Raw genomic sequence first — 54062 nt, forward strand, 5'->3', positions numbered from 1 at the left:
GGTCATCACGACCAGCATCGGCCAAAGAAGGATTGAGACCAACAAACAGGAGCTCCCTGCAGGGGTCAGTCTGCGACGGCCTGCGGATTGAACGACGCAGCACCCAGCGGTAATGGCCACAGGGGCTGAACGCAACATCAGCCGTTGAGCAGGGCAAGTGCAGCTTCAAGAATCCTGCCGCTGGCTCGACCATCTCCGAAGGGGTTCACAGCCCTGGCCATCTGTTCATAGGCCTTCGGATCATCGAGGAGGCGTGAAGCCTCACGGGCAATCGAGTCACTGTCGGTCCCGATCAATCGAGCGGTGCCGGCATCCACAGCCTCGGGGCGTTCAGTCGTGCGACGCAGCACCAGCACCGGCTTTCCCAACGCAGGGGCTTCCTCCTGGAGGCCACCGGAGTCGGTGAGTAAGAGTGTGCACCCTTTCATCGCAGCGACCAGCCGGTCGTAGTCCAGAGGCTCGCTCAGGACCACCCTGGGATGGTCGCCGAGCAAGGCACGCAGAGGCTCGCGAACCGTGGGATTCCGATGCAGGGGCAATAACAGAATCGTGTCCGGATGACTGTCAAGCACCTGAAGCATCCCCGCGGCGATGCTGTTCAGTCGCTCACCCCAGTTCTCGCGGCGATGGACCGTGGCCAGAATCACGCGCTGATTGGCCCAGTCGATGGGCAGATCAGAGAGTGCCGGTGCCTGCTCAGCCATGCGCAGCAGCGCATCGATCACCGTGTTACCAGTGACCATCACACGACCAACCACACCGGAGGCGTTCAAGTTGGCTTCCGAGCGCTCCGTGGGAGCGAAATGCAACTGGGCAACTTGGGAGATCAGACGGCGATTGGCCTCTTCTGGGAAGGGGTCTAAAAGATTGTCTGTTCGCAGACCGGCCTCCACATGGCCAACCGGAATCTGCTCATAAAAGGCAGCTAGGGCTGCTGCGAAGGCCGTGGTGGTGTCTCCCTGAACAAGCACCAACCCCGGGGGGAACGCCTGGAAGTCATCGCGGAGGCCCTGAAGAGCCGCGCAGGTCACATGGGTGAGGGTCTGGCGCGGCGCCATCAGATCAAGGTCCTGATCGGCCTTCAACTGAAAGAGATCCATCACCTGCGTGACCATCTCACGATGCTGTCCAGTCAGAACCACCCGTGTTTCGAGAGCTGAACAGCCTCGAAATTCCTGAATGACTGGGGCAAGCTTGATGGCTTCCGGGCGGGTGCCAAGGACGATGGTGACGCGGGGCCTGGCAGCCATAAACCGTGTGTTAATGGAGAAATCCTAAGCGGGTTTCACACACCTCCCAGCAAGCGTTCACTTGCCATTAGCCCAGCTTTGGCGAAGCTGATCGAAGACGTCCAGAACTTGTGTGAGCAAGCCGATCTTTCCACCGGGCTTTCCCACTGGTGCCGTCTCCACACCAGGGCATCCATCACCAGCAGCCGCAGCGATCAGCGACGCGAAGGATGAGGCGCCCAGCCTGGAGCAAATTGTGCGCATCGCCCATGACAAAGGACATTCAGACGTTCATCTTGGCGTCGGTGAACGTCCTCGATACAGGGCCCGGGGCGAGATGCTGACGACTGAGTGGCCCTGCTCAACTCAGCAAACCTTCCAACGCTGGCTGAAGGAAATCCTGACCCCGCAGCAGATCGATGATTTCCATCAGATCAAGGAATTCGATGGGGCCCATGCGTTTCCCTTCGTGCGCGTGCGCATCAACCTTCTGGACTCTCTGCGTGGGCCAGCGATGGTTCTACGGCTCATTCCCCAGACGATCCTGACCCTTGAGCAACTCAAACTGCCCGATGTTCTACGTGAGCTGTCCTCACGCCCCAAGGGTCTCGTCCTGATCACCGGCCCGACCGGATCCGGGAAAAGCACAACGCTTGCGGCGATGATCGATTGGATCAATCGAAACCAGAATCGACACATCCTCACCATTGAGGACCCGGTCGAATTCGTGCACACAAGCCAGCGGTCACTGATCCGACATCGGGAGGTCGGACTGCACACCCTGAAATTTCACAACGCTCTGAAAGCGGCACTGCGTGAAGATCCCGACGTCATCCTCGTCGGTGAGATCCGCGACCAGGAAACACTGAGTACAGCGCTGGAGGCCTCTCAAACCGGGCATCTGGTGTTTGGAACACTGCACACCAACTCCGCGGTCAAAACCGTGGAGAGGGTGCTCGGCATGTTCCCGCCTGAGGACCAGGAGAGCGTGCGGCGTTCTCTGTCGGAGTCTTTGCTCGGTGTGATCTCACAGGGTCTGATTCGCACCACGGATGGAAAGCGGGCGGCCTTCCATGACATCCTGATCAACACGGAGGCCTGCAAGGACTACATCCAGCGGGGAGCCCTGGATGAAGTGGAAGAAATCATGGAACGAAGTGGTTTCGACGGCATGATCACCGCCAATCAATGCCTGCAAAATCTTGTGGAAGAGGAGAGAGTCGAAGCGGACCAGGCTGTGGCTCAGAGCCTGAAACCGAATGAACTGGCTCAGGCCCTGAGGGGACGGGGGTAATGATCACACCCTGCCGTCAGGCGGCAGGCATACCAGTGGTTGAAACCCTGATCACAAACAGAGTTGCAAGCGCAATCGATAAACCGAGCATGGCCAGGCGGCCATTCCAGATTTCAGCCTGGGGCGTGAATCCCCTGCGCCAGGCATTCAATTCACCGGAATCAACCTCCTCAACGTTGTTCTGCTGGCGCGTCTCGGCCTTGATCGACATCACCGGAGTGCAAGTCGCGACACCCTATGCAGTGAACCTCAGAAAGGCGGATTCGATTGATACAGGGGAGCGCAGTTTTCGAGAGCCCAGCGTGCTGAAACGCCTAGAGCCAAAGAGCTGGAGATCGCTTCGGCGTTCAGCCGCCCAAGGGCAGCAGCCCCCACCATTGCGGCGTTGTCGGTGCAGTAGCTCAGCGGCGCTAGGTGTACATCAACCCCCTGTTCAGCACCTCTTCTATTCATGCATTCACGCAACCGTTGATTGGCCGCCACTCCACCCACCATCACCAGTGTGGACAGGCCGAGATCAGAGCAGCATCGGAGGCTGCGATCGACCAACACATCCACAACAACTTGCTGGAAGCTGGCGGCCAGATCAGCCAGGGGAAAGGGTTCGTCCCAACAGCGACAAGCCTCCACCTGACGAAGCATCGCCGTTTTCAGGCCGCTGAATGAGAAGTCGTAGGGGTAGAACCCACCTCCGGGTTTTGAAACTCGGCCTTTCGGCAAGCTGAAACGGCTGACATCCCCCTGAACGGCAGCGGCCTGGATCGCAGGCCCTCCTGGGTATGCAAGTCCCAACAGACGGGCGACCTTGTCAAAGGCTTCCCCAGCGGCGTCGTCATGACTGCGACCGAGGCGCTCCAACACTCCCGTCGCATCGACGTGAATCAGTTCCGTATGTCCGCCGCTCACCAGTAAAACGAGATAGGGCGGCGCTGGCGGGGATAACGCCAGCCGAACCGAGGCCAGATGGGCTTCGAGATGGTGAATGGCGATGAACGGCCGGCGATGAAGCGCTGCCAGGGTGCGGCCCGTCACGGAACCCACCATCAAGGCCCCGACCAGACCTGGAGTGACAGTGGCTGCCACCGCATCCAGATCGCTGATCGACAGTCCCGCTTCATTGAGCGATTGCTCGATCAAGTGGGGGAGGGCTTCCACATGCCGACGTGAGGCGATCTCCGGCACCACGCCGCCCCATTGGGCGTGCTCCTCGATCTGAGACGCAATCCGATGCGACAGAACCCTCAGGCGACCGACGCTGTGCTCCACAACAGCCGCGGCAGACTCGTCACAACTTGTTTCGAGGGCTAGGACCTTGGCCATGCAGGTCAACAGCCTCCACTACTGTCCATTTGATACATCCTGCCTCTCCAGGGCAGGTTCAACAGGAACCGTTCCGATGCGTCGTTTCTTCGCCCTCGCGCTGTCGGCCCTGCTGGTATTCGGCTTCGCACCGGTCGCCAGAGCTGATGTTGCAGGACTGACTCCCTGTTCTGAAAGTGCACGATTCCAGCAACGTGCCAGTGCAGCCTCAACGCCACAGGCTGTCGCTCGCTTCAAGATGTACAGCAAGGCCTCCTGCGGTGAAGATGGTCTTCCTCATCTGATCGTTGACGGTCGCTGGAACCATGCTGGTGATTTCGTGCTTCCCGGGCTGATGTTCCTATACATCACAGGAACCATTGGCTGGGCTGGTCGTGACTACCTCAAAGCCATTCGTGGTCGCAAGGACCAGAACATGCTCGAGATTCAGCTGGACATGAAATTGGCCTTGAACTCTGTTGTCAAAGCAGCAACATGGCCTGTTGCTGCCATTGCAGAGTTCAACAGTGGCAAGCTGACTGAAAGTGATTCGAAAATCACAGTTTCACCCCGCTGATTAAAAGATCTCATCTCTCTGAACTGTTCAACGATGAAAAAATTTCTCTCCACTGCACCTGTGGTTGCCGCCATCTGGTTCACGTTGACTGCGGGCATCCTGATCGAGTGGAACAGATTCTTCCCAGACCTGCTGTTCCACCCGCTCTGATCGCTCAGGCCTCGGCAAGCTCCATCAACCGCTCTAGATCCATCAGAGCGGTTTCCAGGTCATCGTTGATGACAACAGCATCGAATTCCTGCTGAGCTTGGAGTTCAGTTCTGGCGCGATCCAAGCGCTTCGCAATCGCGGCTTCCATCTCGGTGCCGCGGCCGCGGATTCGTTGTTCGAGCTCTTCAAAACTTGGAGGTGCAAGAAAGATTTGCAGAGCTTCAGGGAAGCTACGACGCACCTGACGAGCACCTTCGAGTTCAATTTCCAGCAAGACAGGAGTGCCTAGCTCAAGTCTCTCCGTTACCGGTTGCTTGGGTGTTCCGTAGCAGTTGCCGGCGAATTCAGCCCACTCCAGCAACCCTCCCTCGCTGACCAGTTGGTCAAACGATTCACGCGAGTGAAAGAAGTAATGAACACCATCCTGTTCACCCTCTCTTGGAGCACGGGTGGTGGCGGAAACCGAAAGCCAGAGCTGGGGATGACGCTCGAGTAGGCGTGCCACCAGAGTCCCTTTGCCAACGCCGCTTGGGCCTGTGAGCAAAGCGAGCCTGGCGCGGCGGTCGATCGTTGCCATGGCTTGTGTGCGGTCAAGCAGCAGGGTAGGAAGGCACCCCAATCGAAAGGCCACCCGTCAGCGATGGCGAAGAGCACGCTTCAGGTGATGGACCTCACCAGCCTTCGGGCGGTGCTGGCAGATCTGCGAGCACAGATCATTCCAAGTCGCTTTGAAAAAGCACAACAACCCAATCAGCAGAGCCTGCAGCTGGGCTTCAGAACCCTCAAGGGAATGGTCTGGCTGGAACTCAGCTGGCAGGCAGACGCCGCCAGATTGGTTCAGATTCCACCACCGAGTCGGATTGGAAGTGGCAGCACTCTGGCTCAACAGGTTCAACACGGACTCAGGCAGCTGGCCCTGGTGGACCTGGAGCAGCGAAACTTTGAGAGGGTTGTGCTGTTTCATTTCGCTCCACGCCCTGGCGAGGTGAGCGTGCGCACTTTGGTCCTGGAGCTGATGGGACGTCACAGCAATGTGCTGCTGCTCGATGACCAGAAACGGATCACCGCCATTGCCAGGCAGGTCAGACAGCACCAGTCACGGGTCCGTCCGCTCAGCACTGGGGACCCCTATCTCCCACCACCGGCACTGCAGAGCCTGCCGCCAAGCTGCGAGGAACCGTTCGAACAATGGCGGCGCAGACTGACCTTGGTGCCGGTCGGTCTCGGCAAAGCGCTGCGCGACACCTATCAAGGCATCAGCCCCGCGCTAACGAAGCAACTCATCAACTTCTCCTCGAAGGATCAGGCACCGATACCGCTCTCAGCCAGCACTCCTGTCGAAGAGATCAGCGACAAGCAATGGCAATTGCTTCATACGCGCTGGAGGCGATGGCTGAACCAACTCAGTTGTGACGACTTCATCCTTCAGCTGGATGAGGCTGGCGGCTATCGCGTCTGGAACGACCCGGCCGACTCATCGAGCAACAGCGAATCACTCAGCCTGCGTCTAGGGCTCTATTACCGGAAGCATCTCAACGAGCGACAACTGCTGAAAGAAAGCCAGGACCTGCAACAACTTCTGGAACAGAGCCGACAACGAGAACAGGCTCAGCGCCTCGAGCAGGTCCAGCGGCTGAAGGCCACTGGCGGCGCCGATGATCTGCAACGTCAGGCCGATGCCATTCTCTGTCAGGCCGCTCCTGACAGGGGAAGCATTGAGCAGGCCCAGAAGCTTTACCAACGGGCGAAGCGACTGCGCAGGTCCATTCCCTTAATCGAAGAGCGACTGGTCCACCACGATCAACGCCTCGCACTAATTGACGGCAGCGCAGGCTTTCTGGCAGACCTGATGCAGGCGGACTGGGACGAGGCCGGCGACCGCAACCAACAATTGCTTGAGCTGAAGGTTGAACTGGAGGAACTGCTCACCCCTCGCCGTCGCCGTCGCCGTAGCGGTCCGCCACCGGGGCAACCTCAGCCACTGGAGATCCGCTCACAGCATGGACTGGTGATTCAGGTGGGGCGTAACCACCGCCAGAACGAATGGATCAGCCTGCGTCAAGCTCGTGCAGGGGACCTCTGGTTTCACGCGCAGGAGTGTCCAGGCAGCCACGTGGTGCTGAAGGCCTCAGAAGCGGCCGCTGGCGAACCAGACCTGCAGCTTGCGGCAGACCTTGCCGCCTGGTTCAGCCGGGCGAAAGGCAATCGACGTGTGCCGGTGGTCATGACTGGAGTGGAACATCTACAGAGAATCCCGGGCACTGCTCCAGGAACCGTGAGACATCGTCAAGCCGAGTTGGTCTGGGCGGAACCGGACCGTGCACAGAAAGCCCTTGAAGCTTGGGAACCCCTAGCCTGACACCAGCAAACTGCTCGCTCACCTCTGACGCCGATCACGCCTGAAGAGTCCCCGAAGCTGTCACCGCCGCCGCCGATTCGGATCGGAGTTCAGGCCGGTCCCCCCAACGACGTGGAAATGCCTCTGGTCGACCACCTGGAGGAGCTTCGTCAGAGAGTGCTGCGCAGTCTTGCCGCAGTGGTTGTCTGTGCCTTGGCCTGCCTTGTGGCGGTGCGTCCTCTGGTCAGAATTCTGGAAGAGCCTGCTGGTTCGATCCGCTTCCTGCAACTGGCTCCTGGCGAATTTTTGTTCGTGTCGTTCAAAGTTGCCGGCTATGCAGGACTCACGCTGGCACTGCCCTACGTGCTGTATCAGGGGCTGGCCTTTGTTCTGCCAGGCCTGACCCAAGGAGAGCGCCGGTTGATTGCGCCGTCGGTAGCTGGATCAGCCGTTCTGTTTCTGGCCGGCCTTGCCTTTGCCTGGTGGGCTCTAGTGCCTGCTGCGCTGAATTTTCTCGTCAGCTACGGCGCCGATGTTGTGGAGCCCATCTGGTCGATTGAGCGCTATCTGGACTTCGTGCTCTTGCTGATGCTGTCGACGGGACTGGCCTTTCAGCTGCCTGTTCTGCAGCTTCTTTTGGGAGTCTTCGGCCTGGTCAACTGGCAACGCATGCTTTCAGCATGGCGCTGGGTCGTGTTGATCTCAGCCCTTGCCGGCGCTGTCCTGACGCCGTCGACAGACCCGGTCACCATGTTGCTGCTGGCTGGGGCGATCACCGCTCTGTACCTGATCGGAGTGCTTCTTGTCGCAGCGGTTCAACGGTTCAGAGCAGAAACTCCTCCAGAGTCCCCTCCCCCTGCAGCTGCAGACTAAGCGCCTTTCCAAGTCGCGGCTTGTCCCGCGTCGTGAGCAACCAGTCCCGGACAGTCTCAGCTTCCCCCAGTCGATTCACAATTTCCAAGACTTCCGCGAGATGAGCCCGGTAGTCAGGCTCATCCAATGGGAAGGACTGTTGCTCGAGATAGGCCCACATGACCTGGAAGTACATCCGTCTGCGCCTGGTGACCAGCTGCAAGTCGTAGCTGGCTTGCCAGCGAGAGCGCAAAAGGTCGATAACTTCATCGACGCTCAGAGGGCGCGACTCCAGCGGGGAGGAGTGATCAGTGCGCACTGAACAAGACCTTGAACATCAATGAAAATCCAGTCTCCGCAAAGTGTGACATGACCTAATAGAGCCCATAATGGGCCCCATCCAGTGCCCAACGAACGTCAGATATGACTCAGATGCCAGCCGCTGATGTGCCCGGAATGGGCCGCAGGCAGTTCATGAATCTGCTGACCTTCGGCTCCGTGACCGGCGTCGCCCTCGGAGCGCTCTATCCGGTGGTGAATTACTTCATTCCTCCACGGGCTGCAGGAAGCGGCGGAGGCACCAGTGCCAAGGATGAGCTCGGTAACCCCGTAACACTCAGCGGCTGGCTCAGTGACCACCCCACAGGTGACCGCAGCCTTGTTCAGGGTCTGAAGGGTGATCCCACGTATTTGATCGTTGAAGGGGAAGATGCCATCGGCAGTTATGGCATCAATGCCATCTGCACCCACCTGGGCTGTGTTGTGCCCTGGAACAGTGGCGCCAACAAGTTCATGTGCCCTTGTCATGGCAGCCAATACGACGCCACCGGCAAAGTTGTGAGAGGTCCGGCGCCACTCTCACTGGCCCTGGCCAATGTGAGCGTTGAGGACGACAACGTTTTCGTGAGCCAATGGACCGAAACCGACTTCCGAACAGGTGAGAAGCCCTGGTGGGGCTGATCAAGAACCTTTTGCCCACCGATCTCTCCCGAAACACGCCTCCGATGCGCCGCATTCTCCCCTCACTTTTCGCAGCCCTGATCCTGGGCCTTGCCGTGTTCACGGCTCCAACAAGCAGCTGGGCTTACCCCTTCTGGGCTCAGCAGAACTACGCCTCGCCAAGAGAAGCCACTGGCAAAATCGTGTGTGCTAACTGCCACCTCGCCAAGAAAATCACCCAGGCAGAGGTTCCTCAATCCGTTCTTCCTGACACGGTCTTTAAGGCGGCAGTGAAAATTCCTTATGAGCAAGGGCTCCAGGAAATCGGAGCCGACGGCAGCGATGTTGGCTTACAGGTCGGAGCTGTCATCCAGCTTCCCGATGGCTTCACCCTGGCCCCACAGGACCGCTGGACCGATGAGATCAAGGAGGAAACCGAAGGTGTTTATTTCACGCAGTACAGCGACGATCAACCCAACATTCTTCTTGTAGGTCCGATTCCAGGTGATCAGCACCAGGAAATCGTCTTCCCTGTCCTTTCACCGGATCCAGCCACAGATAGCAACATCCACTTCGGCAAATATCAGATCTTCGTTGGGGGTAACCGAGGCCGTGGCCAGGTTTATCCGACCGGAGAAAAGAGCAACAACACCGTTTACACCTCTCCCGCTACTGGAACCGTCTCATCAATTGAAGACGGCGACAATGGGGCCAAGATCGTCAGCATCGCTAGCGCGGACGGCGAGACCGCCACTGAAACCATTCCCGTGGGTCCTGCTCTGGTTGTCGGAGTCGGAGACGCCATTGAAGCGGGTACTCCCCTGACCGACGATCCAAATGTGGGTGGTTTCGGACAGGTTGATGCTGAAGTTGTGCTTCAGAACCCCGTTCGGATTTATGGTCTGTTGGCGTTCTTCGCAGCTGTTTCGCTGGCCCAGATCATGTTGGTTCTGAAGAAGAAGCAGATTGAGAAGGTGCAAGCCGCTGAGGGTGTCTGAGCTCAGTGTTGATCCCTGCAATTTTCACCTCCCCCGGGCCCGAGCTGTTTCAGCTCGGGCCTTTCGTACTGCGTTGGTATGGACTGCTGATTGCAGTTGCCGTCTTGATCGGACTCAATCTCTCCAGCTGGCTGGCGCGACAGCGCGGCCTAGATGCCAATCTGATCAGTGACCTGCTGCCAATCCTTGTGCTGGCAGCAGTCATCGGTGCGAGAGCGTATTACGTCGCCTTCGAATGGGATTCCTACCAACGCTCATGGTGGGATGCCTTCGCAATCTGGAAAGGAGGCATTGCTATCCATGGAGCTCTCCTAGGGGGATCGCTGGCGGTGATTTTGTTCTGCCGTTGGCGACGGGTGTCGTTCTGGAATGTTTTGGACGTGTTGGTGCCCTCGGTGGTGTTGGGACAAGCCATTGGCCGCTGGGGGAACTTTTTCAATTCAGAAGCGTTTGGAGTCCCCACCGATCTGCCATGGAAACTTTTTATTCCCGCAGCAAACCGGCCAGGTGTTTTCAAAACTGCTGAATTCTTCCACCCCACATTTCTCTACGAATCCATCTGGAACATTGGACTCTTTGTGTTGTTAATGGTGCTTTTCCGGCTCGGCCGCCAAAACAAAATTTCCCTGCCATCAGGAGCTCTCAGCTGCATCTATCTGCTCAGCTACAGCCTTGGCCGCATCTGGATCGAAGGGCTGAGGATCGACCCGCTCTGCCTCGGCGGACAACCTCCGTTCTGTGATGGTGGCCTGCGTATTGCTCAGCTGATGAGTCTCAGTTTAATGGCCATCGCTGGCTTGGGGCTGTTCTGGCTGTATGGACGCAAGTCGCCACTTCCGGATCCCGGACTCAAAAAGGCAGACCCTTCATGAGCAAGATCTCGATCGTGGGTGCTGGCCCGGGAGCACCTGATCTACTGACCCGCCGTGCCGAAGACCGCATTGCCCATGCTGATGTTCTGATCTGGACTGACTCACTCGTATCGCCCCAGATCGCGGATCTTGCGCCGGCCGGCTGCGAAAAGATCCGCACCAGCACGCTCACGCTTGAACAGGTTCTTCCCCTGATGATCGAGCGTGTGAGCAGCGGGAAGAACGTGGTGCGTCTTCACGATGGTGACCCCTGTCTCTACGGAGCGCTCAGCGAGCAGGTCAGCGGGCTTGCCGATGCAGGAATCGAAGTGGAAGTGGTTCCTGGCATCAGCGCCTATCAGGCAACCGCCTCGGCTCTCAAAGCGGAATTGACCATCCCAGGCCTTGTGCAAACCATCGTGCTAAGCCGCAGCGGAGGCCGAACCGGCGTTCCGGAACGCGAAGAGCTGAGACACCTGGCCAGCCTGAGAGCCTCGCTCTGCCTCTACCTCAGCGCCCGCCATGTGGACGAGGTCCAGTCGACGCTGCTTGAGCATTACCCCGCAGACACCCCGGTCGCCATCGGATACCGGGTCAGCTGGCCTGATGAATCGCTTGATCTGGTGCCTCTCGATCAGATGGCAAAGGTCACACATGATCGCAATCTGATTCGCACCACGCTGTATGTGATCAGTCCGGCCTTTCGTTCAACCAATCTGCGATCAAAGCTCTATTCGCCTGATCATGACCACTTGTTCCGGCCCAAGCGGTAAACAATCCGGACAGGTGGTGTTTTAAGATTGAACGATCGGGCGATTAGCACAGTGGTAGCGCACTTCCTTCACACGGAAGGGGTCACTGGTTCGAATCCAGTATCGCCCATGCTCCTCAAACCCTTGCTTTTCAGGGTTTTCATCTCATTATCAAGCGCAGTTTTCGGGCGGCATCAGCATTAACGAAGGCCAGAGAAACCGGACATTAAAGAATCATCAGAGAGATTAATGATCTCACATTCGAGATTCAAAGCACAGGATCTGATGCATCTCAAACGATGCGGTCTTGGCCGTCTTCAGTTGTCACTCCTGTCGTTGAGCTGTGATCACGCTTCAGCGATCAGAAACCTGCTTCATGCACAGCTGCTAACAGCACAGTTCCAACTACATTCAGTGCATCAGATTTCTGTTGTCATGGCAAAGGGCTACTGGATCAGCACCGGCACGATTCACACACCACTGGCCATGGTCCCCTACATCAGTCGACTCACGGAATGGCTCCCCAGCGTCGGGGCCAAATTCCTGGTGCGCGATGTTCAATGTGATGTTCGTGAAGGCACCCCTGGTTCTTTGAATGTGATCATCGAGTTCCCATCTCTCCAGTCAGCCATATCGGCCTATGAGTCAGCGGACTATCAATCTCTGATTGAGCTACGCACACCCCACTCGGAGCTCACCCTGTCGATCTCAGAAGAATTAGTTGCCTAGATCTTCAAGGTGTTGATCACTACGGATGTTTTGAAGACTTTCGTGCAAAATCAACTCGTCTTCGGGTCATCAACCGGAGATGCGTCGAACCAAGGAGGGGTGGGACCCTCCTTTTTTCTTGGCTCATGAGCAACACTTGGCATCGCGACTGAAGTCAATCCGCAGTTCCGTGAGTGGATACGCCAAGATCTGCGTACTTACTGAGTCATTCGATGCTTCGAATGAAGAATCCGATTCTGCAAAGAATCTGGGCGATCATCACTTGGCGATGGCGCATGCAGATCGCCCTCAATGCGCCTTTTGCGCTGCTCTGGGTTGCTGATAAAACCAATCCAGCAGTGCATGCTTTCAACATGACTGCTCTCTCAGCAGTGCATGCTGAATGGCTGGCACCGATGATTGGCATTGCTTGAAGTTTCAACGCGCAGCTCCAATCAGCGTTGACGAATCAGCGTTGACGGAGCGTGAGCATCCAGAGCCAGATGGCGAACAATGTCCCAACGGGAATCACGATCACAAGCAGCTGAGCAATCACCAGATTGCGAACGTCTGGGTCCATGTTCAGAAGGGGATGACAAGCGACCAGCGTTTGCGTCTGTACCGCCAACGCTTGCCTGAGTTCTCCGCCTCTGGCACTTCACCTGCCAAAAATCCTTTCGGATCTTCAGGGTTGTCGCTGACTTCAGCAGCACCCTCCTTCGGCACTTCGTGACCAACAAAATGATGGGCTTCTTGCTTGCAAAACCGCACTGGATTTTGCGAAGTGCTGGTCCACAGACCAGTTCTGCGGATGCTGTATTGACCAGCGGAGTCAGCCCAGTGATGACAGGCCCGCGAGGCTGACTCCGGCGACTCATAGCGGCCCAGAGCCCCGATGAAGTGGATGAGATTGGGGATCTGAGTGTCCACCAGAGCAGCCAGCAAAAGTTGCGTGATCCGGCTTGATTTCATCATGCTGAACTCCCGCTCACACGATCACCGAAAACCTGCATGCCATGGGAGGAAAGAATGAATTCCGATGTGGCAACTGTCTCTGTGTGCTTCGTGGCACTGACAGAACTGAAAATCGAGCTTAATTTCACTGCAACGAATTCAGTGAGGGTCGGATGTGGTTGTCGGATTCCGAGCAGGCGAAAGATGGAGCAACCGTCTCAACCCTGCAGGAGATCGGTGACCTGCTCCGTCAGGCCCGCGAAGCACAGGGCCTGAGCTGCGATCAACTGGCTCAATCTTTAAAGATGGGCAGCGAACAGTTACAGGCTCTGGAGACTGGTGAACTGGAGAAACTTCCAGAACCGGTTTTTATCAAAGCGATGACCCGCAGGGTCGCTTCCAAGCTCGGCCTCGATGGCGACTCCCTGATCAGCAGACTTCAAGACGTTCTGCCAGCGCCCAAGACCACGACCAACCTGTCCGGTGCTCCTGGTGGTGCTGATGCCAAAAGCGGTGTCGCCAATGGTCGGATCTCGACGAGTTCGGAAAGCAGCAAAAGGCCTGTGATGCCTTGGCAACGCCTGGCCCTGGCCGCTCTGGCGATCGGCGCTGTCACCGGTGGAGCGATGGTGGTGGCCAGTCAGCGTCGCTCCGTTGAGCTTGCCTCCATGAAGGCTGTCACGGTGGTGGAACAACCCACTGCGACACCCCCTCAACCCGTTTCACCCGAGAAGAAGTCCTCAGGACAGATCTCCATCAGCAGCCCAGAACCAAGCTGGGTCTCAATCCGTAATGGCGAAGGCGTGGTTGTGTACGAGGGAACCCTCTCTGAGAACAAAATCCTCCCTGCAGATTCACAACTGGAGATCCTCCCCGGACGTCCTGACCTGGTTTTGATCAGTGAGGGAGACGCTGCACCGAAGCCCCTCGGACCCATCGATCAGGTGCGCTGGTACAAACTCAATCCTGAACTCTGATCTTGAGGCGCAGACCGGTGACATCCCTCACCAGAGCTGCACAACTCTCGAGACTCCACTGTTCAAGGCTGAGGTTCTGATTCACGAGCTCCGGCACCAGCTCCAGGATCAGATCACTGCCTTTCACTTCGGCTTTCAACGTGTGAACCACGGGATCGGGGCGTCGATCCAGCGCAGCGGCCAAACGCAGTAACAACGCCATCTCTGACACTGTCCTGCGGTTATCCCGGGTCTGAAGCGCCTGCCAGGACTCATGACGCTTCTTGGGAAGACTGCGGCGGTGATAACGGGCGATAGCCGCGATCATCAGATGTTCGGATTCGGAATAACCCAGCAGCTCACCGTGGCGAATGAGATACCAGGAATGCTTGTGATAAGCACTCAGGTTGATGTGCTGACCACAGGCATGAAGCATGGCTGCAGCCCAGAGGAGATCCCGGCCGGATCCGTCATCACGGTGCAAGGTCTTGTGGGTGCTGTCGTAGAGAGTGAGTGCGTGACTAGCAACCCGCTCGGCACGGGCCTGATTGACCGCAAAACGTTGCACCTGATGGACCACGGTGCGCTGGCGGATACTGCTTTGAAAACTGAAGCGGTCTTCGAGAAGGCCATGGCGCAGCATCCAATCCACGATCAACCCTTCGCGCAACGCCCGCTCGCTCAGAACCAGTTCATCCACTCCGAGCATCTGCATGGTGGTTTGCAGGATGAGCGAACCCGGCACGATAATTTCCGCGCGCCGATCGTTGATGGCCGCCAGACCACGGCGCTGCTCCGGTGTCATGACGGCCAAACGGTCCACGACACGGTTCAGGCGCTGCCTTGAAACCTTGTATCCATGCAGCTTGAGCGGTGGCCGGTCGTCTTCGCTAGCGGCCAACGCACCGATAGCCATTGCCGTGCCGCTGGTCGCGACAAGCACCGGAGTCTCTCCCGGCTTGATCCGTCGGTGCACCTTGTCCACGGCCGGTTCCAGCGAGCCCTGGATGAACGCCTGCAGGAATGAGCGACGTTGGGGAGGGATCGGATCATCCTTGACGAAATCCCGCTGCAGCCTCACGGCACCGACGCGTGTGCTGGTGAGTGCGCGGGCGTCCCGACCGTCCGCCAGGATCAGCTCCGTGGAGCCTCCGCCGATATCGAGCACCAGATGGGGACGATCGCCGAAAGGCATGCCCGACAACACGCCCAGGTAGATCAGTCTTGCCTCCTCCGGACCACTGACCAGATCCACATCCAGGTCGAGTTCATCTTTGATGGTTTGAAGGAAGTCCCTCCCGTTTGGTGCCTCTCGTACAGCACTGGTCGCTGCGACAACGACCTGCTCCACCTGATGGCTTACAGCCAGCTCGCGAAAACGGCGAAGGCTCTCCAACCCTCTGGTCATCGCTTCAGGGGTCAGTTCACCGGTCTCGGGGTCTCTTTCCCCCAGACGGGTATTGGACTTTTCGGCCAGATCGATGCTGAACGTTCCCAATGCCACATCCACCGAAGCCACGAGCATGTGGGTGGAATTGGTACCCACGTCAATTGCGGCAACGGTTCTGACTTTTGGCGATCCACCCGGATCACGATGCGATGACTGTCTCGCCGTCTGATTGCTGGGGTCCACCGCGGCCGCTGGGGAAGACTCGGCACCTGACATGGCGCACCGTGATGGAGACGGGCCCACTCTGCCATCGGTGCTCCGGGCCGGGTGGCCGCTGATTAAGGTTCCGAAAATTCAAGCTTCGGGTTCTGCGCACGTGACTGGCACGACCTTTTCTCGCGTCATGTCGCCCTGGGTGGCACTACTGCGATGGAACAAGCCGACTGGTCGCCTGATCCTTCTCGTGCCAGCGGGCTGGAGTTTGTGGCTCGCGCCGGACGCCCCGCCCCCTGCAGCACTGATCGTGCAGATCCTGATCGGCGGCCTGGCCGTGAGCGGAGCCGGTTGCATCGCCAATGACCTCTGGGACCAGAGGATTGACAAAGAGGTCGAACGCACACGCCAACGTCCCCTCGCCAGCGGTGCATTGAACCGGAGCCAGGCGAATGCTGCGCTCGTCCTGCTGCTGGCTCTATCCCTGGGGGTCGTGCTCAGCCTGTCGTCCCAGATGCTGATGTGCCTGCAACTGGCCGTCCTAGCCCTCCCCCCGATCCTGATCTACCCATCCGCAAAGCGCTGGTTTCCATTCCCTCAGGCACTGCTGGCCATCTGCTGGGGCTTTGCGGTGCTGATCCCCTGGGCTGCCTTCACAGGCGGCATCAGCCCGTCGATCCCCCTGATCGGATGCTGGTGTTCCACCCTGTGCTGGACCTTCAGCTTCGACACGGTCTACGCCATGGCCGACCGTCCTGATGACAAGCGGCTCGGCCTGCGCAGCAGCGCATTGACGCTCGGACGCAACGCCATCCGAACCGTGCGAGCGGGATATGGGCTCACAGCAGCGTCGCTGGCTATTGCCGCTGCAGCAGCTGATGTGGGGATCGTTTTCTGGCCCTTCTGGGTGATTGCCACCATTGGTTTGTGGCGCTCCACACAAACCCTGCAAGCCAGTGAACAACAGCCAGCAGCGGTCTACGCCCGCCATTTCGGACGTCAGGTCCAGATCGGTACGTTGCTGCTCATCGGCCTTGTGCTTTCACGTCTGGTCTGATGCCTCAATCCGCACATCCCTGGTCATTACCCAGTCCTTTGCAGGTGGGCGACAGCGTCACCATTGCTGCTCCAAGCTCGGCGGTCTGCGATGAAGCCAGCCTGCATGCAGGGATCGCCGTGCTCGAGTCATGGGGGCTAAGTGTGAAAACCCCGACCTGTCTGGGGCGGCACTGGGGCTATCTGGCAGGACGCGACAGCGAACGATCCAGCGACCTGTCTGCTGATGCGGGGAGCCCACTGCTGGCCTGTGCCCGAGGGGGCTGGGGAGCCGCCCGTCTTCTGGAACATGGCATTCCCTGGAAGGAAGGGTGGTTTCTTGGATTCTCCGATGTCACGGCCTTGCTCTGCAGCCGCATGGCAAGCGGCTTTGGAGGCGGCATCCATGGACCATTGGTCACAACGCTGGCTGGCGAACCTGCATGGAGCCAACAGCGTCTTCATGATCTGCTGTTTGGGCATCCAGTTGCGTCCCTTCAAGGGAGGAGCTGGGCTGAAGGCACGGGATCTGGGCCATTGATCACGGTGAATCTCACGGTGGCATCCCACCTGGTCGGCAGCCGTCACTTACCCGATCTGCGTGGCGCAATCCTGGTGATCGAAGACGTGGGTGAAGCTCCCTACCGCCTGGATCGAATGCTCACCCACTGGCGGTTGATAGGCGTTCTCCAGAATCTGGCAGGCCTTGGATTCGGTCGCTTCAGCGGTTGCGATGACGCAGAGAACAGCGATCCAGCTCGCACGTTCAGCCTGGAGCAGGTTTTGCGAGAACGCACTCAAGACCTGGGGTGTCCTGTGGTTGCGGATTTACCCGTGGGTCACGGGAACGGAGGCAATGCGGCTCTGCCGTTGGGCGTTCGCGCCCAATTGGATGGCATCAACGCCACCCTGACTCTGCAGCTGCCGACTCAACGCTGAGCAAGAACAGCCTCCGCCACGGTGAGATCGAATGGCGTGGTGACCTTGATGTTGGCTGGTCCAGCATCCAGCACCCTGACTGGCCATCCCAGGCGTTCAAACAAGGAGGCATCGTCAGTGACCGACCAACCGAGAGCCCTGGCCTGCGCATGGCCTTCCCGCAGGGCAGCAACAGCAAAACCCTGGGGCGTCTGTGCGGCCCAAAGCTCAGCCCGGTCCGGTGTTTCAGTGATGAGTCCCCCTCCATCCACACGCTTGATCGTGTCGGTGACCGGTGTCGCAGCGATCACCGCATCACCACCAAGAACCGCTGCAGCGCAGCGGTTAAACAGGTTGGGATCAACCAGACAGCGGGCACCGTCATGGATCAAGACATGCCGCGCTTCCCCGGGTAATGCGACCAAGCCTCGCTCCACCGATTCCTGGCGTGTGCTGCCACCTTCGATCCAGGCAACAGGCTTGGGTGCTCCCTGCAGAAGGGGGGCAATCTCGTTCTGATCTGCAGGCTGACCGATCACCCCGATCCAATCGATGGCTTCAGCCGCAAACGCCGACCGCAGGGTCCAGGCGAGCAGCGGCCTGCCCCGAAGAAGAAGAAGCAGTTTGTTGCGATCAGCTCCCATACGCCGGCCGCTGCCCGCTGCGGCAATCAACAGATGCACAAGCGACTCCTGCTGCCAGCAGTCTGAAACGGCCTCCATACAATCAGCTCGCACCACCTGTGCTGCTGCTTCATGCGCGTTCTCGCTCTCAGCCCCGGAAGCCTTCAGCAACAGCTCGAGCGCCTGCCGGCTCTCGCTGCTACCGCTGATCAGCTTGAAGCAAGCCTTCAGGTGGCCTGCGATCCATCCCATCGCGGGTTATGGACCATGCTTCCGGCGGTGAAGAAAGTGATTCCCTTCCCCTTCGAGGCGGATCCGAATCTGTCGGATTGGGCCAATCTTCTGGGACTGGTCAGGGAACCTGACTTCCAGGCATGCCTCAATTTCGCCACCGGAAGGCAGGTGAATTTAATGCTGTCAATGAGCCATATCCCCATGCGGGTGGCCACGGAAGGCTTCGCCAGTACGGCCTCCGCCACGGTGGAATCAGGCTGGACACCACAGAAGCTTGAAGCTTTTCTGTCCCCGATGGGCGTTTCTCTGAATGCTGATGCCTTCCGCCTCAGCCTGCCTGCGGATGCCATGGAGAAAGCCCGCAGTGCTCAGCCATCAGGGGATGGCCCCCTTCTGCTGCTAGCCCCAGGCGCATTCCCTGGTGACTGGCCTCAGGAACGCTGGGCGTCACTCCCGGAGACCATCCGCAACAAGCTGCCCCAATTGCGCAGCCTTGTTCTGCCGACCAACCTGCCCATCGCCGAGCGAGCCGCTGCAGTGGCCTGCGCTGATGTCGTGCTCAGCAGTTGTTCCCTAACCCAGTTGATGGCCACCTACTGCGGGCTGCCTCTGGTTGCCTTGGGCGCCAAAGCGGACCAGCTTCCCGAAAGAGAGATGATTCGCAGACTTGATCGCGAGGATCTGTCCTCACTCACGGTCTCCGACGTGATGCAAGCTCTCGGCTTCTGATGATGCGCTCCCGGCGGAGCAGACGACACGATCTACTCAGTGGCCGTAGCCGTCAACTGAGACACCTCGCAAGGCCCTGGTTACTGCCAGGTCTCGCACTGACCGTGTTGGTCCTCGGCGGAGCCATCGGTTACCGAATCACCGAAGGATGGGATTGGGGAGATTGCCTCTGGATGGTGCTGATCACGATCAGCACCATTGGCTACGGAGAAGTGGAGCCTCTGTCCCAGCCAGGGCGGTTGGTCACGGTGTTGATCATTGCCGGAGGACTGCTGGTTGTTCAGCTCTCGATTCAGCGCGTGCTGGGGTTGTCAGAATCCGGATACTTCCGTCAGGTACGGGAGCTGAGGTTTCGCCGGATGCTGCGGCGCATGCAAGACCACGTCATTCTTTGCGGCTACGGCAGGATCGGTCGTGAGATCGGTGAGCAGCTGCTCCTCGAACAAGCACCGGTGCTCGTGGTCGAACTTGACCCCTTGCGAAAACAAGCTGCTGAAGAACGCGGACTCCAAGTGCTCCAGGCCGACGCCACCCTGGACGAAACCTTGATGGAGGCAGGGCTCGATCGTTGCCGAAGCCTGGTGACCGCACTACCGAGCAATGCAGCCAATCTCTACGTAATCCTGAGCGCCCGGGGACTTGAGCAGCGCTGTCGTCTGATCGCGCGGGCTGACAGCGAGGAAGCGGCGGCGAAACTTGAACTGGCAGGCGCCAGTGTGGTGGTGAGCCCTTACGTGGCCGGTGGTCGGCTGATGGCGACGACGGCCCTGCGCCCACTGGCGGTCGACTTCACGGATCTACTGGCGGGATCCGACTGCGAAATCGAAGAATTCCGCCTCAGTGAAGACCCCCGACTGATGAGTCAGATCGCCCACCGCAGCCTGCAGGACCTTGACTTGGCACGACGCACCGGAGCCATGGTGCTCGCCATCCGTGATAACAACACCCTGTTGGCCAACCCCAATGGCGAAGTCACCTTGGCCCCAGGACAGATGCTTGTGGTGATGGGAAGCAAGCAGCAACTGCAAGATCTTCGTCAAATTCTTGGCGATGCCATTGACGAGGTGGAAACGATGCGAGGCATGCAAACGAATGAATGAAAGCTGGTCCTGCAGGTCCGTACGATCAGCGGATCACAGGTCCTTGCATGAGCAGCATCCGCACCCTTGATGGCCAGATCGCTCTGGTAACCGGCGCCAGCCGTGGAATCGGTCGCGCCGTTGCCCTCGCCCTGGCTGAGGCGGGTGCGGAAGTGGTCGTGAACTATTCCAGCTCACCTGATGCAGCCGATGCGGTGGTCAATGAGATCAAGGAAGCTGGTGGTCAGGCCTATGCCCTTCAGGCCAACGTTGCCGAGGAGGACGCGGTCAACGGCCTGGTCAAGTCCGTGATCGAGCGGAGTGGCCGGATCGACGTCTTGGTCAATAACGCTGGCATCACCCGCGACGGTCTGCTGATGCGGATGAAGACCGAAGACTGGCAAGCCGTCATCAATTTGAACCTGAGTGGTGTCTTCCTCTGCACCAGGGCGGTGACCCGCCCAATGCTCAAGCAGAAAAGTGGGCGGATCATCAACATCACCTCTGTCGTTGGCCTGATGGGCAATGCTGGACAGTCCAATTACGCCGCAGCCAAAGCCGGCGTCGTGGGGTTCACCAGAAGCACCGCCAAGGAGATGGCCAGCCGTGGCATCACCGTGAATGCCGTGGCTCCGGGCTTCATCGCCACCGACATGACCAAGGACCTGGATGCGGAAGGCATTCTCGCGGCCATCCCCCTGGGTCAATTCGGAACCCCGGAACAGGTCGCAGGGACTGTGCGGTTTCTGGCAGCTGACCCTGCTGCGGCCTACATCACCGGTCAGGTTCTGCAGGTTGACGGCGGCATGGTGATGGGCTGAGGAAGGTCAGCTGCGGCCTGCTGCGTTAAGGCTCAAGAGGTTGACCCAATTCATCCCTCAATTTGCGGATCCGCTGCAGCAATCTGAATCTGCGGCTGCGCTCTGTTGCGGTAAGAAAGATCCGCAACGGCACGTAGACCAAGGCCATGATCCCGGCCAGACCGGCCAGCAGAACAAAGAACAGTGCTCCTGAATTGGCCATGGTTCAACGCTAACGAGCGCAGCCCCCTCCAGCAGAGATCAGCGCCCGATGATTCGGCTTTCCCCACTTCCAGCAGGAAGTCAAGAGTCCTGTCGTTGTGGGACATTGACGAGCGGGTAAGTGTCGATCATGGCCAAGCTTCTCAGTTTTTCGGATGAATCTCGCGCTGCGCTGGAGCGAGGGATGAATGCTCTCGCCGATGCAGTCCGCGTGACTATTGGTCCACGCGGTCGCAACGTGGTGCTTGAGAAGTCATTCGGAGCACCCGACATCATCAATGACGGCGACACGATTGCGAAGGAGATCGAGCTCGAGGATCCCTTCGAAAACATCGGCGCCAAACTGATCCAGCAGGTGGCGTCCAAGACCAAAGACAAAGCCGGAGATGGCACCACCACAGCGACCGTGCTGGCGCAAGCCATGGTGGAGGAAGGTCTGCGCAACACGGCAGCAGGAGCCAGTCCGATCGAACTTCGCCGTGGCATGGAAGCGGCGGTTGAACATGTGGTTAAAGGTCTTGCTGAGCGAAGCCAGGCCGTCGGCGGAGATGCCATCCGTCAGGTGGCCACGGTCAGCGCCGGCGGCGATGAAGAGGTGGGTCAGATGGTCAAAGAAGCGATGGATAAGGTCAGCGTCGACGGAGTGATCACCGTCGAAGAATCCAAATCGCTGGCCACTGAGCTCGATGTCACTGAGGGCATGGCCTTCGACCGTGGCTACAGCTCCCCTTATTTCGTCACCGACGGTGACCGCCAGATCTGCGAATTCGACAACGCACTGCTGTTGCTCACTGACCGCAAAGTGAGTGCAGTGGCCGACCTGGTACCGGTTCTCGAAGCCGTTCAGCAGTCCGGCTCTCCCCTGGTGGTTCTGGCCGAAGAGGTTGACGGGGAAGCTCTGGCAACCCTGGTGGTCAACAAAAACCGCGGCGTTCTGCAGGTCGCTGCTGTGCGTGCTCCATCATTTGGCGAGCGCCGCAAAGCAGCACTGGCAGACATCGCCATCCTCACCGGCGGCACAGTGATCAGCGAAGACCGGGCGATGACCCTCGAGAAGGTCACACTCGCCGATCTCGGCCGCGCCCGCAGAATCACGATCAGCAAGGAAAGCACCACGATCGTCGCTGGCGAGGAAAGCCGAGACGCAGTGGCAGAGCGTGTGGCCTCCATTCGCCGTGAACTCGACAACACCGAGTCGGAGTACGACCGCGAAAAGCTCACCGAACGCATTGCCAAACTCGCTGGTGGCGTTGCCGTGATCAAGGTGGGAGCACCCACCGAAACTGAGCTCAAAAACCGCAAGCTGCGCATCGAGGATGCCCTGAATGCCACCAGAGCCGCCGTTGAGGAAGGCATTGTTGCCGGGGGTGGCTCCACATTGCTGCAACTAGCAGGAACCCTTGATTCCGTTGCTGCTGAGCTGCAAGGTGATCAGCGAACGGGCGTGGAGATTGTCCAGCGCGCCCTGAGTGCTCCCCTCAAGCAGATCGCCATCAATGCCGGCGCGAACGGGGATATCGTCGTGGAGCAGGTGCAACGCTCCGGGCAGGGATTCAATGCCGTGTCGGGCAACTACGAGGATCTACTTCTGGCGGGCATCCTTGATGCCGCCAAGGTGGTCCGCCTTGGACTTCAGGACGCTGTTTCGATTGCATCACTGCTGATCACAACTGAAGTGGTTGTGGCCGACAAACCTGAGCCCGCTGCTCCGCCAGCAGCAGGCGGTGATCCCATGGGTGGCATGGGCGGCATGGGTGGAATGGGCGGTATGGGAATGCCCGGAATGATGTAAAGCGTCAACGCACGTCTGGTTCTGCTCAGAGAGCCTGAACCAGGCGTGCGTGAATCCGACAAACTGCCAGTGCTTCCCGCGGGGGCTTGCTGCAGAGATGGCCCAGCTCTCTGTTCAGAGCCTGGAGCTCACCCATTGGTAAACCTGCAACAGGCAGAGCCAAAACCAGTCCGCCGACCATCGCCGGGAGGGAAATCAGGCGCAACACGGCATGAGTCTCGCGGGACTCAGACAGTCTGCCTTTTCAGGTGCCCGCAATAGGCCGCCACCTGGAGATCAACACCTGTAATGGCTGTCCCAACAACAACCGCGTCCGCGCCACCATCGATGGCATCGGCTGCGATGACAGCCGAAGCGATGCCTCCCTCGCACACCAAAAGGGTTGAAGAAGGAAGCTGCTCTCTCAAGGGATGTAACAGGTTCATGGCCGGCGGAGACAGCTGAGCGGTGTCTTCCGTGTAGCCAAACAGGGTCGTTCCAACCCAATCACATCCCAGAGCCGCAGCCCTCAGACCGTTTTCAACACTGTCGACATCCGCCATCAAAGTTGCACCAAACTCTGTTCTCGCTTGCTCGATCAGCATCTCAAGCTCTTGGCCCGAGGGCCGCTTGCGGGCGGTGGCATCCAGCGCAATCACATCGGCACCGGCAGCCCAGACAGCCCTGATGTCCTCCCAACGAGGCGTGATGTAGATGGGACTGTCAGGGAAGGAGCGTTTCCAGAGGCCCACGATCAGAGCATCCGGGCAACGCTCCCGAACCGCTCCGATGTGCTCCGGGCTCTCAAGCCTCACCCCGACGGCACCATTGCGAAGACTGGCTTCTGCCATGGCGGCGATCACATCGGGATGACGCATGGGAGAACCCTCTGGGGCTTGAACCGAAACGATCAAGCCGCCCTGGAGATGGTCCCGGGACAAGCGATTCTCTGACGAGACGACCATGACGTCTCAGGACGCTTTGGGCAGATCATGCTCGCTGACAGGCGTCAGCCAGCGGCGCAGCCGTTGAGGACCGGCCGCTGGAACTGGGCGAAGACTCGGGGCCGGTGTGGCGGGACTGATCTCAGGATCCACCACACGACCCACGTCATCCAGACAGTTTTTCAACAACGCGCTGAAACGATTCACCCCAGGACTCGGGGTCTCAGATTCCACAGCTGATGTTGCTTCGGGTTTGGCCTCAGGCGCATCAGGAGCTGCAGGAGATTCAGGCGAAGCGATCGGAGCAACCTCAGCCACTGGCTGTGCCATGGATGGTGGCGAACAGTCTTCAGAAGGCAGCAAACCCTCCGGCAGGGAGTCGACACCAAAGCGATGAACCCACTGCTGTTCCAACCGGGTCAACAACGATTGATCGTCCTGTTGCAGCGCCTCTTCAATCAATTGCTGAAGGCTGATCTGACGAGGGTCCTGATGCTGGTAAGGGGAATGGTTCACGGAATCAGGCAAGCTTGCGATTGAGCAGAGGGCGGATCAGGAGGAACAAGGCGGCCGTCAGCAGCGTTAACACCAGAAGGCAGGTGGTGCCGGTAACGGATCCGTAGGGCGCTTCCAACAGAACCGATGACAGATCAAGCGGGCCGGCATACGCGGCACGAATGGGTTCAATCGCGAAGGTAAGGGGATTTAGCGATGCAAGCCAGCCCAGCCAGGGAGGCATGAAACTCAAAGGGGCCAATGCCGTGCTCGCGAATAGCAGGGGCAGGTTGGCCACAAAGATCACCGCAATCAGTTCGATGTGACCCGGCAGGGCAAAGGCCAGTCCGAGGCTCAATGCTGTGACTGCGAACACCAGCAGCAGCAACGTGACCATCACCAGCAGCAAACCAGCCGCGCCTGGCCACCCATAACCGAGCAGAGATGCCGTGAACATGATCGCCAGGCTCTGCACAAGACTCAAGGTCGTGATGTAAATCACAGAGGCCAGAACAATCGAACTGCGACTGCGCAGCGGAGCGACCAAAAGGCGGTTCAGAAAACCGAATTCACGGTCGAACATCACTGGAAGCCCTGCATTGAGCGCAGCACTGAACGCGGTGAACACAATCACCCCCGCTCCGAGAAAACGCCCATAGCTCATGCCTCCCGGCAGCAGTCCCTCAGGTGCACGTGAGAACAGTGCACCAAACAGAACCAGCCAGATCAATGGCTGAAGCACACCGGCCACCAACGTGGATGGCCGCCGTTGCAGCTGAAGGAACAAACGTCGCGTGAGAGCGAGGGTTTCCTGCAGAAGCTCGGCAATCGCCGAGCCGTTGTCGGAGTTGGAGGGATTTGTACCGAGGGCAGGACTGGTCATTGACAAGACGGAAACTGAAAGAACATCAGGGGAGGCATCAACGCATCGACTGGCGTCGCTCTTGCTTGGGATCGCGTTGACCAGCCACGGCAAGCTCGGCATCCATCAGCGTGCGGCCCGTGGCCTGCAGATACACATCGTCGAGGCTGGGACGACTCTGTGACAGGGAAAACACTTCGAAAGCCTCGCTCGCCAACCGTTGCTTCAGCGCTGCAAGGACATGCTCACCATCGACAACGAGATTGAGTGAATAACCCTGAGCGCGATTAATCACGATCCGTCTGACGCCGTCCACCACTTCGAGAAGTTGACGAACGTGTTCCGCTTCCGGCTGGTCACTGAATTCGCGCACTCTCAAAGTCACCCGATCTCCACCGAGCTCACGTTTCAGGGCTTCTGGGGCACCCTCGGCGATCACACGACCGGCATCGATGATCGCCATCCGATCAGCAAGTGCTTCCACTTCCTCGAGATAATGGCTGCTCAGCAGAATCGTGGTCCCCTGATCGCGAAGGTCTCGAAGCACCTCCCAAATCACAGCGCGACTTTCGATATCGAGACCGACCGTCGGCTCATCCAGAACAAGAAGCTGCGGTTGATGGAGCAATCCCGAAGCCAGATCCAGGCGACGTCGCATGCCGCCCGAGTAGGTGCCGCAGCGACGATCAATCCAGTCACCCATCGACATCCGATCCACCAGTTGATCAATCCGGTTGTTCCGGTCCTGACGCGGCAGATGGTAAAGATCACCTTGGAGTGCCAGGAGTTCGCGCCCAGTGAGGATCTTGTCAATCGCCACCTCCTGAGCCACGTACCCCATCAGTTGACGAACCGTTCGAGGCTCCTGAAGCGCGTCCACCCCAGCAACAACGACACGTCCTTGGTCAGGGGCAAGCAGTGTGGCCAGGATGCGAAGTGCGGTGGTCTTTCCAGCTCCATTCGGCCCCAGCAATCCGTAAAGGCAGCCTGAGGGAACCGACAGGCTGAGTCCGCTCAGAGCCGAAACGGTCCCATAGGACTTTTCCAGTTGATCCAGCTCAAGCAGTGACATCCGCCCATAGAAACAATCCTTTGAAATCTAGGAAGCAATCCCAGGGAATCCTGCACTCAGCGTCATCAGCCATCCCCTCAGCTGCAGATCGAACAGAGAAGCAGCATGAAGACGGCTGATGATCAGCAACAAGCAGATCCCGAACAGATAAAGAATCGACCAGCGAAACAGCCCTTTGGCTCGATCAATGCTGTCAGGCTCTTCGGCGAGTTTGCCGATCATCTGCAGCAAACGTCCGTTGAACGGAAGCAGCAGCAGGCCATAGAACAATCCTCCCTCCGGCAGTGCCCAGATCCCGAGCATGCTGATCAACACGGTTGCCCAGCCATAACGGCGAATGGCGCGAGCTGTCACCACAGACCCCTTCACCACAGGCAGCATGGGAATGCCGACGGCTCGGTAGTCATCGCGCAGAAGCAGGGCCAAAGCCCAGAAATGCGCCGGCGTCCAAACCATCACGAGCGCGAAGAGCCACCAGCCGCTCAGTCCCACATGTCCGGTGGCTGCCGCTGCGCCCACCAAAGGAGGAATGGCACCAGCGACACCGCCAACCACGATGTTCTGGGGTGTTCTTGGCTTGAGCAGGGCTGTGTACAGCAAGACATAGCTGCAGAGCCCAAGCAACGACAGCCCTGCGGCGAGACAGTTCACACCACTGACCAGCAGCGTTGCCGCCGCCAGGGTGCAGGAGATTGCACCGATAAAAGCAGCTGTTGGCGACAGTCGACCCGAGGGCAACGCACGGCCGCTGGTGCGCTGCATGCGGCCATCAAGTTCCTGCTCCCATAGGCAGTTGAGGACTCCTGCGGCTGCGGCCGCAAGCGCTCCACCACCGAGGGTGCAGACCAGCCGCGGAGAGGAAAGTGGCCAGCCCTCGGTCAGAGCCATACCCCCGAGTGTCGTGGCCAACAACAGAGGGATCAGTCGCGGTTTGGCCACCTCAAGCCAGGGAGGCAGCTTGATGCGCTTGCGCGATGGAACAACCTGTTCGCGCGTGAGTGGAGCCGAGGGTGCAGCTGTGGTGGAACTAGCCATGACAGGCCTCCAGGGCGGAAGAGTCGAGAACGACGGGCAGTGGATCTGATGAAGCTGGTTGACGCCTGCAGGTCAGGCCGGCGAGAACGGCAACCAGAAGACAAGCCACGAGCTGATGAGCCACGGTCACTGCGGGCTGTGAAAGGCCAAGACGCAGCGTTGTGACACCAAGGCCGATCTGCGTGCCCACCAGCAAAGGAGCTGCCAGCAGAAGCGGCCACTGCTCTCGACCCCAGCGACCACTGAGCAAGGCCACCAGCACGAACAGCAGCACACAAAGAGCAGCCGGCGTGGCCGCGGCACGATGCCAAGACAGCCATTGACAGGACTGGCCAGCCTCAAGACAGCGCTGTGAGGCCCAGGACGTGGCCATGCCAGCACCCAGAAGGCACTGAGCTGAAACCGCCAGCACACTGAATGAACCGAGAACGATCCACCAGCGAGGGGCCGCAATGGACTGGGGGGATGCGAGCAGAGTCTGGGTGAGACCACTGACCGTGATCACCAGCATGAGAGCCAAGGCCAGATGAGCCGTGACCACGCCGGAAGGCAACAGCTTCAACACCGTGAGCGCTCCAAGGCCTCCCTGCAGCACAACCATCAGCACCAGAAGCGCGCTGAGCGGCAGCAACCATCCGGGCAGATCGCGGCGATACCACCACACGACTGACATCTGCACAAGAAGTGCCACACCGACAACAAAGGCATCGAGACGGTGAAACCATTCGAGGAAGACCTGGACGTTCATCTGCCGACCAGGCAGCAGACTGCCGTAACAAAGAGGCCAATCAGGGCAGGCAAGACCTGCCTCCATGACCCTCGTCGCTCCGCCGATCACCACCAGAGCCACAAGGGCCACCACGAGATGGGCAGCCAACTGAGCCAGGCGAAGACGAATCGGATTGATAGACGATGCAGTCAACGCAAACTCCTTAATGGAGATGGTTATCCACGGAACGTAGCCGTCTGAATCAGAACGGCACGATGTGTAGCCGACTGCAACATCTGCAATCTCAGACTTGATGCGACTTTGCTGACAAGAGAGCCCTGGAACTCAGAAAAGCCGAAGGATTTTCAGGCTTGCTTAACAATCAACGCGTGGTGATTATTAACCAACCTCCATAGCCTGAAGAGACACAAGTTGAGGTCCGGGGTGCCCATCCCCTCAGCAATTCTCACCCTGGTCTTAGGAATGCTCCTCGTCCTCGGGGGGCTGTGGATCGGTCAGAACATCAACCTTCTTCCAGTTGATGCCAGTGCCAACGCGCCGATTTACGACGAGTTGTTTCGCGTTTTGTTCAGTATCGGCACAATCCTTTTCGTAGGAATAGTCGGATTAATTCTTTTCAGTCTTGTGCATTTCCGTCGCCGCCCCGGACAGCTCGGCGATGGATTGGCTTTAGAGGGAAATCTTCCACTTGAAGTGTTCTGGACTGCAGTACCGGCAATCGTCGTTCTTTTTGTTGGTCTCTACAGCTACGACATTTACGAACGCATGGGTGGGATGGTTCCACTCGGCCATGGCAACCATGGTTCGGAGACAGTGGTTGATGAGCGCGTCTGGGGTGGCATCGGCTCGACGCAGGACTCCCAGACAGCCACGACGGCGGGGATCCCGCCCCTGCCCATCGAGGTGACAGCGATGCAGTTCGCATTCCTCTTCCATTACCCCGACGGTGACTTCATTTCCGGAGAAATGCATGTGCCTGTCGACCGACCCGTTTCACTGCGGATGGAGGCCAAGGACGTGATTCATGCCTTCTGGATTCCGGAATTTCGCCTGAAGCAGGACGTGATCCCCGGACAGCCGACGGTGCTCGACTTCACCCCAACCCGCACTGGCAGTTACTCGATCGTATGCGCAGAGCTCTGCGGCCCTTACCACGGAGGCATGCGCTCGAGCGTCGTGGTCGACAGCGCCGATGACTTCGACACCTGGCTCCAGTCCAACCGAAAGCTCCCCGCTGCTGAAGCATGACAATCACAGCTCCCCAACAAACAGCGCCTGCGTCACCTTCTCTGCAGCCAACGGGATGGCTTCGCTATCTGAGCTTCAGCGTCGACCACAAGGTGATCGGTCTGCAGTATCTCGTGTGCGGATTTGCCTTCTATCTGGTTGGTGGCGCCATGGCAGGCGCGATCCGAACCGAACTGCTGAGTCCGGTTTCAGACTTCATGGCCAGGGATGTTTACAACCAGATCCTCACCCTGCACGGGACGGTGATGATCTTTCTCTGGATCGTTCCGGTGGTCAACGGAGCCTTCGGAAATTATCTGATTCCCTTCTATGTGGGCGCCAGGGATATGGCCTATCCCAGGCTGAATGCGGTTGCCTTTTGGCTGATTCCTCCAGCAGGACTGATGCTTATCAGCAGCTATTTCATCACGGGTGCTGCCCAGTCGGGCTGGACAGCGTATCCACCGCTCAGCATCACAACGCCTGCTACCGGTCAGATCATCTGGATTCTGAGTGTTCTGCTTCTGGGTGGAAGTTCAATCTTCGGCGGCATTAATTTCATCGCCACAATCCTCAAGCTCCGGCGTCCTGGGCTGAAGCTGATGCAGCTTCCGATGTACTGCTGGGCGATGCTTGGCACCAGCATTCTCGTGGTTCTCTCCACTCCAGTTCTTGCTGGCACACTCATTATGTTGAGCTTCGATATTGTTGCTCACACAGGTTTCTTTAATCCTGGAATGGGCGGGAATGTTGTCGTTTACCAACACCTTTTCTGGTTTTATTCTCACCCAGCTGTTTACATCATGGTGCTGCCTGCCTTTGGCCTGGTGAGTGAAATTCTTCCGGTTCACTGCCGAAAGCCTCTGTTCGGATACACAACCATGGTGTATTCGATCATGGCCATTGTTGGTCTTGGATTGGTGGTATGGGCTCACCACATGTTCACCAGTGGCACTCCACCCTGGATGCGTCTGTTCTTCACGATTGCGACAGCCTTCATTGCGGTTCCGACTGGAATCAAGTTCTTCAATTGGCTGGCAACACTCTGGGGAGGTCGAATCAGTTTGAACAGTGCTGTGCTGTTTTCCTGTGGCTTCATTGTGAACTTCGTGCTCGGAGGAATCACTGGTGTCGCACTGGCACAGGTTCCGTTTGACGTTCACGTTCATGACACCTACTTCGTTGTTGCCCATTTCCACTACATCGTCTATGGAGGCTCGGTGTTTGTGATTTTCGCTTCGATCTATCACTGGTACCCCAAAATCATCGGACGCATGCTCGATGAGCATCTCGGGCGTTTGCATTTCCTGCTGACCTTCGTTGGCTTCAACCTCTGCTTTGCTCCCCAGCACTGGCTTGGCCTGAACGGCATGCCTCGACGGGTTGCCGAATACGACCCGCAGTTTGAGCTCGTCAACCAGATCAGCAGCGCAGGAGCACTGTTGATGGCCATCAGCACCCTTCCTTTCCTCTGGAATGTGATCGCCAGCGCCTTTTACGGTGCCATCGCAGGCGATAACCCCTGGAGAGCACTCACTCCTGAGTGGCTGACATCATCACCACCACCGGTTGAGAACTGGAAAGGAGATCCCCCTCTGGTGACCCATCCCTACGGCTACGGCACCCCCGCCGACGAAATCGATCTGAACTCCGCCAGCGGCAGTGATCTTTGGAGAAGCGGTCAATGACATCCCTCACTCCTCAAAATGCTCAGCTTGATCACATTGATAATCACGGAGCAGAGCACGGGGCTGAACATCCGGATCACCGCATGTTTGGCCTGGCCGCATTCCTCGTGGCTGATGCCATGACCTTCGCAGGCTTCTTCGCCGCTTATCTCACCTTCAAGGCAGTCAATCCGTTGATGCCAGGTGCGATTTATGAGCTTGAACTGCCGTTGCCAACACTCAACACCATTCTGCTGTTGGTGAGCAGTGCAACCTTTCACCGCGCTGGCGTGAATCTGCGCAGACAGAACAACGAACGCTGCCGGCTTTGGCTGATGCTGACTGCCGGTCTCGGTCTGGCCTTTCTCGCCAGCCAGATGGTGGAGTACTTCACTTTGCCCTTTGGCCTCACGGACAATCTCTATGCCAGCACCTTTTACGCCCTCACCGGCTTCCACGGTCTGCACGTCACGCTGGGGACCCTGATGATCCTGATTGTGTGGTGGCAATGCCGCACACCTTCAGGTCGTGTCAGCGCCAGCAATCATTTTCCGCTCGAGGCCGCCGAGCTCTACTGGCATTTCGTGGATGGAATCTGGGTCATTCTTTTTGTGATTCTGTACCTGATCTAACGAGCATCGAAATCGAATCAAGTGAAAGAACTTCGACGTAATCCTTGCCCGGGTTGCAGTCTGGAGTCAGAATTGATGTGTCTTTTCCGATAGACATGCTGGTTGGAGAGGAATTACTGAACAAGGCGCGAGCTCTCAGCAACCGCCCTGAAGATGAAATCGCCCGAGGTTGCGGTTATGTCGGTCCGAGTGGCCGCCTGATGCGCAAAAGTTTTTACAGAGCCCTGGTGGAAGCCAAGGGGTACAAACTTCCCTCCAGCAATGGTGGTTCAGGCGGAGGCAGCCGAGGACGTCAGGCCGAGTTCCGCACACGCGTTCATGGCAACGGCAATCTTCTGATCGGCCACGCCTACACCAAACGCCTTGATCTTGTTCCTGGCCAGGAATTCAAGATTGAGCTGAACAAGGATTCCGGCACGATCACGCTTCTGCCGCTGGCCGAATCCAGCTGACTCAATCATCCCTGACTGTTCAGTCAGGGCATCGATCATCCAAGGGGATCAGCCAAAGCATTCACCCAAGGAGACAGCGATCAGCTGTTCCTTGGGTTTGTTGTTTCCGGCGGTTTTGTTCAAGCGATGGCAGGAGGATCCTGGCCTTCATCGATGCTGGCGCTGAATGCAATCAGCTCGATTCCACTGAACAGGAAGCTGATGCCGACCAGCGTTCCGAGCACCCATAGCAGACCCCAGAACTTAAGGGTGACGATGAGCAAGCCCAGGATGAAGGTGATGACGCCGTTGGCAATCGCCCATCCAGCGCCGGGCTGACCGTTGTTGGCCAGTCCGTTGAAGAAGGCCACGACACCCTCCACAAGGAAGACGATGCCGATGGCCAAGGCAAATGCAGCAACTTGCTCTGCGGCTTCACCGGGATCACGGAAGTTACCGATCATCGAGCCGCCGGCCACGATGAACAACGTGGACACCACCAAACGCCAGAAGCAAATCCAACGCCCCATCCGACCGGAACGAGCAAGGTTGCTGATCCAGCCGACCACACCGCCGACGAGAAACAGCACGGCAATCACACCTGTGGTCCAGAACGAAGCGATGACTGGGAAAATCAGGGCCAGGACGCCCAAGACAATCAGCAGAATGCCCTCTGCGATTGAGAAGGCTTTGAAGGTGCCCAGAGATTCAGAGCGGTCCTCGGAATTCATGAACAGTTCAGAGTGAACAACATCCGAAAGGTATTGAGACCTCACAAATCCCGCCATGGTTTGTGGACGCCGGTCAACCCCAGCCGTGCTCTGCAAGCCAGGCAGCGCTGACCGGGGGTGTTTTGTCTTGGGGGCCACCGGCACTGATCAGCCGCTCCGTGTAGCGAGCCAGCAGATCGATCTCGAGATTCACCTCATCACCCACCTGCAGATCACGCAGGGCAGTCACCGACCACGTGTGGGGAATCACGGCCAGCCAGAACCGTGCACCTGCATCAGCACAACCCGCCACCGTAAGGCTGATGCCATTCACCGCAACACTGGCTTTATCGCAGATGTAGCGACCGAAGTCCGCATCCCGCCAGCGCAGTTCCAGATGCCATGACTGAGGCAGAGACTCCACGGCGACCACTTCACCGATGCCATCCACATGGCCGCTCACAAGATGTCCGCCCAAACGGTCGGACAGACGCAGTGCAGGTTCGAGATTCACCGATCCTCCTCCGGCGGCCTTCGCACCCAGGGTGGTGCGCTGCAGCGTCTCCTCACTCACATCCGCCAGAAAGCCGTCACCCACCAGTGAAGCCACCGTGAGGCAGACACCGTCGACGGCGACGCTGTCACCAAGCTGCAGTGGAGAGAACGCGCTGCAGCCCTCGACGAGCAGAGCACGACCACGTCGCTCGACCTGACCGACCGCCTGGACCAACCCCGTGAACATTGCCCATCTCCATCCCCTCTGCACTGGTCATAATCGAGAGAGCGGCGGAGCCGTACTTGATCGAGATGAGCGTGGCGGGAATCGCCCTGGATGCCAGCAGCCGCAGTCCGATCGTGCTGCTGCGGGACCCATCCCGAAGTCGCCAGGTGCCGATCTGGATTGATCAGGCTCAGGCGCACAACATCATGGCTGGCCTCAATGACTCGCCTCAGCCCAGACCCCTCAGCCACGACTTGATGGCTGCATTGCTCGACGCAGGGGGATTGCAGCTGGAGCGGGTGATCATTCACGCGATTGAAGACAGCACCTTCAGGGCCGTCCTACGCCTTTGCGACAGCGATAGCGACACCACGATGGCCGAAACAGATGACCTTGATGCTGCTGTGGACGCGGATGACAACCTCCTTGAGATCGATGCACGCCCTAGTGATGCGATCGCACTGGCCATCCGCACCGGCAGCAGCATCTGGATGCTTGAGGAGGTCGTTGCGGAAGCCTCGATTGCCGTGGATGCCGAAGCGGATGCAGAGGATCGCGATGAATTCCGTCGCTTCCTCGACGGGATCAGTCCCGCAGCCCTGGGACGACACCTGGAATCACGCCAGCCGGGGGACCCCAGAGACGCCCAGGGCGACACCCCGGCCCCTTGAGCAGCACACTCCCCCGGCCTGTTCTGCGTCGCTCATTTGGCGATGGAGCCGATGTGAGCCTGTTCACGCTCGGCACCATGCGCGCCCTCCAGTCTCCGGAGCAGATGCTGCAGGTGTTACGCGCAACTATTGCGGCTGGCATCAACCATCTCGAGACAGCACCTGCCTATGGGCCCGCTGAAGCTTTTCTGGGCAAGGCCCTGGCACAACTCAACAAGGAAGGCTCAGCACCTGCCGACGGTGGCTGGGTGATCACCAGCAAGCTGCTTCCCGGACAGAGTTTTCAGGCTGGGCGCAAGGCTCTCGAGGCCAGCCTCGGCAGGCTCGGGATCGACACCCTGGACAATCTGGCCATTCATGGCCTGAACCTGGACAGCCATCTCGACTGGGTGCTCTCCGGCGAGGGAGCCCGGCTGATCGACTGGGCCCTCACAAGTGGCAAGGTCCGCCAGGTGGGCTTCAGCAGCCACGGGTCCAATGCTCTGATCGAGCGTGCAATCGCCAGTGACCGCTTTCGGTTCTGTTGCCTGCATCTGCATCTACTAGACCCAACGCGCATGCCTCTGGCACAGCGAGCTCTGGAGCAGTCAATGGGCGTACTTGCGATTTCACCAGCAGACAAGGGTGGTCGCCTGCAGGCACCGAGTGATCTTCTCAAAGCTGACTGCAGTCCCTTCCAGCCCCTGCAGCTGGCTTATCGCTTTCTGCTCGCAGCTGGCATCAGCACACTCACCGTGGGAGCCCAGAGCGCCGCAGACCTCAAACTGGCTCGATCACTCGCATCCAGCGACGGTCCATTGGATCTCGAGGAGCAAAGGGCGCTCGCACAGCTTGAGCAGCTGCGGGAGAGTCGTCTGGGGCATGAGCTCTGCGGCCAGTGCCGTGCCTGCCTGCCATGCCCCAATGACGTTCCAATCCCAGAGCTACTGAGGTTGCGCAATCTTGCCCATGGCCATGACCTGATGGAATTCGCCGGGGAGCGCTACAACCTGATCGGCCGGGCCGGGCACTGGTGGGAAACGGTGGATGCGAGCCAATGCGACCGCTGCGGTGACTGCCTACCGCGCTGCCCGCACCAGCTGCCAATCCCCGAGCTGCTGGCGGAGACCCATCGACTGCTGGCAGCCGCGCCGCGACGGCGGCTATGGGGCTGACGCCTCCCAGAGCTGCTGCAAACGTTGCTGCTCGGCAGCATCGGGTGGCAACAGCATCCAGCTTTGTTCCCAGACCGATTGCTGCGGAAGCACGAGAGGGCGCAGTCGCAGCGGAATCCGAGCTTGCGCTCCAACAAGCTCCCCCCTGGGCAGTGGCGGAATCCAGCCCTGTGCCAACAAACGAGACAGCAACGGTTGCTTCCAGACCTTCAGCACCCATTCCTGGGGAATGGGTTCAGCGGTCTGGGAAGGCCGAACCAGCAGCGTCCAATGCAGTGGTGCGCCTTGCTCTGGCAGCACAGCCGTGAGCCTGGGATCACGCTGGAGGGTCGCCATGCAGCGCTGCAGAGGCAGCACGGCAACCCTGGCATCGCCCTGCAGCAGCCAGTTCATGCCGAAACGGTCATCAAAACTGAGAGCCGACGCACGCAGGCGACGCAAGGCATGGCCATCTCCCATTCTCTCGGCGAGAGAGATCAGCAATCTCGGGCTGGAAGGCAGCAGCAGCTTGCCCTTGAGCTCTGGGTCGAGCAAAGCGTCCCAACCAGCCTCCAGCGCTGGAGATGTCTTGCCATCACGCCGAATCACCATGACCCACGGGCTGAAGGCCACCGGCAACAGCAGGTTCTTCCAAGCCAGAGGAGCCTCGTTGAGGAAGCGTTGGCCAAGGGGGCCGATCCTCGACTGAAGAGCCTCAGCAGCGATCGCCTGCAAACGCTCAGGGCTGATCACCGACAACCAGCCGTCGTTCAAAGCCAACAGGTCCGTTGGCGACGGCCACGGACTCTCTAAAGCAGTCGCCCCTGAAAGCGCATGGAAATGCCAGGGGCCCGGCAGATCACGACGCCAAATGGACGGCAGAGTTTCTGGTGATGCTCGCAGCGTGGGAACCGATCCTCCCCGGCTGCAGCCGCTGAGCCCGGCAGCAGCTGTCACAGCAGCGAACTGGAGAAACCGACGACGGTTCAACAATGGCGCCGGGACGACAACAGGCTTCATGCTCCGAACCTACGGGGCGACAGTGCCTGCATGACCAGCCGCGAGCAACTGATCGACGGCCCGATCACAGGACTGCACGAGAGTGTCAACGGAAACCCCTCTCCATTGAGCCAGGAGAGCCAGGCCACCGGCACCAACTCCTTCCTTCACGTGGCCCTGCTCGAAGTCGCGCAGGCGCGCGTGGCGGCTCGCAGAGAATCGCAGGCCAGCGGCATAAGCCTGCAGTGAAACGGAGTAGTGCTGCTCCACATTGCTGAGCAGCGTGATCAAGGAAGAGTCAGATGTTCCAGCCTGCAGACGCTCCGCGGCAAGCCATGCAGTCGTTCCGATCAGAACCCGATCGCAGAGCTGCTGACGACGCTCAACGGGAACCGCATGAAGCGCCAGCGCAAGCACCGCAGCCATCTGACTGCCACCGGCAAGCAGAACGGGCTGATCCGCATCGAGCATCCCGATTAACAGCCCTGTGGCAAGGGCCTGAAAAGGATCACCCACGGCCGCGAGCAAGGCCTGTGCATCGATGCTTGGGGGGCCAGGCAGGCGAGACAGACCCTCGCTCACCAGCTGCTGCTTGAGCGCCATGGGGGGATGCAAAGCACTGCCACTGACGAGTGCCTGAACAGGCAACCCCAGCCCCGTCAACACGGCCAGGGCTGTGGTGGTGCCGCCAGGAACACATTCCGCCAGCAGCAGTGGACGACGCAGTCGTTCCCCAAGGCGCCGACCACGATCCAACAGCTGCTGCACCCGTTTGGGCTGCATCGCACGGCCGCTGGAGACGCACCCAGCCAGACCGGAAGCTGGATCTTCAAAGCGGAGATGGGGAAACTGCGGTGGCATCGGCAATCCGAGAGCTGCAATCTGCGGATCGAGACCGAGCTGCTGGCAGACCACCCAGCTGATCAAGGCTGGTGACACCCCCGCTGGGAGAAGTGGCAGGCACCAGAGCGGAGGCACGGATGGTCCCCTCAGCAGCAGTTCCGCATCGGCCAGTGCCGTTGTACGGCGTGCTGCTGGAGTGCAGCCCGCCGCGGAGATTCCCGGTTGTTCGGCGGTCCTTGTGGACGCGAGCACCAACAATAGATCCGGCAGCGGTTGCGCAGGGTCAGACCAGAGGCTTGCAAAGCGAGTTGCTTGAACCGTGGCGGGCGAGCCGGTCAGACGACGCACCCCAAACGGAGGGTCAGAGGGGGTCGAGGGCGACCAGTCCATGAAGCAGCGGTGGAGGGTCAGGGACGGGGGCCTGCAACCGGGGGAAAATCCAGTAGGCCAGTGCGTGGAGAGCGAGGACGTACACCAGTTGCTGAATGAGCACAAGAGCGAGCGCCATCAGTTGAACCAGCAACAGATCAGGTGCAAGCGGTAACTGCAGCAATTCCAGCAGCCTGTCCAGCAGCCCTGCACCAGCTCGGGTGATGATCACCCAAAGGTTTTCACCCACCAACAGAGAAAGCGCAACAACCCTTACAAGGAATCCGGCAGCACCGATCAGCAGGCCGATACCCCAGCTCAGCCACCAGCTGCAGCGATGCAGCCAGCACCAGCCGAGCCAAATGGACAGGAGGCCATAGGGAAAAAGCATCAAGGGTCCACGCACCGGCCCCATCAACGCGATCAGCAAAAGAATCGCCACGGCTAGGCCCTCGACCCCGGCACGGGCACCTCGACGGACCGCCAGCAGGGCGAGTGGCAGAGGCAAGGCAAGGCGGAACAGAGCTCCACCAACCGGGAGGTAATAGAGCGCCAGCCAGATCAAAGCAGCCGCGGCCGCCAGATAGGAGGATTCCATCATCCGCAGGGCCTGGCGATGGCTGAGGGCTGGTCGCATCAGGAAGCAGGCTTCGGCTGGAGGTTGGAGGACTGATTCCGATCGCTGGCGGGCACTTTTTCGATGGTCTCCACCTCAAAACCAATGCCAGCTCGGCGAAGAGCCTCCGTGACTCCCTCCGCAGGAGCAGCTGGATCTGCTGCTGAGAGGCGAATCATGATGCGATAAGGCAGGGTGCGCTCCGGAGTGGATCTCGGCTTAGGGCTATGGGTCGCAACTGCCGGTGCTGGCGATTGTTCACGTTCGGATTTGCGTTCGGACTCGTCGGACTCGGTCGCGTCCCCATCCTTGCTGACACTGGCGGTTGGCTTGTCGTTCTCGTTGACCTTGGACTGCTGCTCGCCCTTGTCGGCAACCACGCTGGTGTCTGGATCGGCCTTGGCGCCAGCTGGGCTGACATCCCCAGCCTGAGAGTCAAAGCTTTCAGACAGTCGCTGGCCGAATGGTGTGCCATCACAGGCCTGCAGCAGCATCAGCAAGGGCAACAACGACCGAACGAACAGCCTGATGCCCATCAGGAATCGGCAGGGCGAATCACGCGCACGGCACTGGCACGCAACCGACCTGACTTCGTTGTGGCGGGAGGCCTCTTGGCCGCAGGCTTCTTGGCTGCGGGCTTTTTGGCTGCGGGCTTTTTGGCTGCGGGCTTTTTGGCGGCAGGTTTCTTGGTAGTGGAAGCCTTACGGCCACCCTTCTTGCTGGCGGCCTTGGCCTCCAGCAGCTCCACCGCCTGCTCGAGGGTGATGTCGTCAGCACCCTTGCCTTCAGGAAGTGAGGCATTGACCTTGCCCTGCTTCACATAGAGACCGTAGGGGCCGTCATAGACCTGAACCGATTCATCACTGCCCTCAGGCTTACCGAGATCCTTAAGCGCAGTCCGACCTCCTCGACCACGCTTGGGCATGGCCAGCAACTCAAGAGCACGGGTCAATCCCACTGCGAGGACATCGTCATCGCCCTTCAGCGAGCGGTAGTCCTTCTCACTCTTGCCCTTGTCCCAAACCACGTAGGGGCCGAAACGACCCAGTCCAGCCTGAACCCTGCCACCGTCAGGGTGCTCTCCCAGCAGCCTGGGCAGCCGCAGCAGCCCCAGAGCATCATCGAGGCTGAGATCCTCTGGCTTCACTCCCTTGGGCAGCGATGCACGCTTGGGCTTGGGGTTCTCATCACTCACCTGCCCGCGCTGCACATAGGGACCGTATTGACCAAACAGCAGATAAACAAGATCTCCGGTTTCCGGATCTTCACCTAAGGCCTCAGGCCCATCAGCCTTCTGCTTGAGGATGAGCTCGGCCTGATCGTGATCGAGATCGGCGGGGGTGATCTCACGCGGAAGGGTGGCCTTGATCAGCTCCTCCTCACCGTCGTCTCCAACACGTTTGGCTTCGAGATAAGCACCAAAGCGGCCGATTCTGACCACACAGGGAAGGCCCTCGAGGTCGATCGTGCGTGAGGCACCAGGGTCGATATCGCCCTCCCGCAGGTGCACCTGGGATTCCAACCCCTCGTTGCCCTTGTAGAAGCTCTCTAGATAAGGCAGCCACTGCACCTTTCCGTGAGAGATCTCATCAAGGGTGTTCTCCATCCTGGCGGTGAAGGAGGTGTCAACCAGATCGGGGAAGTGCTCCTCGAGCAGAGCCGTTACCGCAAAAGCGGTGAAGCTCGGCGTGAGTGAATTGTTCTGGAGCGCGGCATAGCCGCGATCCACGATCGTGCCAATGATCGAGGCGTAGGTGGAGGGCCTACCGATCCCCTCCTTCTCGAGCATCTTGACCAGGGACGCTTCTGAGAACCGTGCCGGAGGCTGGGTCTGGTGGCCGAGCGCCTCAACGTCTTTGAGCTTGGGAGAATCCCCCTGCTTGAGCGCTGGCAACAACACTTCCTGGCCTTCCAGGGCCGCATCGGGATCATCACTGCCCTCCACGTAGGCACGGAAGAAACCAGGAAAATCGATGCGCTTTCCATTGGCACGGAACACCGCATCAGCAGCACTCAGATCAACCGACAGCATGGTGAGGCGGGCCTCAGCCATCTGGCTGGCGACGGTGCGCTTCCAGATCAGCTCGTAGAGAGCGAGATCCCTGCCATCGAGACCTGTCTCCTGTGGAGCACGAAAACTCTCACCGGCAGGACGAATCGCTTCATGCGCCTCCTGTGCATTGCGGGCCTTGGTGCTGAACTGCCTGGCCCCCTTGCTCAGATAATCCTTGCCGTAACGCGATTCCACGCAGCTGCGGGCAGCGCTGATCGCCTGATCAGAGAGATGCACCGAATCGGTGCGCATGTAGGTGATGAAACCACGCTCATACAGACCCTGCGCACATCGCATGGTTTCCCTGGCAGAAAGCCGAAGCTTGCGGTTTGACTCTTGCTGCAGGGTGCTGGTTGTGAACGGCGGAACGGGCCGTCGCACCGTGGGTTTTTCCTCCACAGACGTGACGCTCCATGCCACCGACTGAACGGTTTCGGAGAGCGTCAGGGCATCGCTTTCACTCAGAAGGCGGACCTTGCTCCCGGCCTTGAGCTCGCCGGTGTTTTCATCAAAATCATTGCCGGTGGCAATGCGCTGCCCCTCCAGGTGGGTGAGCTTGGCGTCAAAACGACTGCCGGCCTGCTCGAGACCAGCCTTGAGGTCCCAGTAACTGCCGCTGCGGAATGCCCGACGTGCACGTTCCCGTTGCACCAGCAGACGCACAGCCACGGACTGCACACGTCCCGCGGACAGGCCCCAGGCCACCTTCTTCCACAACAGAGGCGACAGGGTGTATCCCACCAGACGGTCCAGGATGCGTCGCGTCTCCTGGGCATGCACGAGTTCCATATCCAGCTCACGGGTCTGGTCAAGAGCCCGGCCAATCGCCTCCTTGGTGATCTCGTGAAACACCATGCGTTTCACCGGAACCTTCGGTGCAAGCAGCTGCAACAGATGCCAGCTGATGCTTTCACCCTCTCGGTCTTCATCAGTCGCCAACAAAAGCTGGTCAGCACCTTTAAGAGCGTCCTTCAGCTCCTTGACCGTTTTTTTCTTGTCCTTCGGCACCACGTAAAGGGGCTCGAAATCAGACTCGGTGTTCACGCCGAGATTGGCCCACTTCTGGCCCTTTTGCGCTGCTGGAATCTCACTGGCGTTGTTCGGGAGATCGCGCACATGCCCCATGGAGGCTTCCACCCGGAAGTCCTTGGGAAGGAATCCACGGATGGTGCGGGCCTTGGTGGGGCTCTCAACGATGACCAGGGTGTGCGCCAAAAGAGGGCAGATAACCGTTCCCTTCTTTATCGCACCGCCGCTCCAGTTGCAGCGAATACGCGCGATGCCACAAGGAGGAACGGAAGCGCGGCTAAAGTCGCCCGAACCGCTCTGCCCTGCGCGCGCCATGCCCGAGATGGGTGCCTTGCTTCTCGACACCCAGCCTTTGGCAGCGCCGGGTGATCTTCTCAATCTTGCGCTGAACGCCGGTGCGATTGCCCCGGAAGGAGCAGTTCTGCTGGCGATGCTGGCCACCCTGCTGGTGGATCTGGCAGGAGAAAAAGTCTCTGTGCGCTGGGTCCCACCCATTTGTTACGCCGGTCTGGGCACAGCTCTGGTGTTGCTTGCCCTGCAGTGGAACGCTCCACTGGAGCCATCGTTCCTGGGCGCATTTCTTTCCGATCACCTGGCGATTGCCTTCAGGGCCGTCGTGGCTTGCTCAACTCTGCTCTCCTTGCTGATCAGCTGGAGGTATGCCGAACAGGGAGGAACCCCTGTTGGTGAATACGCCGCCATCCTTCTAGCAGCAACGCTTGGGGGCATGTTGCTCTGCGGTGCCACCGATTTGGTGAGCATTTTTGTGTCTCTGGAAACGCTGTCGGTCGCCAGTTACCTGCTCTCCGGGTACATGAAACGCGATGCGCGCAGTTCGGAAGCAGCGCTGAAATATTTGCTGGTGGGTTCTGCCGCAGCTGCGGTGTTTCTTTACGGCTCCTCACTGCTTTATGGACTCAGCGGCTCCACCAGCCTGGAAGCGATCGGGCAGTCACTGCTGACCAGTCCGACCCCTCTAGCTGCTCTGGCACTGGTGTTCGTGTTGGCAACCGTGGCGTTCAAGATCGCTGCAGTGCCTTTTCACCAGTGGACACCAGACGTCTACGAAGGATCACCAACACCGGTGGTCGCCTTTCTGTCTGTGGGTTCAAAAGCCGCCGGTTTCGCCTTGGCTCTGCGCATCCTGGTGGGCTGTTTCGGCAGTTTCGACACGCAGTGGAAGCTGCTGTTCACCGTTCTGGCGGTGCTCAGCATGACCCTCGGCAATGTCGTTGCGCTCGCCCAGACCTCGATGAAACGCATGCTGGCCTACAGCTCCATCGGTCAGGCCGGCTTCGTGATGATCGGCTTGGTGTGCGGCACCGAGGACGGTTTCGCCGCCATGGTCCTCTATATGGCGGCCTACCTGTTCATGAACTTGGGGGCCTTTGCCTGCATCATCCTGTTCTCGATTCGCACCGGCAGTGATCGCATCTCCGATTACGCCGGTCTCTATCAGAAAGATCCTCTGATCACGCTTGGGCTCAGTCTCTGCCTGCTGTCACTGGGAGGCATCCCACCGATGCTGGGTTTCTTCGGCAAGATCTATCTCTTCTTTGCGGGCTGGGCTGATCACCAGTATCTGCTGGTGGTGGTGGGACTGATCACCTCAGTGGTGTCGATCTACTACTACATCGGAGTGATCAAGATGATGGTGGTCAAGGAGCCCCAGGAAGCCTCCGATGCAGTGAAGTCCTATCCGCCAATCCAGTGGAACACCATTGGACTGCCTCCACTGCGTGTGGCACTGGTGACCTGCGTGGTGGTCACCGCAGTGGGTGGAATCCTCTCCAATCCGCTCTTCCAGTGGGCCAATGATGCGGTGGCAGGAACCCCGATCCTGCAACAAGCGATCGCCAATGCCTCCGGAGCCACCCTTGGCTGACGGAGCGGCGGCTCAACGCTCCCCCGTTGCTGAATTGCGCGGAGTCGACAAGATCTATGGAAGCGGAGCTGGCCTGGTCAGAGCTCTTGATCAACTTGATCTAACCGTGCGCAAAGGCGACTATCTCGCCGTGATGGGTGCCAGCGGCTCCGGCAAAAGCACTGCGATGAACATTCTGGGCTGCCTCGACCGCCCGAGCAGCGGCTCCTATCACCTCAATGGGAGTGCAGTGGAGGAGCTTGATGACGATGCCCTTGCGGATCTGCGCAATCAACAGCTGGGTTTCGTGTTTCAGCAATTCCATCTACTGCCTCACGCGACGGCTCTCGAGAACGTGATGCTGCCGATGATCTACGCAGGGCTTTCACCCCAGCAGAGACGGGACAAAGCCAGAGAAGCGCTGGACCGTGTGGGCCTTGGGGAAAGGATGCAGAACAAGCCGAATCAACTTTCCGGCGGTCAACAGCAAAGAGTGGCCATTGCGAGGGCCATCATCAACCAGCCTGCTCTTCTTCTGGCCGATGAACCCACAGGCGCCCTCGACTCACGCACCACGGATGACGTACTGAATCTGTTCGATGCCCTGCACGACCAGGGCATCACGCTGGTGCTGGTCACCCATGAAGATGATGTGGCTGCTCGTGCCGAACGGGTGGTCCATTTCCGTGACGGCCGAGTTGAGCGCTCTGATTAGGCTGGTTCGTGGGTGTACTGGATTGCATGGTCTCCACAGCCACGCCGAAGACCAGGCTGCTGCTCGTCGATGACGAGGCTCGTCTGACGGAACTCCTGAAAATGGAACTGGAGGTTGAGGGGTATGAAGTGGATGTGGCCGCTGATGGAGCCACGGGCCTGATCCGGGCCCGCACGGAACCATCTCCTGACCTGATTGTTCTGGACTGGAATCTTCCAGATTTCAGCGGTGTGGACATCTGCCAGCGAATCCGCAGCAGCGCCATCACCACACCGATCCTGATGCTCACCGGCCACGACGATGTGGCTGATCGTGTGACAGCTCTGGATGCTGGGGTCGACGACTATCTGGTGAAGCCTTTTTCGATTGAGGAATTAATGGCACGACTGCGGGCCATGCAACGACGTGCCAGCACGTTCTCTGCAGGGTCTGGCGACGGAGATCATCCTGAAACAATTCAGGTTGCAGACCTGGTGATGAACACCAGCACAAGGGATGTGACCCGTTCAGGCCAGTTCATCCAGCTGTCCGTGAAGGAATACGAGTTACTCAATTTCCTGATGCGTGGTCAGGGGAAAGTGCTCGAACGCTCTGAAATCATGCGCGGAGTCTGGGGTGAGAACTTCTACGGCGACGACAATCTGCTCGATGTCTACATCCGCTATTTGCGCCAAAAGATCGAATCAAGTGAACGCGCAACCTTGATTCACACCGTCAGAGGTGTGGGTTTCATCTTGCGAGAAGAGCGTCAGGCTCAGACGTCTGAATCTTGAGAACGCTCGAGACTGGTCATCAGTTGCCCCACCAGCAGTGACACGGCATCGGCGCCAGAAGCAGTGAGCGGATTGAGGTCCAGATCGCCAGGGTCAACAGCCACCCAGCCGCCGGCCTCAGGCCGACGCAGTTCAAAATGCAGATGAGGTCCCGTACTGAGGCCGGTGCTGCCCACACGGCCGATCACCTCACCCTGGCGAACCTTCTCGCCGGACTTCACGTAGATCTCTGAAAGATGTCCGTACAGGGTCCGGCGTTTGGACTGGGCATGATCCAGCTCCACAGCAATGCCATAACCACCCGCCAGCCCGCTGCTCAGAACGGTTCCTGACAACGCAGCGACCACCGGGGTCCCTTCAGGAGCAGCCAGATCCTTGCCGGCATGCATCAACCATCTCCCGATGATCGGATGGATCCTCCAGCCGAAGTCACTTGTGGTGATTGCTGAACCGATGATCGGGAACAGCAGCTTGCGATCGCCGTTGCCAGAGATCGAAGCCGGTCGGGGAGATACTGCAAACACCGTCTCAAGACGGAACGTTGCAGAGGAGCCTGCCAGCAAAGCCTTCACCGGTACTGAAATCGGAGGAAGCGGTGTGCCATCAAAACCGCGTCTGGACAAGCCGGTCAGCGTTTCATCACGGCCTTTCCAGACAACGCGCGGTTGCAGGCGATAACTCCGGAGGCGCACGGCCACACCGCTGCTGCATTCCTGCTTCGACAGCGCACCGCTTCGGCAGGCCTGCTGGAAGGCTGGAACATCAATGGGTCGGGACTGTTCCCCGGTTTGAATCTGGCGCCGCTCGAGCGGTGTGATGACACGGTTTCGCTCTAGGGACTCCAGCGAACGGTCGAAGCTGAGCGGCGGCGGCAGCGGCTTCAGCTCAGGGGGGGGCACTGGCCCCTGCAGGGCAGGAATGGACAGCAGAACCGATGCGGCAAGCCAACGCAGAACCAACGGATCAAGACGGTCTCATCGATCGAGACTCTAGAGATCCTGATCAGGACTGTCTGTCCAACGGGTCCAGCTGGTCCTCCGGGTCCCCTGTTCCAGAAGCAGACGTCCGTCCATACCGATACCTCGCACTTGCCAGGACTCTCCCGTGCCTGGATCAGCCACCGATGCAGCCCAGAGACGCTGCTCGGCCTGACGGACCACCATGTTGGGCTCAAGCGCCAACTCGCAGGCGCGGTCGAGTGCGCGAAGCACGGCTCCTTGCCAGATCCTCAGCCGACATTTCCCTGAACAAAGCAGTTGCCGCAGGGAGATCGCTCCAGGAGGAACCGGATTATTCACATTGAGCCCGACGCCGATTCGTGCCAGACGGACCCGACTGCCGCGGAAGACCAGAGTGGGCAGCACACCGGCCAGCTTGCGGGACTCAATCATCAGATCATTGGGCCACTTGATGGACACCTTCAGGCCGGTGGACTCGACCTGCTCCGCCAGGGCAAGTGCCACAGTGAGACCGAACAACCCCGTTGAGCATTGCTGCTGAGGCCAGGGGAGAGCCGCACTCAACCAGACACCGCCCATCGGCGCCATCCAGCGGCGTCCGTACTGTCCATGACCACGGATCTGATGGTCAGCCAACACAGCACGAGGAGAGAGTCCAGACCAGGGCTGCTGCACCAACCATTGAGACAACTCACTCTCGGTGCTGGCACAGACGCCCAAACGCCTCAGCCACCAAGCGTCATGCCCATGGAGGCGTAAATCGTGCAGCAGTCGCCCACGTCCCGTACGCACCAAGGTCAATAGTGCTGCTCCCACCAGGGATACAGTCGAGCGACAGCGTTCTCCAGATCCTCGACCGGACGGACAAGAGCCAGCCGCAGCCACCCACGACCCGCATCACCAAAACCGGAACCAGGGGTCAGCGCTACGCCGCAGTGCTCCAGCATCTCAGCCGCAAGCTGTTCGTCGCTCCAGCCCTTGGCACTCGCCCATTCCGGAATTGGCATCCAGAGGTAAAGAGCCATGGATGGCATCGGCACGGTCCAACCGAGATCAGCCAAAGCCTGTCGCATGCGATCGCGGCGCTGGCGATAAACGGGCAGGAGACGTGATGGCCAGTCGGCATGTTGATCCAGCGCCACCACTGCGCCCCGCTGAAGGGCCTGGCACTGGTTGAAATCAACGACACCTTTCAGCTGGCGCAATGCGCTGATCAATGGAGCAGCTCCCACCGCAAACGCCAACCGGAATCCCCCGAGACACCAGCCCTTGGACAGAGAGAAGAATTCAATTCCCCGCTCCCGCCAATGGGGGCAGCGCAGCAGAGACGGGGCATCACCCTCCAACGCCAGATCCACATAAGGGTTGTCGTGGGCCAGCACTAGATCGTGTTGAACCGAACGGTGCATGGCCTCGTCAAGCCAGGCCTGCTCTCCGGTGCAGGCGGTGGGGTTGTGAGGAAAACCGAGCACCATCAGACGCAACTGCTGCCATTGCTCTGCGGAGAGCGTGTCGAAGTCTGGAGCCCAATCCCGCTCAGCTGTGAGTGGAAGGGTGTAGATGTCTGCATCCGCCAGTTCCAGGCCACCGCGGTGAGAGGGGTAGGAGGGGTCAAGAATCAGAGCCGAATCACCGGGATCAAGAACGGCAAGAGGCAGATGCGCCGTACCTTCCTGCGATCCCACCAAGAGGAGCACTTCCGTCTCCGCATCCACTGGAACACCGAATCGATGCTGAACCCATGCGGCAGCAGCACGCCTGAACGATTGTGTTCCTGCATGGAGGCAGTAGGAGGCGCTGGAGGGATGCTCAAGCACCTCGGCCATCGCTTTCACGGCAGCGACTGGTGGCGCCAGATCAGTGGAGCCGAGAGACAGGTCAATCAGGGCCTGATGCTGCTGCCTTTCGCTGTCGACATAGGCCGACTTGCGCCGGTCATTGCGATCAAAGACACCGCTACCGAGCCTTGCGAGGCGATCAGAGGTGATCATCCGGAAAGGTCTTCGGTTGAGGGCGGGTGATCACGACGGATGACCACAACTCCGTGATCAGATCTTGTCAATGGATCGGCGGAGCTCTTCAAGGTCGTTGTCGACCTCAGACACGTTCACCGGCTGAACAGCATCTGCCTTGCCCTGGTCAGCTGCAGGCAATGCAACGGCTTCGGGGCCGCCGGCCAGTTGCTGGCGAAGGGCTGCAAGATCATCATCAACATCATCTCCACCCTCAAGGGCTGCGAACTGGCTCTCCAGATCAGCTCCTGCCAGTTCAGCCGCGGCCTGACTGCTGGCTTCCATCGCCTGAACCTTGTCCTCCATCCGCTCAAAGGCGGCCATGGCGGAATTACTGCCCATATTCCCCACGGCACTCTGGAGCTGTTGCTGAGCCTTGGCCGCCTGGGCCCTGGCCTTGAGCATGTCCTTTTTGGTGCGCGCCTCGGCAATTTTGCCCTCAAGTGCCACAAGACTCTTCTTGAGGGTTTCCACCTGAGCGTCCTGACCTTGGACCTGCTTGGCCAGAGAGGCAGAGGTCTCCTGGAATGTTTTGCGCCGGGTGAGTGCCTCTCGGGCCAGATCCTCTTCGTTCTTCTTGAGAGCGAGCTCTGCCCGTTCGTACCAGGTACGAGCCTGGGATTCCGCTTGATCGGCCTGATTGCGAAGGCGCTTCTGACTGGCGATCGCCATGGCAACAGCCTGGCGCAGCTTCACCAAATCCTCCTGCATGTCCGCCACGGACTGGTCGAGAATCTTGACGGGATCCTCGGCCTTGCTCACGAGATCGTTGACATTGGCGCGCAGCAGTCGGCTGAGCCGGTCGAAGAAACCCATGGATCGGGGCGAGCAGCAGCCTGAGGGTAGCGAGCAAATCAACAGTGCCTGCCTAAGGTCGTCTCAAATCGGCAATTGGCATGGGTCGGGCCCCGAAATCGCAGCGACGCCGCTTCGGGAAGGGTGAGGTGCTCATGCCACCTGAACCGGCACCCGTTCAGGCGATCAGCGGATGTCTGGAGGCTCTCCAAAGCAGCTGGAGGCAGGAGGGTTCACTGGCTGCGCTCTGGCAAGACTGGCCGAAACTGTCGGGCGATCCACTCTCCAGCCATTGCCAACCGCTAGCCCTGCGGAGCGGAATGCTGACTGTGGGAGCCAGCCATCCCCAGTGGCGCCAGGCCTTGCTGTACAGCAAACCGCAGCTGCTCGCAGCCATTCGTGCCGCAGGCCATCCCGTGCGCGATCTGCGGATTCAGCAACACCATCCTGCGCCGCGTCAGCTGGTCGGAGATCCACTCGAGGAGTGGAAACGCCATCCCAGTCGTATTGATGTGCATGGCATCGCGCCATGTCCACGTTGTGGAACGCCCTCTCCCATGGGAGAGATGGCCCAGTGGGGCCATTGCAGTTTCTGCCGCCGTATCGAGCTGAGCGAATTGTCGGAACCGGGTGAACGCGATCAGTAGCGCTCGGGTCGTGGTCTTGTCCAGGTGAGATCGACCCCCTGATCACGAAGATCCGCAGCACGCTGCTCAAATCGAGACCTATCCAAACGCCACAACTCGTAGATGCCGGCGCTCCCCAGTTTTTGCGGCTTAAGGCCCTGCCAGTGCTGCTTGGCTGCCGTCCCCTTGTTGATAACAACCAGAACCGAGGGCGACGCATCGACCTCCGTGCGAGGCAAGCCCTGGAAACCTTGTCGCTGCTCACGACTAAGACGATCAGCGATGTTGATGAACGCAGATTTTGATTGGCCTTCGTAGAGCACCACCTGGTCTGTGTAGAAATGGAGTGAAGGCTTGAGCACACCGACCATCGCCAGGGGTTCCCCAGGCCGGCGTTGAGCCACAACCTGTTGTGCGACCTGGCGGACCGGCAGCTGACGAACCCGGTCCCCAAGCTGGATCATCGGCACGAGTGCAATGAGCTGAAACAGCACCATGGGTCCCTGCCAAGCCAGCAGTCGTCCGGGCACAGCGCCCCAGAAACTCCTGGTTCCAAGCAGGACGGCAACCACGAAACACACCGCAGCCCTGATCACCAAGCCACTCGCCAGCAGCTCAGCCGGCAGGGTGGGCATCTCCGGATCCTGAATCAGTGGAATCCAGAGGGGCGATGCCAGCAGACCAGCCGACAGGATCACTGTGCAAAGCGCCGTTGAACACCAAGCAATCCACAAACCCTTGCGTTGCTGAAGAGACGTGGGAAGAGCGGTCAAAGCGATCAGCAAGGCGGCGGCAGGTGTGGCAGGAAGCCAATAGCTGGGCAACTTGGTTGCCGCTGCAGTGAACAGCAGAAACACCGCCAGCAACCAGCAGCCGGCGAAATGACCGAGGCTGTCGCGGACGGGAATGCGCCGCAAGGAAGCACCTCCCGCGAAATCGGCAATCACCCGTCCCAACCCGAAGACCAGCAGCGGGGTGAAGGGAAATGACGCCACCACCAGCACAGGCCCGAAAAACCACCAGGGCTGCAGATGGTCGTTTACCACGCTGGTGAGGCGCTGAAGATTGTGATATCCGAAAAAGCTGTCCCAGAAAGGCTGTCCCTCCACCAGCAGCTCAGCTGCATACCAAGGAAGACTGATCAGGCCTGTGATCACAAGTCCTTGCACAGGCCTCAGAGACGTCCACAATCCTGAGAGATCCCGGCGAATGAAGGCGAACAGCACCAGGGTGATGCCTGTGAGCACAACCGCCACCGGGCCCTTGGTCAGCACGGCGAAGGCCAGAACAATCCAGGCCAGCCACCAACGCCGACCCGATCCACTCGCATAGCAGCGCCATTGGCAGAGCAGGCTGAGAGCGAGCATCCCAGTGAGCAACGAATCACTGACAGCGGTTCTGCTCCAGATCAGCACCAGCGGAGACAGGCCAAAAGCCAGGGATGCGGCGATGGCCGTCCGACGCGGAAACGAATCGCCCCGCACTGGATAACGCAGCAGGGTGTCCCCAAGAGCGAGCATGGTCAGCACCGAGGCCAGGGCTGAAGGCAAACGGGCCGCCCAAGTGCCGAGCGGGTCCCAGACACTCCCTACCGGCAAGGCATATCCCAGACCCATCAGCCAGTACACCAGGGGTGGTTTGTCGAACCGGGGCAACCCGTTGACCCTGGGTGTGAGCCAGTCACCGGTCTCCGCCATGGCGCGAGCCGACGCCGCGAACAATGGAGGCGTTTCATCAACGAGACCGGTGCTGCCGAGCTTCCAGCAGAAGATCGCCACTGCCAGCACAAGGATGAGCAGCATTCCATGCCGTCGCTGCCGAACGGTTGGCAGAACGACCGAAGAAGTCGGGGCTGATGAATCCGCTGTCATCAGGAGATGGTGCCATCTCCTGGTGTCAGCCCCCTGCGGATCCAGGCTTCGACCCGAGTGGCCAATCCCTCCTGACTCGCGCAGCGCTCAACCCAGCGCCGGCAGGCAACACGGTCGATAGCCGAAGCCTGAAGTGTTGCTTGAGCCAGAGCTTCCCGATCATCGGGAGCCACCAGCCAACCGGTTTCGCCGTTCTGAATAATCTCTCCAGGACCACCGCGGTCGTAGGCGATCACCGGCACACCACAGGCCAAGGCCTCAACAACAACATTGCCGTAAGCCTCGTTCCACTTCGGTGTGTTGAGCAGCGCTCTGCAACCGCCAAGTTCACGCTGCAGCTCAGCGGTGGGCTTGAAGCCGCACCACTCAATTGTTCCTGCTGGAACAGCACTCTCCACTCGCCTGGCATAGGCGTCGTCCTCGACCAGCCCCCAAACACGCAGTGTCTCACCAAGCTGAGCCGCAACCGATGCCGCATCCTCAAGCCCCTTTTCAGGCGCCACTCGTCCGGCCCAGCCCAGTGGACCATCCGTTGTGAGCTGCAGCTGATACCGGGAGAGATCAAAACCATTACCCACCACTTCAGGTGGCTTAATCAGGGCGAAGTCGTCGGCCTGCCGACAGGTATGAAAGGCGAGGCGACGCTGATCCCAGCGCGCCAGATCGGCCACAGCACAGTCCATCACCGCAGACACGGAGCCCATGCTCACCAGGTGAAAAATCTTCGGCTCGACGTGGGGAGTCAGCCATAACGGCAGCCAGTCGTATCCAAAGTTGAGCAGTGCATCAACATCGCAGGCCAGTTCAAGCGCCCGATCCCAAAGTCGAGGCAGCACAGCATCACGAGGAATCTGCATCGGAGCGTTCCGGTCCGCATGCTGCCAACTCGGCTGATCAACACCCGCAACGGTGTGGAGGGTCACTCGTTCATCCTTCACCGGTGAAGAGGAGCCTTCAGGGGCAACGAGGTGCAGATGATGGTCACGCTGGGCAAGGCCCTTCACCAACGATCCCAGCGTGAGCTCAACACCACCGCCCCGGCCGCTGCCGAGCTGTCCGACGGGTGTGCTCACCAGCACAAGAGTTAGAGGACGATCGATCATGCCTTCAGGTCTCCAGGACGCGTGATCGACGCCGATACCCAGGGCTCCCAGAGGCGCTGTCGCTGACTCACCAACAGCACAGAGATCAGCACCAACAGCACTGCCAACCACTGCAGGGTGTCGAGGCGTTCTCCCAGCAACACTCCCCCGGAGGCGAGTGCAAACACTGGCGTCAGGAAGCCCAGCGTGCTGAAACCGGTGAGGTCCTCGCGGTTCGCGAACCAGAAAAACAGGGAATAGGCCAGAGCACTGCCAAGAAGCGACGCATAGGCCATCTGAGCCCAGTCGAGGACCGACCAAGCTGGGATCAGAGCTGTGCTGGCGTCGAGACCATGCCAGACGAGCAGAGGCACTCCACCCAACACCATGTGCCACCCGGTAACCGCCACGGGATCACTGTTTTTGCAGGCGAAGCGACACAGCACAGTGCCCAGAGCCATCGCCAGTGCCGCCAGCAGCATCCAGCCCGTGCCGTCCTGCCAGCCGGTCTGCAGATCGGAAAGATCAGCCTGCAACCACCAGTGCTGGAGCAGCGGTGCCGGGACCCCAAGACAGACGATGCCGGACAGTCCGACCACAAGGCCAATCCAGCCGATCGGATTGATCGACTCTGCGAACAGCCAGCGCGCGAGCAGAGCCACGATCAAGGGCTGCGAATCGATCAAGACTGATCCGAGGCCTGCACCAGTGCCCTGTAGCCCTTTGGCCAGAAAAAACTGGAAGAGGATTGCATCCACGAGAGTGAACACCAGAAACCAGCCACGATCAGCAGGATCAACGCTCAGCCGCCTCCCCAAAAAAGGCACAGCGATCAGCAGCACGATGCCAGCAGGAAGCAGACGCAGACAGGCCACCAAAGGAGCCCCGCCCGACTCCACCAGAGGGGCCATGGCCGCCATTGCGGTACCCCACAGAGCGAAGGGCAACACCATCAGCAGCCCGCGCTGCAGGGTCGTCATGGAAATAGGCCGACAGGGTCCTTTTTAAGATCCGGCGAGTTGAACAGAGGATCATGGGGTGGCTGTGGCGCCGCAAGTCCAAACGCCGCATGGCGCGCATCGTCATTGAGGGCGCGATCAGTGGCTCGACACGACGCAGGGTGCTGAAGGCTCTGCGCGACGTGCAGGAGCGGGAGTTTCCAGCTCTCCTGCTGCGCATCGACAGTCCCGGGGGGACAGTCGGCGACAGTCAGGAAATCCATGCAGCTCTGCTGCGGCTGCGCGAAAAAGGCTGCAAGGTTGTGGCCAGCTTCGGCAACATTTCTGCCTCAGGAGGTGTGTATGTCGGTGTGGCAGCCGATTCGATCGTGGCCAATCCCGGCACGATCACCGGCTCGATCGGTGTGATTCTGCGGGGCAACAACCTCTCGGAACTGCTGGCGAAAGTCGGTGTCCGCTTCGAAACCGTGAAGAGCGGTGCTTTCAAGGACATTCTTTCCCCTGATAGGGCCCTCAGTCCGGAGGAGCGCGAGCTTCTCCAAAGCCTGATCGACAGCAGTTACGACCAGTTCGTGGGCGCCGTTGCCGAGGGCCGTGGGTTGGACAAGGACAAGGTCCGAACCTTCGCTGATGGGCGGGTGTTCAGTGGAGCACAGGCCAAAGATCTCGGCCTTGTTGATGAACTAGGCGACGAGGAACAGGCTCGATTGGTGGCAGCCCGTTTGGCTGAGCTTGATGAAGAGCGCTGCCGGCCAGTGACCCTTGGTAAGCCGCGCAAGCGTCTCCTGCAGGGCTTACCTGGATCAAGCCTGCTGCTGCGACTCGATCAGTTACTGACCACGGAACTTGAGCTCAGCGGCCAACCCCTCTGGATGTACAGACCATGACAGCCCCCCGGCTGTTGCGAGGTCTGCGCGGTGCCACCACCTGCGCTGATAACAGCGCAGACGCCATTCGAGAGGCTGTTACCGAGCTGGTGGATGCCCTGATGGATCAGAACGCTTTGGATCCCGAACAGCTGGTCTCGGTGACTTTCTCCGCGACCTCCGACCTGGACGCCAGCTTTCCCGCAGCGGCGGCGCGGCACCGATCAGGTTGGGAGGACGTCGCCCTTCTGGATGTGCAGCAGATGGTTGTCCCGGGGGATCTTGCACGTTGCATCCGGCTACTCGCCCACGCCTGGATTCCTGCTGATCGGCAGCTGCACCATCCGTACCTGAGGACAGCCGCACGTCTGCGCCCGGACCGATCTGGTC

The 54062-nt window shown here is 59.4% G+C and carries 61 protein-coding genes and 1 tRNA gene (2 of these 62 cut by a window edge); 31 read left to right on the forward strand and 31 right to left on the reverse strand.

What is annotated here, in order from left to right; translation table 11 throughout:
- Both SynMITS9220_RS09710 and wecB read right to left on the reverse strand, forming a co-directional pair.
- A protein-coding gene (locus SynMITS9220_RS09710; protein ID WP_255483033.1) for a DUF1643 domain-containing protein crosses the window boundary here: on the reverse strand, positions 1–169 show its start. It extends 389 nt beyond the left edge of the window; 169 of the gene's 558 nt are visible here — the first part of the coding sequence; the start codon lies at positions 167–169; the stop codon falls past the left edge of the window.
- Positions 138–1250 (reverse strand): non-hydrolyzing UDP-N-acetylglucosamine 2-epimerase, encoded by a 1113-nt coding sequence (wecB, locus tag SynMITS9220_RS09715; RefSeq protein WP_186988929.1) that lies wholly within the window; start codon positions 1248–1250, stop codon positions 138–140. The genes SynMITS9220_RS09710 and wecB overlap by 32 nt, the downstream gene beginning before the upstream one ends.
- A gap of 112 nt (positions 1251–1362) precedes the next feature.
- Here wecB and SynMITS9220_RS09720 point away from each other — a divergent pair, with 112 nt between their 5' ends.
- Entirely contained in the window at positions 1363–2523 is a 1161-nt protein-coding gene (locus tag SynMITS9220_RS09720) for a type IV pilus twitching motility protein PilT (protein ID WP_186988931.1), read from the forward strand.
- 16 nt (positions 2524–2539) lie between these two features.
- On the opposite strand, the gene SynMITS9220_RS09725 is transcribed toward SynMITS9220_RS09720, so the two are convergent.
- Positions 2540–2734, reverse strand: coding sequence for a high light inducible protein (locus tag SynMITS9220_RS09725; protein ID WP_186988933.1), 195 nt, complete (start codon positions 2732–2734; stop codon positions 2540–2542).
- 38 nt (positions 2735–2772) lie between these two features.
- Positions 2773–3843 (reverse strand): tRNA (adenosine(37)-N6)-threonylcarbamoyltransferase complex transferase subunit TsaD, encoded by a 1071-nt coding sequence (gene tsaD, locus SynMITS9220_RS09730; RefSeq protein WP_186988935.1) that lies wholly within the window; start codon positions 3841–3843, stop codon positions 2773–2775.
- A gap of 76 nt (positions 3844–3919) precedes the next feature.
- Here tsaD and SynMITS9220_RS09735 point away from each other — a divergent pair, with 76 nt between their 5' ends.
- Together SynMITS9220_RS09735 and psaJ are read left to right on the forward strand one after the other, a co-directional pair.
- On the forward strand, positions 3920–4399 hold the full coding sequence (locus tag SynMITS9220_RS09735) for a Photosystem I reaction center subunit III (protein ID WP_067092821.1): 480 nt from the start codon (positions 3920–3922) through the stop codon (positions 4397–4399).
- Between the two features lie 33 nt (positions 4400–4432).
- A complete protein-coding gene (psaJ, locus tag SynMITS9220_RS09740) occupies positions 4433–4549 on the forward strand; it encodes a photosystem I reaction center subunit IX (RefSeq protein ID WP_066905917.1) in 117 nt (38 codons plus the stop codon).
- 4 nt (positions 4550–4553) lie between these two features.
- Here psaJ and gmk read toward each other — a convergent pair whose 3' ends face one another.
- A complete protein-coding gene (gene gmk / locus SynMITS9220_RS09745; RefSeq protein ID WP_186988937.1) occupies positions 4554–5126 on the reverse strand; it encodes a guanylate kinase in 573 nt (190 codons plus the stop codon).
- A 63-nt stretch (positions 5127–5189) separates the two neighbouring features.
- Between gmk and SynMITS9220_RS09750 the strand changes: the two genes are divergently transcribed.
- Together SynMITS9220_RS09750 and tatC are read left to right on the forward strand one after the other, a co-directional pair.
- A complete protein-coding gene (locus tag SynMITS9220_RS09750) occupies positions 5190–6908 on the forward strand; it encodes an NFACT family protein (protein ID WP_186988939.1) in 1719 nt (572 codons plus the stop codon).
- Positions 6909–7025: 117 nt separating this feature from the next.
- A complete protein-coding gene (tatC, locus tag SynMITS9220_RS09755) occupies positions 7026–7760 on the forward strand; it encodes a twin-arginine translocase subunit TatC (protein ID WP_115125179.1) in 735 nt (244 codons plus the stop codon).
- Here tatC and SynMITS9220_RS09760 read toward each other — a convergent pair.
- The gene (locus SynMITS9220_RS09760; RefSeq protein WP_115125103.1) at positions 7711–8058 is read right to left on the reverse strand and encodes a DUF3067 family protein; all 348 of its coding nucleotides are present in this window, start codon (positions 8056–8058) and stop codon (positions 7711–7713) included. The genes tatC and SynMITS9220_RS09760 overlap by 50 nt on opposite strands.
- Positions 8059–8162: 104 nt before the next feature.
- On the opposite strand from SynMITS9220_RS09760, the gene petC reads away from it, so the two are divergent.
- From petC to SynMITS9220_RS09795, 7 genes are all read left to right on the forward strand, one after another.
- Positions 8163–8699 carry a cytochrome b6-f complex iron-sulfur subunit gene (gene petC / locus SynMITS9220_RS09765; RefSeq protein WP_115125104.1) on the forward strand — a complete coding sequence of 179 codons (537 nt, stop codon included), beginning with the start codon at positions 8163–8165 and terminating at the stop codon, positions 8697–8699.
- A 44-nt stretch (positions 8700–8743) separates the two neighbouring features.
- Positions 8744–9676, forward strand: coding sequence for a cytochrome f (petA, locus tag SynMITS9220_RS09770; RefSeq protein WP_186992083.1), 933 nt, complete (start codon positions 8744–8746; stop codon positions 9674–9676).
- A 20-nt stretch (positions 9677–9696) separates the two neighbouring features.
- Positions 9697–10548, forward strand: a complete 852-nt coding sequence (gene lgt, locus SynMITS9220_RS09775) for a prolipoprotein diacylglyceryl transferase (RefSeq protein WP_186992085.1) — start codon at positions 9697–9699, stop codon at positions 10546–10548.
- On the forward strand, positions 10545–11300 hold the full coding sequence (cobM, locus tag SynMITS9220_RS09780; protein WP_186988941.1) for a precorrin-4 C(11)-methyltransferase: 756 nt from the start codon (positions 10545–10547) through the stop codon (positions 11298–11300). Before lgt ends, cobM begins: the two co-directional genes overlap by 4 nt.
- Before the next feature lie 37 nt (positions 11301–11337).
- A tRNA-Val gene (locus SynMITS9220_RS09785) sits at positions 11338–11409 on the forward strand.
- 305 nt (positions 11410–11714) lie between these two features.
- A complete protein-coding gene (locus tag SynMITS9220_RS09790; protein ID WP_186988943.1) occupies positions 11715–12008 on the forward strand; it encodes a DUF1330 domain-containing protein in 294 nt (97 codons plus the stop codon).
- A gap of 221 nt (positions 12009–12229) precedes the next feature.
- On the forward strand, positions 12230–12421 hold the full coding sequence (locus SynMITS9220_RS09795; protein ID WP_067093121.1) for a hypothetical protein: 192 nt from the start codon (positions 12230–12232) through the stop codon (positions 12419–12421).
- A 148-nt stretch (positions 12422–12569) separates the two neighbouring features.
- On the opposite strand, the gene SynMITS9220_RS09800 is transcribed toward SynMITS9220_RS09795, so the two are convergent.
- Positions 12570–12959 carry a hypothetical protein gene (locus SynMITS9220_RS09800; RefSeq protein WP_186988945.1) on the reverse strand — a complete coding sequence of 130 codons (390 nt, stop codon included), beginning with the start codon at positions 12957–12959 and terminating at the stop codon, positions 12570–12572.
- 161 nt (positions 12960–13120) lie between these two features.
- On the opposite strand from SynMITS9220_RS09800, the gene SynMITS9220_RS09805 reads away from it, so the two are divergent.
- A complete protein-coding gene (locus SynMITS9220_RS09805; protein ID WP_186988947.1) occupies positions 13121–13918 on the forward strand; it encodes a helix-turn-helix domain-containing protein in 798 nt (265 codons plus the stop codon).
- Here SynMITS9220_RS09805 and SynMITS9220_RS09810 read toward each other — a convergent pair.
- Complete coding sequence (locus tag SynMITS9220_RS09810) at positions 13902–15563, reverse strand: Ppx/GppA phosphatase family protein (RefSeq protein ID WP_186988949.1); 1662 nt, start codon at positions 15561–15563, stop codon at positions 13902–13904. The two genes, SynMITS9220_RS09805 and SynMITS9220_RS09810, sit on opposite strands and share 17 nt — an antisense overlap.
- Before the next feature lie 100 nt (positions 15564–15663).
- On the opposite strand from SynMITS9220_RS09810, the gene SynMITS9220_RS09815 reads away from it, so the two are divergent.
- Together SynMITS9220_RS09815 and SynMITS9220_RS09820 are read left to right on the forward strand one after the other, a co-directional pair.
- On the forward strand, positions 15664–16557 hold the full coding sequence (locus SynMITS9220_RS09815; RefSeq protein ID WP_255483035.1) for a 4-hydroxybenzoate polyprenyltransferase: 894 nt from the start codon (positions 15664–15666) through the stop codon (positions 16555–16557).
- On the forward strand, positions 16557–17474 hold the full coding sequence (locus SynMITS9220_RS09820; RefSeq protein ID WP_186988953.1) for an LD-carboxypeptidase: 918 nt from the start codon (positions 16557–16559) through the stop codon (positions 17472–17474). The genes SynMITS9220_RS09815 and SynMITS9220_RS09820 overlap by 1 nt, the downstream gene beginning before the upstream one ends.
- On the opposite strand, the gene ispD is transcribed toward SynMITS9220_RS09820, so the two are convergent.
- Positions 17465–18136 (reverse strand): 2-C-methyl-D-erythritol 4-phosphate cytidylyltransferase, encoded by a 672-nt coding sequence (gene ispD / locus SynMITS9220_RS09825; protein ID WP_186992087.1) that lies wholly within the window; start codon positions 18134–18136, stop codon positions 17465–17467. The two genes, SynMITS9220_RS09820 and ispD, sit on opposite strands and share 10 nt — an antisense overlap.
- Positions 18137–18208: 72 nt before the next feature.
- Between ispD and SynMITS9220_RS09830 the strand changes: the two genes are divergently transcribed.
- Genes SynMITS9220_RS09830 through fabG form a run of 3 tightly spaced genes read left to right on the forward strand, consistent with a single transcriptional unit; the run spans position 18209 to position 20939 of the window.
- Positions 18209–19039 carry a glycosyltransferase family 9 protein gene (locus SynMITS9220_RS09830; protein WP_186988955.1) on the forward strand — a complete coding sequence of 277 codons (831 nt, stop codon included), beginning with the start codon at positions 18209–18211 and terminating at the stop codon, positions 19037–19039.
- Entirely contained in the window at positions 19039–20139 is a 1101-nt protein-coding gene (locus SynMITS9220_RS09835; protein WP_186988957.1) for a TrkA family potassium uptake protein, read from the forward strand. Before SynMITS9220_RS09830 ends, SynMITS9220_RS09835 begins: the two co-directional genes overlap by 1 nt.
- A 47-nt stretch (positions 20140–20186) precedes the next feature.
- Complete coding sequence (fabG, locus tag SynMITS9220_RS09840; protein ID WP_186988959.1) at positions 20187–20939, forward strand: 3-oxoacyl-[acyl-carrier-protein] reductase; 753 nt, start codon at positions 20187–20189, stop codon at positions 20937–20939.
- A gap of 25 nt (positions 20940–20964) precedes the next feature.
- On the opposite strand, the gene SynMITS9220_RS09845 is transcribed toward fabG, so the two are convergent.
- A complete protein-coding gene (locus SynMITS9220_RS09845) occupies positions 20965–21141 on the reverse strand; it encodes a hypothetical protein (protein WP_115125113.1) in 177 nt (58 codons plus the stop codon).
- 129 nt (positions 21142–21270) lie between these two features.
- Here SynMITS9220_RS09845 and groL point away from each other — a divergent pair, with 129 nt between their 5' ends.
- Positions 21271–22932: a chaperonin GroEL gene (gene groL, locus SynMITS9220_RS09850; RefSeq protein ID WP_186988961.1), complete on the forward strand. Its 1662-nt coding sequence runs from the start codon at positions 21271–21273 to the stop codon at positions 22930–22932.
- A gap of 25 nt (positions 22933–22957) precedes the next feature.
- Here the strand turns inward: groL and SynMITS9220_RS09855 are convergent, their stop codons facing one another.
- The 7 genes from SynMITS9220_RS09855 to SynMITS9220_RS09885 are packed head-to-tail and all read right to left on the reverse strand — an operon-like array spanning position 22958 to position 28241.
- Complete coding sequence (locus tag SynMITS9220_RS09855; RefSeq protein ID WP_066905948.1) at positions 22958–23140, reverse strand: hypothetical protein; 183 nt, start codon at positions 23138–23140, stop codon at positions 22958–22960.
- A 19-nt stretch (positions 23141–23159) separates the two neighbouring features.
- Positions 23160–23876, reverse strand: a complete 717-nt coding sequence (locus SynMITS9220_RS09860; protein ID WP_186988963.1) for an N-acetylmannosamine-6-phosphate 2-epimerase — start codon at positions 23874–23876, stop codon at positions 23160–23162.
- A gap of 6 nt (positions 23877–23882) precedes the next feature.
- Entirely contained in the window at positions 23883–24371 is a 489-nt protein-coding gene (locus SynMITS9220_RS09865) for a hypothetical protein (RefSeq protein ID WP_186988965.1), read from the reverse strand.
- Positions 24372–24375: 4 nt separating this feature from the next.
- Positions 24376–25233, reverse strand: a complete 858-nt coding sequence (locus SynMITS9220_RS09870; RefSeq protein WP_186988967.1) for an ABC transporter permease — start codon at positions 25231–25233, stop codon at positions 24376–24378.
- 37 nt (positions 25234–25270) lie between these two features.
- Positions 25271–26284: an ATP-binding cassette domain-containing protein gene (locus SynMITS9220_RS09875; RefSeq protein WP_115125117.1), complete on the reverse strand. Its 1014-nt coding sequence runs from the start codon at positions 26282–26284 to the stop codon at positions 25271–25273.
- Positions 26285–26311: 27 nt separating this feature from the next.
- The gene (locus SynMITS9220_RS09880) at positions 26312–27319 is read right to left on the reverse strand and encodes a heme o synthase (protein WP_186988969.1); all 1008 of its coding nucleotides are present in this window, start codon (positions 27317–27319) and stop codon (positions 26312–26314) included.
- Complete coding sequence (locus SynMITS9220_RS09885; protein WP_186988971.1) at positions 27312–28241, reverse strand: heme A synthase; 930 nt, start codon at positions 28239–28241, stop codon at positions 27312–27314. The genes SynMITS9220_RS09880 and SynMITS9220_RS09885 overlap by 8 nt, the downstream gene beginning before the upstream one ends.
- A gap of 231 nt (positions 28242–28472) precedes the next feature.
- Between SynMITS9220_RS09885 and SynMITS9220_RS09890 the strand changes: the two genes are divergently transcribed.
- From SynMITS9220_RS09890 to SynMITS9220_RS09905, 4 genes are all read left to right on the forward strand, one after another.
- Entirely contained in the window at positions 28473–29297 is an 825-nt protein-coding gene (locus SynMITS9220_RS09890; RefSeq protein ID WP_186988973.1) for a cytochrome c oxidase subunit II, read from the forward strand.
- Positions 29294–30964: a cytochrome c oxidase subunit I gene (ctaD, locus tag SynMITS9220_RS09895; protein WP_186988975.1), complete on the forward strand. Its 1671-nt coding sequence runs from the start codon at positions 29294–29296 to the stop codon at positions 30962–30964. The genes SynMITS9220_RS09890 and ctaD overlap by 4 nt, the downstream gene beginning before the upstream one ends.
- Positions 30961–31575 (forward strand): cytochrome c oxidase subunit 3, encoded by a 615-nt coding sequence (locus tag SynMITS9220_RS09900; RefSeq protein WP_186988977.1) that lies wholly within the window; start codon positions 30961–30963, stop codon positions 31573–31575. Before ctaD ends, SynMITS9220_RS09900 begins: the two co-directional genes overlap by 4 nt.
- Before the next feature lie 95 nt (positions 31576–31670).
- A complete protein-coding gene (locus SynMITS9220_RS09905) occupies positions 31671–32027 on the forward strand; it encodes an AbrB family transcriptional regulator (protein ID WP_067092772.1) in 357 nt (118 codons plus the stop codon).
- Positions 32028–32146: 119 nt separating this feature from the next.
- On the opposite strand, the gene SynMITS9220_RS09910 is transcribed toward SynMITS9220_RS09905, so the two are convergent.
- Positions 32147–32737: an HdeD family acid-resistance protein gene (locus tag SynMITS9220_RS09910; protein ID WP_186988979.1), complete on the reverse strand. Its 591-nt coding sequence runs from the start codon at positions 32735–32737 to the stop codon at positions 32147–32149.
- A 73-nt stretch (positions 32738–32810) separates the two neighbouring features.
- Positions 32811–33458 carry a riboflavin synthase gene (locus tag SynMITS9220_RS09915; protein WP_115125123.1) on the reverse strand — a complete coding sequence of 216 codons (648 nt, stop codon included), beginning with the start codon at positions 33456–33458 and terminating at the stop codon, positions 32811–32813.
- A gap of 65 nt (positions 33459–33523) precedes the next feature.
- Here SynMITS9220_RS09915 and SynMITS9220_RS09920 point away from each other — a divergent pair, with 65 nt between their 5' ends.
- Together SynMITS9220_RS09920 and SynMITS9220_RS09925 are read left to right on the forward strand one after the other, a co-directional pair.
- The gene (locus SynMITS9220_RS09920) at positions 33524–34108 is read left to right on the forward strand and encodes a bifunctional nuclease family protein (RefSeq protein WP_186992089.1); all 585 of its coding nucleotides are present in this window, start codon (positions 33524–33526) and stop codon (positions 34106–34108) included.
- Positions 34109–34185: 77 nt separating this feature from the next.
- On the forward strand, positions 34186–35262 hold the full coding sequence (locus tag SynMITS9220_RS09925) for an aldo/keto reductase (RefSeq protein ID WP_186992091.1): 1077 nt from the start codon (positions 34186–34188) through the stop codon (positions 35260–35262).
- On the opposite strand, the gene SynMITS9220_RS09930 is transcribed toward SynMITS9220_RS09925, so the two are convergent.
- Genes SynMITS9220_RS09930 through topA form a run of 5 tightly spaced genes read right to left on the reverse strand, consistent with a single transcriptional unit; the run spans position 35251 to position 41336 of the window.
- Positions 35251–36261 carry a twin-arginine translocation signal domain-containing protein gene (locus SynMITS9220_RS09930; protein ID WP_186988981.1) on the reverse strand — a complete coding sequence of 337 codons (1011 nt, stop codon included), beginning with the start codon at positions 36259–36261 and terminating at the stop codon, positions 35251–35253. The two genes, SynMITS9220_RS09925 and SynMITS9220_RS09930, sit on opposite strands and share 12 nt — an antisense overlap.
- Positions 36262–36270: 9 nt before the next feature.
- Positions 36271–37431, reverse strand: a complete 1161-nt coding sequence (locus SynMITS9220_RS09935; RefSeq protein ID WP_370594331.1) for a nicotinate-nucleotide--dimethylbenzimidazole phosphoribosyltransferase — start codon at positions 37429–37431, stop codon at positions 36271–36273.
- A 13-nt stretch (positions 37432–37444) separates the two neighbouring features.
- Positions 37445–38089: a DUF2232 domain-containing protein gene (locus SynMITS9220_RS09940; protein ID WP_115125127.1), complete on the reverse strand. Its 645-nt coding sequence runs from the start codon at positions 38087–38089 to the stop codon at positions 37445–37447.
- On the reverse strand, positions 38089–38604 hold the full coding sequence (locus tag SynMITS9220_RS09945) for a hypothetical protein (protein ID WP_186988985.1): 516 nt from the start codon (positions 38602–38604) through the stop codon (positions 38089–38091). The genes SynMITS9220_RS09940 and SynMITS9220_RS09945 overlap by 1 nt, the downstream gene beginning before the upstream one ends.
- Positions 38604–41336: a type I DNA topoisomerase gene (gene topA / locus SynMITS9220_RS09950; RefSeq protein ID WP_186992093.1), complete on the reverse strand. Its 2733-nt coding sequence runs from the start codon at positions 41334–41336 to the stop codon at positions 38604–38606. Before topA ends, SynMITS9220_RS09945 begins: the two co-directional genes overlap by 1 nt.
- A 127-nt stretch (positions 41337–41463) precedes the next feature.
- On the opposite strand from topA, the gene SynMITS9220_RS09955 reads away from it, so the two are divergent.
- The 3 genes from SynMITS9220_RS09955 to SynMITS9220_RS09965 are packed head-to-tail and all read left to right on the forward strand — an operon-like array spanning position 41464 to position 44502.
- Complete coding sequence (locus SynMITS9220_RS09955) at positions 41464–43035, forward strand: NAD(P)H-quinone oxidoreductase subunit N (protein WP_067092752.1); 1572 nt, start codon at positions 41464–41466, stop codon at positions 43033–43035.
- On the forward strand, positions 43010–43729 hold the full coding sequence (locus SynMITS9220_RS09960; protein WP_186988987.1) for an ABC transporter ATP-binding protein: 720 nt from the start codon (positions 43010–43012) through the stop codon (positions 43727–43729). The genes SynMITS9220_RS09955 and SynMITS9220_RS09960 overlap by 26 nt, the downstream gene beginning before the upstream one ends.
- A gap of 26 nt (positions 43730–43755) precedes the next feature.
- A complete protein-coding gene (locus SynMITS9220_RS09965) occupies positions 43756–44502 on the forward strand; it encodes a response regulator transcription factor (RefSeq protein WP_186988989.1) in 747 nt (248 codons plus the stop codon).
- Here the strand turns inward: SynMITS9220_RS09965 and SynMITS9220_RS09970 are convergent.
- From SynMITS9220_RS09970 to SynMITS9220_RS09985, 4 genes are read right to left on the reverse strand one after another with little or no spacing between them, the layout of a single operon-like run.
- Positions 44484–45461, reverse strand: coding sequence for a M23 family metallopeptidase (locus tag SynMITS9220_RS09970; protein ID WP_186988991.1), 978 nt, complete (start codon positions 45459–45461; stop codon positions 44484–44486). The two genes, SynMITS9220_RS09965 and SynMITS9220_RS09970, sit on opposite strands and share 19 nt — an antisense overlap.
- A gap of 30 nt (positions 45462–45491) precedes the next feature.
- On the reverse strand, positions 45492–46253 hold the full coding sequence (locus tag SynMITS9220_RS09975) for a biotin--[acetyl-CoA-carboxylase] ligase (protein WP_370594396.1): 762 nt from the start codon (positions 46251–46253) through the stop codon (positions 45492–45494).
- A 5-nt stretch (positions 46254–46258) separates the two neighbouring features.
- Positions 46259–47452, reverse strand: coding sequence for an aminotransferase class I/II-fold pyridoxal phosphate-dependent enzyme (locus SynMITS9220_RS09980; RefSeq protein ID WP_186988993.1), 1194 nt, complete (start codon positions 47450–47452; stop codon positions 46259–46261).
- A 57-nt stretch (positions 47453–47509) separates the two neighbouring features.
- Complete coding sequence (locus SynMITS9220_RS09985) at positions 47510–48289, reverse strand: PspA/IM30 family protein (RefSeq protein WP_067092744.1); 780 nt, start codon at positions 48287–48289, stop codon at positions 47510–47512.
- Between the two features lie 80 nt (positions 48290–48369).
- Here SynMITS9220_RS09985 and SynMITS9220_RS09990 point away from each other — a divergent pair, with 80 nt between their 5' ends.
- Positions 48370–48915: a DUF721 domain-containing protein gene (locus SynMITS9220_RS09990; RefSeq protein ID WP_186988995.1), complete on the forward strand. Its 546-nt coding sequence runs from the start codon at positions 48370–48372 to the stop codon at positions 48913–48915.
- Here SynMITS9220_RS09990 and SynMITS9220_RS09995 read toward each other — a convergent pair.
- The 3 genes from SynMITS9220_RS09995 to SynMITS9220_RS10005 form a co-directional block, all read right to left on the reverse strand.
- Positions 48909–50696, reverse strand: a complete 1788-nt coding sequence (locus SynMITS9220_RS09995) for a glycosyltransferase family 39 protein (protein ID WP_255483037.1) — start codon at positions 50694–50696, stop codon at positions 48909–48911. The two genes, SynMITS9220_RS09990 and SynMITS9220_RS09995, sit on opposite strands and share 7 nt — an antisense overlap.
- A 68-nt stretch (positions 50697–50764) precedes the next feature.
- Positions 50765–51868, reverse strand: coding sequence for a glycosyltransferase family 4 protein (locus SynMITS9220_RS10000; protein ID WP_186992103.1), 1104 nt, complete (start codon positions 51866–51868; stop codon positions 50765–50767).
- Entirely contained in the window at positions 51865–52827 is a 963-nt protein-coding gene (locus SynMITS9220_RS10005) for a DMT family transporter (RefSeq protein WP_186988999.1), read from the reverse strand. The genes SynMITS9220_RS10000 and SynMITS9220_RS10005 overlap by 4 nt, the downstream gene beginning before the upstream one ends.
- A 53-nt stretch (positions 52828–52880) precedes the next feature.
- Here SynMITS9220_RS10005 and sppA point away from each other — a divergent pair, with 53 nt between their 5' ends.
- Together sppA and aroH are read left to right on the forward strand one after the other, a co-directional pair.
- On the forward strand, positions 52881–53693 hold the full coding sequence (sppA, locus tag SynMITS9220_RS10010; RefSeq protein WP_186989001.1) for a signal peptide peptidase SppA: 813 nt from the start codon (positions 52881–52883) through the stop codon (positions 53691–53693).
- Positions 53690–54062: the 5' portion of a chorismate mutase gene (gene aroH, locus SynMITS9220_RS10015; protein ID WP_186989003.1), read on the forward strand. 8 nt of this gene lie beyond the right edge of the window; the window shows 373 of its 381 coding nt (coding positions 1–373); its start codon is at positions 53690–53692; its stop codon lies beyond the right edge, outside the window. Before sppA ends, aroH begins: the two co-directional genes overlap by 4 nt.

Source organism: Synechococcus sp. MIT S9220, from assembly GCF_014304815.1.
Classification (GTDB): Bacteria; Cyanobacteriota; Cyanobacteriia; order PCC-6307; family Cyanobiaceae; genus Synechococcus_C.

Bases quoted from the DNA above. Each gene is read 5' to 3' on its own strand.
- wecB (WP_186988929.1), bottom strand. From the start codon at position 1,250: ATGGCTGCCAGGCCCCGCGTCACCATCGTCCTTGGCACCCGCCCGGAA.
- SynMITS9220_RS09725 (WP_186988933.1), bottom strand. From the start codon at position 2,734: ATGTCGATCAAGGCCGAGACGCGCCAGCAGAACAACGTTGAGGAGGTT.
- tsaD (WP_186988935.1), bottom strand. From the start codon at position 3,843: ATGGCCAAGGTCCTAGCCCTCGAAACAAGTTGTGACGAGTCTGCCGCG.
- SynMITS9220_RS09735 (WP_067092821.1), top strand. From the start codon at position 3,920: ATGCGTCGTTTCTTCGCCCTCGCGCTGTCGGCCCTGCTGGTATTCGGC.
- psaJ (WP_066905917.1), top strand. From the start codon at position 4,433: ATGAAAAAATTTCTCTCCACTGCACCTGTGGTTGCCGCCATCTGGTTC.
- gmk (WP_186988937.1), bottom strand. From the start codon at position 5,126: ATGGCAACGATCGACCGCCGCGCCAGGCTCGCTTTGCTCACAGGCCCA.
- SynMITS9220_RS09750 (WP_186988939.1), top strand. From the start codon at position 5,190: ATGGCGAAGAGCACGCTTCAGGTGATGGACCTCACCAGCCTTCGGGCG.
- tatC (WP_115125179.1), top strand. From the start codon at position 7,026: ATGCCTCTGGTCGACCACCTGGAGGAGCTTCGTCAGAGAGTGCTGCGC.
- petC (WP_115125104.1), top strand. From the start codon at position 8,163: ATGACTCAGATGCCAGCCGCTGATGTGCCCGGAATGGGCCGCAGGCAG.
- petA (WP_186992083.1), top strand. From the start codon at position 8,744: ATGCGCCGCATTCTCCCCTCACTTTTCGCAGCCCTGATCCTGGGCCTT.
- cobM (WP_186988941.1), top strand. From the start codon at position 10,545: ATGAGCAAGATCTCGATCGTGGGTGCTGGCCCGGGAGCACCTGATCTA.
- SynMITS9220_RS09790 (WP_186988943.1), top strand. From the start codon at position 11,715: ATGGCAAAGGGCTACTGGATCAGCACCGGCACGATTCACACACCACTG.
- SynMITS9220_RS09795 (WP_067093121.1), top strand. From the start codon at position 12,230: ATGAAGAATCCGATTCTGCAAAGAATCTGGGCGATCATCACTTGGCGA.
- SynMITS9220_RS09800 (WP_186988945.1), bottom strand. From the start codon at position 12,959: ATGAAATCAAGCCGGATCACGCAACTTTTGCTGGCTGCTCTGGTGGAC.
- SynMITS9220_RS09810 (WP_186988949.1), bottom strand. From the start codon at position 15,563: ATGTCAGGTGCCGAGTCTTCCCCAGCGGCCGCGGTGGACCCCAGCAAT.
- SynMITS9220_RS09820 (WP_186988953.1), top strand. From the start codon at position 16,557: ATGCCTCAATCCGCACATCCCTGGTCATTACCCAGTCCTTTGCAGGTG.
- SynMITS9220_RS09830 (WP_186988955.1), top strand. From the start codon at position 18,209: ATGCGCGTTCTCGCTCTCAGCCCCGGAAGCCTTCAGCAACAGCTCGAG.
- SynMITS9220_RS09835 (WP_186988957.1), top strand. From the start codon at position 19,039: ATGATGCGCTCCCGGCGGAGCAGACGACACGATCTACTCAGTGGCCGT.
- fabG (WP_186988959.1), top strand. From the start codon at position 20,187: ATGAGCAGCATCCGCACCCTTGATGGCCAGATCGCTCTGGTAACCGGC.
- SynMITS9220_RS09845 (WP_115125113.1), bottom strand. From the start codon at position 21,141: ATGGCCAATTCAGGAGCACTGTTCTTTGTTCTGCTGGCCGGTCTGGCC.
- groL (WP_186988961.1), top strand. From the start codon at position 21,271: ATGGCCAAGCTTCTCAGTTTTTCGGATGAATCTCGCGCTGCGCTGGAG.
- SynMITS9220_RS09860 (WP_186988963.1), bottom strand. From the start codon at position 23,876: ATGGTCGTCTCGTCAGAGAATCGCTTGTCCCGGGACCATCTCCAGGGC.
- SynMITS9220_RS09870 (WP_186988967.1), bottom strand. From the start codon at position 25,233: ATGACCAGTCCTGCCCTCGGTACAAATCCCTCCAACTCCGACAACGGC.
- SynMITS9220_RS09875 (WP_115125117.1), bottom strand. From the start codon at position 26,284: ATGTCACTGCTTGAGCTGGATCAACTGGAAAAGTCCTATGGGACCGTT.
- SynMITS9220_RS09880 (WP_186988969.1), bottom strand. From the start codon at position 27,319: ATGGCTAGTTCCACCACAGCTGCACCCTCGGCTCCACTCACGCGCGAA.
- ctaD (WP_186988975.1), top strand. From the start codon at position 29,294: ATGACAATCACAGCTCCCCAACAAACAGCGCCTGCGTCACCTTCTCTG.
- SynMITS9220_RS09900 (WP_186988977.1), top strand. From the start codon at position 30,961: ATGACATCCCTCACTCCTCAAAATGCTCAGCTTGATCACATTGATAAT.
- SynMITS9220_RS09905 (WP_067092772.1), top strand. From the start codon at position 31,671: ATGCTGGTTGGAGAGGAATTACTGAACAAGGCGCGAGCTCTCAGCAAC.
- SynMITS9220_RS09910 (WP_186988979.1), bottom strand. From the start codon at position 32,737: ATGAATTCCGAGGACCGCTCTGAATCTCTGGGCACCTTCAAAGCCTTC.
- SynMITS9220_RS09915 (WP_115125123.1), bottom strand. From the start codon at position 33,458: ATGTTCACGGGGTTGGTCCAGGCGGTCGGTCAGGTCGAGCGACGTGGT.
- SynMITS9220_RS09920 (WP_186992089.1), top strand. From the start codon at position 33,524: ATGAGCGTGGCGGGAATCGCCCTGGATGCCAGCAGCCGCAGTCCGATC.
- SynMITS9220_RS09925 (WP_186992091.1), top strand. From the start codon at position 34,186: ATGCGCGCCCTCCAGTCTCCGGAGCAGATGCTGCAGGTGTTACGCGCA.
- SynMITS9220_RS09930 (WP_186988981.1), bottom strand. From the start codon at position 36,261: ATGAAGCCTGTTGTCGTCCCGGCGCCATTGTTGAACCGTCGTCGGTTT.
- SynMITS9220_RS09940 (WP_115125127.1), bottom strand. From the start codon at position 38,089: ATGCGACCAGCCCTCAGCCATCGCCAGGCCCTGCGGATGATGGAATCC.
- SynMITS9220_RS09945 (WP_186988985.1), bottom strand. From the start codon at position 38,604: ATGGGCATCAGGCTGTTCGTTCGGTCGTTGTTGCCCTTGCTGATGCTG.
- SynMITS9220_RS09955 (WP_067092752.1), top strand. From the start codon at position 41,464: ATGCCCGAGATGGGTGCCTTGCTTCTCGACACCCAGCCTTTGGCAGCG.
- SynMITS9220_RS09960 (WP_186988987.1), top strand. From the start codon at position 43,010: ATGCCTCCGGAGCCACCCTTGGCTGACGGAGCGGCGGCTCAACGCTCC.
- SynMITS9220_RS09965 (WP_186988989.1), top strand. From the start codon at position 43,756: ATGGTCTCCACAGCCACGCCGAAGACCAGGCTGCTGCTCGTCGATGAC.
- SynMITS9220_RS09980 (WP_186988993.1), bottom strand. From the start codon at position 47,452: ATGATCACCTCTGATCGCCTCGCAAGGCTCGGTAGCGGTGTCTTTGAT.
- SynMITS9220_RS09985 (WP_067092744.1), bottom strand. From the start codon at position 48,289: ATGGGTTTCTTCGACCGGCTCAGCCGACTGCTGCGCGCCAATGTCAAC.
- SynMITS9220_RS09990 (WP_186988995.1), top strand. From the start codon at position 48,370: ATGGGTCGGGCCCCGAAATCGCAGCGACGCCGCTTCGGGAAGGGTGAG.
- SynMITS9220_RS09995 (WP_255483037.1), bottom strand. From the start codon at position 50,696: ATGCTGCTCATCCTTGTGCTGGCAGTGGCGATCTTCTGCTGGAAGCTC.
- SynMITS9220_RS10000 (WP_186992103.1), bottom strand. From the start codon at position 51,868: ATGATCGATCGTCCTCTAACTCTTGTGCTGGTGAGCACACCCGTCGGA.
- SynMITS9220_RS10005 (WP_186988999.1), bottom strand. From the start codon at position 52,827: ATGACGACCCTGCAGCGCGGGCTGCTGATGGTGTTGCCCTTCGCTCTG.
- sppA (WP_186989001.1), top strand. From the start codon at position 52,881: ATGGGGTGGCTGTGGCGCCGCAAGTCCAAACGCCGCATGGCGCGCATC.